This is a genomic window from Caballeronia sp. GAFFF2 (assembly GCF_023631485.1).
Classification (GTDB): domain Bacteria; phylum Pseudomonadota; class Gammaproteobacteria; order Burkholderiales; family Burkholderiaceae; genus Caballeronia.
Genome location: NZ_JALQDA010000009.1, coordinates 114,733 through 171,027 on the forward strand (window position 1 = coordinate 114,733; position 56,295 = coordinate 171,027).

The 56,295-nt window shown below is 61.7% G+C and carries 57 protein-coding genes and 2 tRNA genes (1 of these 59 only partly in view); 34 read left to right on the forward strand and 25 right to left on the reverse strand.

The annotated features are described in order from the left end of the window. Positions 1-1,075: the 3' portion of a lactate utilization protein B gene (locus NCT04_RS05875; protein ID WP_250464338.1), read on the forward strand. The gene continues 338 nt to the left of window position 1, outside the view; only the last 1,075 of its 1,413 coding nucleotides appear in the window; its start codon lies off the left edge, out of view; its stop codon occupies positions 1,073-1,075. An 83-nt stretch (positions 1,076-1,158) separates the two neighbouring features. Here the strand turns inward: NCT04_RS05875 and NCT04_RS05880 are convergent, their stop codons facing one another. Beyond that, positions 1,159-1,782: a hypothetical protein gene (locus NCT04_RS05880; protein WP_244827607.1), complete on the reverse strand. Its 624-nt coding sequence runs from the start codon at positions 1,780-1,782 to the stop codon at positions 1,159-1,161. A 262-nt stretch (positions 1,783-2,044) separates the two neighbouring features. Here NCT04_RS05880 and NCT04_RS05885 point away from each other — a divergent pair, with 262 nt between their 5' ends. After that, positions 2,045-2,263, forward strand: a complete 219-nt coding sequence (locus NCT04_RS05885; protein ID WP_250464340.1) for a hypothetical protein — start codon at positions 2,045-2,047, stop codon at positions 2,261-2,263. A gap of 93 nt (positions 2,264-2,356) precedes the next feature. On the opposite strand, the gene NCT04_RS05890 is transcribed toward NCT04_RS05885, so the two are convergent. Next, the gene (locus NCT04_RS05890; RefSeq protein ID WP_244827609.1) at positions 2,357-3,556 is read right to left on the reverse strand and encodes an amino acid aminotransferase; all 1,200 of its coding nucleotides are present in this window, start codon (positions 3,554-3,556) and stop codon (positions 2,357-2,359) included. Positions 3,557-3,980: 424 nt separating this feature from the next. Here NCT04_RS05890 and uvrB point away from each other — a divergent pair, with 424 nt between their 5' ends. From uvrB to NCT04_RS05920, 6 genes are all read left to right on the forward strand, one after another. Then, a complete protein-coding gene (gene uvrB, locus NCT04_RS05895) occupies positions 3,981-6,077 on the forward strand; it encodes an excinuclease ABC subunit UvrB (RefSeq protein ID WP_244827610.1) in 2,097 nt (698 codons plus the stop codon). Positions 6,078-6,444: 367 nt separating this feature from the next. Next, positions 6,445-6,990, forward strand: coding sequence for an iron transporter (locus NCT04_RS05900; protein ID WP_370652099.1), 546 nt, complete (start codon positions 6,445-6,447; stop codon positions 6,988-6,990). Positions 6,991-7,071: 81 nt separating this feature from the next. Further along, complete coding sequence (locus NCT04_RS05905) at positions 7,072-7,407, forward strand: cupredoxin domain-containing protein (RefSeq protein WP_250464342.1); 336 nt, start codon at positions 7,072-7,074, stop codon at positions 7,405-7,407. Between the two features lie 67 nt (positions 7,408-7,474). Continuing rightward, a complete protein-coding gene (locus tag NCT04_RS05910; RefSeq protein WP_250464344.1) occupies positions 7,475-8,326 on the forward strand; it encodes an FTR1 family iron permease in 852 nt (283 codons plus the stop codon). Beyond that, positions 8,323-9,726 (forward strand): 4Fe-4S binding protein, encoded by a 1,404-nt coding sequence (locus tag NCT04_RS05915; protein ID WP_244827614.1) that lies wholly within the window; start codon positions 8,323-8,325, stop codon positions 9,724-9,726. Before NCT04_RS05910 ends, NCT04_RS05915 begins: the two co-directional genes overlap by 4 nt. A 20-nt stretch (positions 9,727-9,746) precedes the next feature. After that, positions 9,747-10,160: a GlcG/HbpS family heme-binding protein gene (locus tag NCT04_RS05920; protein WP_244827615.1), complete on the forward strand. Its 414-nt coding sequence runs from the start codon at positions 9,747-9,749 to the stop codon at positions 10,158-10,160. A gap of 303 nt (positions 10,161-10,463) precedes the next feature. Here the strand turns inward: NCT04_RS05920 and hemP are convergent, their stop codons facing one another. The 4 genes from hemP to NCT04_RS05940 all read right to left on the reverse strand — a co-directional run bounded on the left by hemP (position 10,464) and on the right by NCT04_RS05940 (position 12,808). Further along, positions 10,464-10,724: a hemin uptake protein HemP gene (gene hemP, locus NCT04_RS05925; protein ID WP_250464346.1), complete on the reverse strand. Its 261-nt coding sequence runs from the start codon at positions 10,722-10,724 to the stop codon at positions 10,464-10,466. A 124-nt stretch (positions 10,725-10,848) separates the two neighbouring features. Beyond that, positions 10,849-11,337, reverse strand: a complete 489-nt coding sequence (locus tag NCT04_RS05930; protein ID WP_250464348.1) for an SRPBCC family protein — start codon at positions 11,335-11,337, stop codon at positions 10,849-10,851. A 53-nt stretch (positions 11,338-11,390) separates the two neighbouring features. Continuing rightward, positions 11,391-11,789 carry an OsmC family protein gene (locus tag NCT04_RS05935; RefSeq protein ID WP_250464350.1) on the reverse strand — a complete coding sequence of 133 codons (399 nt, stop codon included), beginning with the start codon at positions 11,787-11,789 and terminating at the stop codon, positions 11,391-11,393. 152 nt (positions 11,790-11,941) lie between these two features. Next, entirely contained in the window at positions 11,942-12,808 is an 867-nt protein-coding gene (locus tag NCT04_RS05940) for a pirin family protein (RefSeq protein ID WP_250464352.1), read from the reverse strand. Positions 12,809-12,956: 148 nt separating this feature from the next. Here NCT04_RS05940 and NCT04_RS05945 point away from each other — a divergent pair, with 148 nt between their 5' ends. Continuing rightward, positions 12,957-13,919: a LysR family transcriptional regulator gene (locus NCT04_RS05945; protein WP_250464354.1), complete on the forward strand. Its 963-nt coding sequence runs from the start codon at positions 12,957-12,959 to the stop codon at positions 13,917-13,919. A 343-nt stretch (positions 13,920-14,262) separates the two neighbouring features. Here the strand turns inward: NCT04_RS05945 and NCT04_RS05950 are convergent, their stop codons facing one another. The 9 genes from NCT04_RS05950 to NCT04_RS05990 all read right to left on the reverse strand — a co-directional run bounded on the left by NCT04_RS05950 (position 14,263) and on the right by NCT04_RS05990 (position 21,707). Next, positions 14,263-14,688: an ExbD/TolR family protein gene (locus NCT04_RS05950; RefSeq protein WP_244827621.1), complete on the reverse strand. Its 426-nt coding sequence runs from the start codon at positions 14,686-14,688 to the stop codon at positions 14,263-14,265. Positions 14,689-14,701: 13 nt separating this feature from the next. Beyond that, positions 14,702-15,448, reverse strand: coding sequence for a MotA/TolQ/ExbB proton channel family protein (locus NCT04_RS05955; RefSeq protein WP_244827622.1), 747 nt, complete (start codon positions 15,446-15,448; stop codon positions 14,702-14,704). A 29-nt stretch (positions 15,449-15,477) separates the two neighbouring features. After that, positions 15,478-16,215, reverse strand: a complete 738-nt coding sequence (locus NCT04_RS05960) for an energy transducer TonB (protein ID WP_244827623.1) — start codon at positions 16,213-16,215, stop codon at positions 15,478-15,480. Between the two features lie 293 nt (positions 16,216-16,508). Next, positions 16,509-16,751 carry a (2Fe-2S)-binding protein gene (locus NCT04_RS05965; protein WP_250464357.1) on the reverse strand — a complete coding sequence of 81 codons (243 nt, stop codon included), beginning with the start codon at positions 16,749-16,751 and terminating at the stop codon, positions 16,509-16,511. A gap of 167 nt (positions 16,752-16,918) precedes the next feature. Then, entirely contained in the window at positions 16,919-17,803 is an 885-nt protein-coding gene (gene murI, locus NCT04_RS05970) for a glutamate racemase (protein ID WP_250464359.1), read from the reverse strand. Between the two features lie 13 nt (positions 17,804-17,816). Beyond that, a complete protein-coding gene (gene bfr / locus NCT04_RS05975; protein ID WP_244827626.1) occupies positions 17,817-18,293 on the reverse strand; it encodes a bacterioferritin in 477 nt (158 codons plus the stop codon). A 195-nt stretch (positions 18,294-18,488) separates the two neighbouring features. Further along, a complete protein-coding gene (locus NCT04_RS05980; protein WP_250464361.1) occupies positions 18,489-20,012 on the reverse strand; it encodes a fumarate hydratase in 1,524 nt (507 codons plus the stop codon). Between the two features lie 54 nt (positions 20,013-20,066). Then, a complete protein-coding gene (locus NCT04_RS05985; protein WP_404989359.1) occupies positions 20,067-20,603 on the reverse strand; it encodes a TIGR00645 family protein in 537 nt (178 codons plus the stop codon). 204 nt (positions 20,604-20,807) lie between these two features. Then, entirely contained in the window at positions 20,808-21,707 is a 900-nt protein-coding gene (locus tag NCT04_RS05990; RefSeq protein WP_250464365.1) for a DMT family transporter, read from the reverse strand. Positions 21,708-22,010: 303 nt separating this feature from the next. Here NCT04_RS05990 and acs point away from each other — a divergent pair, with 303 nt between their 5' ends. The 5 genes from acs (at position 22,011) to NCT04_RS06015 (ending at position 27,489) form a co-directional block, all read left to right on the forward strand. After that, complete coding sequence (gene acs / locus NCT04_RS05995; protein WP_250464367.1) at positions 22,011-23,993, forward strand: acetate--CoA ligase; 1,983 nt, start codon at positions 22,011-22,013, stop codon at positions 23,991-23,993. Positions 23,994-24,254: 261 nt separating this feature from the next. Next, positions 24,255-24,614 carry a DUF4212 domain-containing protein gene (locus NCT04_RS06000; RefSeq protein ID WP_409014931.1) on the forward strand — a complete coding sequence of 120 codons (360 nt, stop codon included), beginning with the start codon at positions 24,255-24,257 and terminating at the stop codon, positions 24,612-24,614. Then, entirely contained in the window at positions 24,611-26,635 is a 2,025-nt protein-coding gene (locus NCT04_RS06005) for a sodium:solute symporter family protein (protein ID WP_250464369.1), read from the forward strand. The genes NCT04_RS06000 and NCT04_RS06005 overlap by 4 nt, the downstream gene beginning before the upstream one ends. A 43-nt stretch (positions 26,636-26,678) precedes the next feature. Then, positions 26,679-26,768, forward strand: a tRNA-Ser gene (locus NCT04_RS06010). A gap of 325 nt (positions 26,769-27,093) precedes the next feature. Beyond that, complete coding sequence (locus NCT04_RS06015; protein WP_244827639.1) at positions 27,094-27,489, forward strand: DUF3597 domain-containing protein; 396 nt, start codon at positions 27,094-27,096, stop codon at positions 27,487-27,489. Positions 27,490-28,270: 781 nt separating this feature from the next. Here NCT04_RS06015 and NCT04_RS06020 read toward each other — a convergent pair. Then, positions 28,271-28,690: a hypothetical protein gene (locus NCT04_RS06020; protein ID WP_250464370.1), complete on the reverse strand. Its 420-nt coding sequence runs from the start codon at positions 28,688-28,690 to the stop codon at positions 28,271-28,273. 198 nt (positions 28,691-28,888) lie between these two features. Next, positions 28,889-29,176 carry a hypothetical protein gene (locus tag NCT04_RS06025; RefSeq protein ID WP_250464371.1) on the reverse strand — a complete coding sequence of 96 codons (288 nt, stop codon included), beginning with the start codon at positions 29,174-29,176 and terminating at the stop codon, positions 28,889-28,891. A gap of 336 nt (positions 29,177-29,512) precedes the next feature. On the opposite strand from NCT04_RS06025, the gene NCT04_RS06030 reads away from it, so the two are divergent. Together NCT04_RS06030 and NCT04_RS06035 are read left to right on the forward strand one after the other, a co-directional pair. Further along, a complete protein-coding gene (locus NCT04_RS06030; RefSeq protein ID WP_250464372.1) occupies positions 29,513-29,980 on the forward strand; it encodes a hypothetical protein in 468 nt (155 codons plus the stop codon). A 310-nt stretch (positions 29,981-30,290) separates the two neighbouring features. Next, the gene (locus NCT04_RS06035; RefSeq protein ID WP_250464373.1) at positions 30,291-31,040 is read left to right on the forward strand and encodes a DUF2968 domain-containing protein; all 750 of its coding nucleotides are present in this window, start codon (positions 30,291-30,293) and stop codon (positions 31,038-31,040) included. Between the two features lie 65 nt (positions 31,041-31,105). Here NCT04_RS06035 and NCT04_RS06040 read toward each other — a convergent pair whose 3' ends face one another. Beyond that, complete coding sequence (locus NCT04_RS06040; protein WP_244827645.1) at positions 31,106-31,330, reverse strand: hypothetical protein; 225 nt, start codon at positions 31,328-31,330, stop codon at positions 31,106-31,108. Positions 31,331-31,472: 142 nt separating this feature from the next. Here NCT04_RS06040 and NCT04_RS06045 point away from each other — a divergent pair, with 142 nt between their 5' ends. Then, the gene (locus NCT04_RS06045) at positions 31,473-31,715 is read left to right on the forward strand and encodes a hypothetical protein (RefSeq protein WP_250464374.1); all 243 of its coding nucleotides are present in this window, start codon (positions 31,473-31,475) and stop codon (positions 31,713-31,715) included. 26 nt (positions 31,716-31,741) lie between these two features. Here the strand turns inward: NCT04_RS06045 and NCT04_RS06050 are convergent, their stop codons facing one another. Beyond that, the gene (locus NCT04_RS06050; RefSeq protein ID WP_250464375.1) at positions 31,742-32,251 is read right to left on the reverse strand and encodes a PRC-barrel domain-containing protein; all 510 of its coding nucleotides are present in this window, start codon (positions 32,249-32,251) and stop codon (positions 31,742-31,744) included. Between the two features lie 173 nt (positions 32,252-32,424). On the opposite strand from NCT04_RS06050, the gene NCT04_RS06055 reads away from it, so the two are divergent. After that, positions 32,425-33,159, forward strand: a complete 735-nt coding sequence (locus tag NCT04_RS06055; RefSeq protein WP_250464376.1) for a ribonuclease HI family protein — start codon at positions 32,425-32,427, stop codon at positions 33,157-33,159. On the opposite strand, the gene NCT04_RS06060 is transcribed toward NCT04_RS06055, so the two are convergent. Beyond that, positions 33,099-33,854, reverse strand: a complete 756-nt coding sequence (locus NCT04_RS06060) for an SDR family oxidoreductase (RefSeq protein ID WP_250464377.1) — start codon at positions 33,852-33,854, stop codon at positions 33,099-33,101. The two genes, NCT04_RS06055 and NCT04_RS06060, sit on opposite strands and share 61 nt — an antisense overlap. 224 nt (positions 33,855-34,078) lie before the next feature. Here NCT04_RS06060 and NCT04_RS06065 point away from each other — a divergent pair, with 224 nt between their 5' ends. The 3 genes from NCT04_RS06065 (at position 34,079) to NCT04_RS06075 (ending at position 37,314) form a co-directional block, all read left to right on the forward strand. Then, positions 34,079-35,248, forward strand: coding sequence for a porin (locus tag NCT04_RS06065; RefSeq protein WP_250464378.1), 1,170 nt, complete (start codon positions 34,079-34,081; stop codon positions 35,246-35,248). A gap of 404 nt (positions 35,249-35,652) precedes the next feature. Then, entirely contained in the window at positions 35,653-37,182 is a 1,530-nt protein-coding gene (locus NCT04_RS06070; RefSeq protein ID WP_250464379.1) for a peptide MFS transporter, read from the forward strand. Between the two features lie 55 nt (positions 37,183-37,237). Further along, positions 37,238-37,314 (forward strand) — tRNA-Met (locus tag NCT04_RS06075). 382 nt (positions 37,315-37,696) lie between these two features. Here the strand turns inward: NCT04_RS06075 and rpsU are convergent. From rpsU to NCT04_RS06095, 4 genes are all read right to left on the reverse strand, one after another. Next, positions 37,697-37,909: a 30S ribosomal protein S21 gene (rpsU, locus tag NCT04_RS06080; RefSeq protein WP_006999077.1), complete on the reverse strand. Its 213-nt coding sequence runs from the start codon at positions 37,907-37,909 to the stop codon at positions 37,697-37,699. Between the two features lie 173 nt (positions 37,910-38,082). Continuing rightward, positions 38,083-38,391 (reverse strand): 2Fe-2S iron-sulfur cluster-binding protein, encoded by a 309-nt coding sequence (locus NCT04_RS06085; RefSeq protein ID WP_250464686.1) that lies wholly within the window; start codon positions 38,389-38,391, stop codon positions 38,083-38,085. Positions 38,392-38,402: 11 nt separating this feature from the next. Next, positions 38,403-38,996, reverse strand: coding sequence for an IMPACT family protein (locus NCT04_RS06090; RefSeq protein ID WP_250464380.1), 594 nt, complete (start codon positions 38,994-38,996; stop codon positions 38,403-38,405). A gap of 7 nt (positions 38,997-39,003) precedes the next feature. Next, positions 39,004-39,552, reverse strand: a complete 549-nt coding sequence (locus tag NCT04_RS06095; RefSeq protein WP_250464381.1) for a GNAT family N-acetyltransferase — start codon at positions 39,550-39,552, stop codon at positions 39,004-39,006. 285 nt (positions 39,553-39,837) lie between these two features. Between NCT04_RS06095 and NCT04_RS06100 the strand changes: the two genes are divergently transcribed. From NCT04_RS06100 to NCT04_RS06125, 6 genes are all read left to right on the forward strand, one after another. Then, positions 39,838-41,421 (forward strand): EAL domain-containing protein, encoded by a 1,584-nt coding sequence (locus NCT04_RS06100; RefSeq protein ID WP_244827661.1) that lies wholly within the window; start codon positions 39,838-39,840, stop codon positions 41,419-41,421. Between the two features lie 60 nt (positions 41,422-41,481). After that, positions 41,482-41,880 (forward strand): hypothetical protein, encoded by a 399-nt coding sequence (locus NCT04_RS06105; RefSeq protein ID WP_244827662.1) that lies wholly within the window; start codon positions 41,482-41,484, stop codon positions 41,878-41,880. Positions 41,881-42,124: 244 nt separating this feature from the next. After that, positions 42,125-42,814: an ABC transporter permease gene (locus tag NCT04_RS06110; protein WP_244827663.1), complete on the forward strand. Its 690-nt coding sequence runs from the start codon at positions 42,125-42,127 to the stop codon at positions 42,812-42,814. Between the two features lie 15 nt (positions 42,815-42,829). Next, positions 42,830-43,543: an ABC transporter permease gene (locus tag NCT04_RS06115; protein WP_250464382.1), complete on the forward strand. Its 714-nt coding sequence runs from the start codon at positions 42,830-42,832 to the stop codon at positions 43,541-43,543. 21 nt (positions 43,544-43,564) lie between these two features. Then, positions 43,565-44,392, forward strand: coding sequence for an ABC transporter ATP-binding protein (locus tag NCT04_RS06120; RefSeq protein WP_370652102.1), 828 nt, complete (start codon positions 43,565-43,567; stop codon positions 44,390-44,392). 79 nt (positions 44,393-44,471) lie between these two features. After that, complete coding sequence (locus tag NCT04_RS06125) at positions 44,472-45,455, forward strand: GlxA family transcriptional regulator (protein WP_250464688.1); 984 nt, start codon at positions 44,472-44,474, stop codon at positions 45,453-45,455. A gap of 99 nt (positions 45,456-45,554) precedes the next feature. Here the strand turns inward: NCT04_RS06125 and NCT04_RS06130 are convergent, their stop codons facing one another. Next, the gene (locus NCT04_RS06130; protein ID WP_250464383.1) at positions 45,555-47,195 is read right to left on the reverse strand and encodes a cytotoxic necrotizing factor Rho-activating domain-containing protein; all 1,641 of its coding nucleotides are present in this window, start codon (positions 47,193-47,195) and stop codon (positions 45,555-45,557) included. Positions 47,196-47,791: 596 nt separating this feature from the next. Here NCT04_RS06130 and NCT04_RS06135 point away from each other — a divergent pair. From NCT04_RS06135 to NCT04_RS06165, 7 genes are all read left to right on the forward strand, one after another. Further along, positions 47,792-49,021 (forward strand): aspartate aminotransferase family protein, encoded by a 1,230-nt coding sequence (locus NCT04_RS06135; RefSeq protein ID WP_250464690.1) that lies wholly within the window; start codon positions 47,792-47,794, stop codon positions 49,019-49,021. 12 nt (positions 49,022-49,033) lie between these two features. After that, positions 49,034-50,086 (forward strand): arginine/ornithine succinyltransferase subunit alpha, encoded by a 1,053-nt coding sequence (gene aruF, locus NCT04_RS06140; RefSeq protein ID WP_250464691.1) that lies wholly within the window; start codon positions 49,034-49,036, stop codon positions 50,084-50,086. Next, positions 50,083-51,117 (forward strand): arginine N-succinyltransferase, encoded by a 1,035-nt coding sequence (gene astA, locus NCT04_RS06145; protein WP_250464384.1) that lies wholly within the window; start codon positions 50,083-50,085, stop codon positions 51,115-51,117. Before aruF ends, astA begins: the two co-directional genes overlap by 4 nt. Before the next feature lie 11 nt (positions 51,118-51,128). Further along, complete coding sequence (gene astD / locus NCT04_RS06150) at positions 51,129-52,601, forward strand: succinylglutamate-semialdehyde dehydrogenase (protein ID WP_250464385.1); 1,473 nt, start codon at positions 51,129-51,131, stop codon at positions 52,599-52,601. A 20-nt stretch (positions 52,602-52,621) separates the two neighbouring features. Further along, a complete protein-coding gene (astB, locus tag NCT04_RS06155) occupies positions 52,622-53,962 on the forward strand; it encodes an N-succinylarginine dihydrolase (protein WP_250464386.1) in 1,341 nt (446 codons plus the stop codon). Beyond that, positions 53,946-54,965: a succinylglutamate desuccinylase gene (astE, locus tag NCT04_RS06160; protein ID WP_250464387.1), complete on the forward strand. Its 1,020-nt coding sequence runs from the start codon at positions 53,946-53,948 to the stop codon at positions 54,963-54,965. Before astB ends, astE begins: the two co-directional genes overlap by 17 nt. Before the next feature lie 458 nt (positions 54,966-55,423). After that, entirely contained in the window at positions 55,424-56,236 is an 813-nt protein-coding gene (locus NCT04_RS06165; RefSeq protein WP_350030004.1) for an ABC transporter substrate-binding protein, read from the forward strand. Positions 56,237-56,295 lie beyond the last annotated feature (59 nt).

The following is a 56,295-nucleotide window of genomic DNA, read 5'->3' on the forward strand; positions in this document are numbered from 1 at the left end:
CTCGGAAGAGATGCAACTGAATCGCGTGCTCGGCGAAATGGGCGTGCAGTCCATCGAAACCGATCTCGGCGAATATATCCTGCAGATCAACGACAACGAGCCGCCGAGCCACATCATTGCGCCCGTGGTTCACAAAGACAAGGAGCAGATCGCCGATCTCTTCGCGAAGACGCACGGCAAGCCGCGTCTCACGGACATTCCCGACATGACCCGCGAGGCGCGCGAAGTGCTGCGCCCGCATTTCATGTCCGCTGATATGGGCGTGACGGGCGGCAACTTTTTGATCGCGGAAACCGGCTCGGTGGCAGTTGTCACGAACGAAGGCAACGAAGGCATGTGTACCGTGATGCCGCGCGTGCACGTCGCGGTGACAGGCATCGAGAAGATTCTGCCGACGCTCGAAGATCTCGCCACCGCAATGCGTCTGCTGCCGCGTTCGGCGACCGGGCAGACCATTTCCAATTACTTCTCATTGCTGACCGGCCCCCGCGCGACGGGCGAGCGGGACGGGCCCGAGCATATGTATTTCGTGCTCGTCGATGGCGGGCGCACCGGGCTTATCGGCGGCGAGTTTCAGGAGATGCTGCGGTGTATTCGCTGTGGCGCGTGCATGAATCACTGCCCGGTGTATCAAAAGATCGGCGGTCATGCGTATGGCTGGGTTTATCCCGGACCGATGGGTTCGGTGTTGACGCCGGCTTATGTGGGCATCGACAAGGCGCTCGATCTGCCGCAAGCCGCAACGCTATGCGGCGAATGCAACAGCGTGTGCCCGGTGGGCATTCCGCTGTCCGACCTGCTGCGCAAACTGCGCGAAAAGCAGACCGAACGCCATCTGCGCCCCTGGACCGAACGCGTGGCGCTCGCCGTGTGGGGTTACTTCGCGCTTCGGCCAATTGCTTATGCGCTTTTTACGAAACTCGCCGTGCGCGTGCTTGAAGTCATGGGCGGAAAGAGAAAGACGATATCGCGGATGCCATTCGGCGCCGGATGGACCGAAACACGCGATATGCCCGCGCCGGTCGGGCGCACCTTCCGCGAACTATATAAGGCGAAAGGCACGCATCTCGGGTAAGCGTGTTTCCATGAAAGCGATGTGAAAAAAGCCGCGCCGGTTCGACCCGGCGCGGCTTTTTAGCGCTTCGCGCAATCGACGCGTTATCCGCCGATCGGCCCGAGCGAGCTTCGCTGGTTGCCGCCGTGTCCGCCACCGCCACCGGCGCCACCGCCTTGATCGCCACCGCGATGGTAGCCGCCATTGCCGCCACCGTTTCCGCCAGGATTCGCGGCGGGCGCCTGCGGACGTCCCGGCGGGACGCCGCCGACGGCTCGCGGCAACGGCGCGCCGCCGCCTGCCTGTTGAGGCGGCGGTCCGCCCACCGGACGGCCTCCACCGGCTTGCGGTGGCTGACCACCACCCGGCTGATGTCCGCCGCCCGCTTGTTGCGGTTGATTATTTCCTTGCGGCGGGCGCCCACGCGGATAGTCCCCGCGATTCCAGTTGCCCGATGGCGGACGACGCCAGCCTGGACCGTCATCCCAATAGCGGCCGGGGCCAGGACCGTAGTAAGCGGGGCCAGGACCGGAGTAGTAGCCGCCGCCCACCGCTACGCCGGGCTGAACGACCACCGGCGCGCCGTACGCGTCGTAGCCATAGCCGGGATCGGCGTAGCCCGCGGCGGGATATCCGCCACCGTAGGATGATCCATCGGGATAGACCGCGCAGCCGCCTAGTACCAAAGCCGATGACGCGATCAAAAGTCCAGCAACTGCGGATTTCATGTCGTTGATTAGTTCGTTGCAGTGATAACAATAAGACACCCGGCGTGCTCCGATGTCCCCAAGAACTTTGTAAGGTTTTATGACGATTGGCCCGTTCTTGTTGCAATTTCAAGCCGTGGGTTGACTACCTTTCGTTGTCCGCCACGCAACGAAGCTTTGCTTTTCAGCGTCTTTTTAAGATGTCGGCGATTCCGTAAAATTCGATAGTCGCTTAGTGGGCATCATTCATGCGCTTGATGCGACGACGCACAGAGGTAATCCCATGAAAAAAACAATATCGACCTATTGGCCGGCCGCGATCCTGTTGCCGCTCGTACTGACGTTCTGCATGCACGCGGGCGAGCCCCGGTTAGCCGTCGACCGTCACGGGCGTTCGGGCGTGGCAAGCGTGAGCGCGGAATTGGCGCGCGCGATTTCCTACGGCTTAGTCGATGACGACGACGCAAGACCCAACGCGCCGGCACGTCCCGAATCGATATAGACGCCGGCGAAACGCCGCGCACAGGCCACAAAAAATGGCGCCCTTCATGAGAAGGACGCCATTTTCTTTTGCAGCAAACGCGCGTGCAATGCCTTACTTCAGCACGCTTGCCACTGCGTTGGCGACGACATCGATATTGCGCAGATTCAGCGCAGCCACGCAGATGCGCCCCGTGCTGACCGCATAGATGCCGAATTCTTCCCGCAGACGGTCCACTTGCGGCGCGGTCAGGCCCGAGTACGAGAACATGCCGCGCTGACGGTCGACGAAGGAAAAGTCGCGATCCACGCCAGCGCCCTTCAGACGCTCGACGAGGCCATTACGCATGGCGCGGATACGATCGCGCATCTCGCCCAGTTCCTGTTCCCACAGCGCACGCAGTTCCGGCGATGCCAGCACGGCCGCGACCACCGAGCCACCGTGCGTCGGCGGGTTCGAATAGTTGGTGCGAATCACGCGCTTCAATTGCGACAGCACGCGCGACGACTCTTCCTTACTCGACGTGATGATGGACAGCGCGCCAACGCGCTCGCCATACAGCGAGAACGACTTCGAGAACGACGACGACACGAACACGTTCAGATCCGACGCGGCGAAGAGGCGCACGGCGGCGGCATCGGCTTCGATGTTTTCGCCGAAGCCTTGATACGCGATGTCGAGGAACGGCACGAGGTTGCGCGCCTTCACGACTTCGACGATTTGCGCCCACTGCGCGTCCGTCAGATCCACGCCGGTCGGGTTATGGCAGCACGCGTGCAGCACGACGATGGTGCCGGCCGCGTAGCCGTTCAGCGCGTCGAGCATGGCCGCGAAGTTCACGCCATGCGTCGCCGCTTCGTAATACGGATAGTTGACGACCTCGAAGCCCGCACCTTCGAAGAGCGCGCGATGGTTTTCCCAGCTCGGGTCGCTGATTGCGACTTTCGCGCCCGGATTCACGCGCTTCAGAAAGTCCGCCCCGATCTTGAGCGCGCCCGTGCCGCCCAGCGCCTGCGCCGTGACGATACGGCCCGAAGCGATCAGCGGCGAGTCACGGCCGACGAGCAGCGTCTGGACGGCCGAGTCGTACGCGGCGATGCCGTCGATAGGCAGATAGCCGCGCGGCAGCGCTGCATCGACGCGTGCTTTTTCAGCTTCGCGAACGGCGCGCAGAAGCGGAATCTTGCCTTCTTCGTTGGTGTAGACACCAACGCCCAGATTGACCTTGGTCGGGCGCGGGTCGGCGTTGAAGGCTTCGTTGAGGCCCAGAATCGGGTCGCGGGGAGCGAGTTCGACGGCAGAGAAAAGAGACATGATCTATCGGCAGTGGAAGGAAGACGTGCGGCGGGAAGAACGATGCTTGGGCGCTCGAAAAAGCGGCGCGTGACGTCGTTGGCGGCGCGGTCGTGCGGGGCGCCCCCTCGAAGCCCAGTCGCATATTGTATCGAATCCGGCGCTGCATTTCGGACCGAGCCTTATTCTATGTACGCGCTTTTTTCTCGCGAGCAAGAATAAGCGCATGGGCGCTGGCCGGTTGAACGCCTTGTCCGGCATGCGCGCAAGCCTCGATTGGACGGCATCGACGGAACAGCGCGCCGCCTCGCGCGCCATTGCTTGACTTCCACCCAACGGTCCCAACCTCCTCGATTCCGCCTCCGTGAGGCGGCCCGCGCCACTTTCGCCGCAGCCGCTAGAATAGGTGTTTGCTCCGGCGCCGACTTAGAAGATTCCCCTCTCCATGTCCGATACCCTTATCGAAACGCCCGACGCACTGGACGAATCGAAGTTCGCCACGTTCGAAGGCTCGCCGTTTCAGCTCTATCAGCCATATCCGCCCGCGGGCGATCAGCCCGAGGCCATCAAGACGCTCGTCGAGGGCGTGGACGACGGTCTCTCGTTCCAGACGCTGCTCGGCGTGACCGGCTCGGGCAAGACCTTCACGATGGCCAACGTCATCGCACGTCTGGGCCGGCCCGCCATCGTTTTCGCGCCCAACAAGACGCTCGCCGCGCAGCTCTACGCCGAGTTCCGCGAGTTTTTCCCGCGCAACGCGGTCGAGTACTTCGTCTCGTACTACGACTATTACCAGCCGGAAGCGTACGTGCCGCAGCGCGATCTCTTCATCGAGAAGGATTCGTCGATCAACGAGCATATCGAGCAGATGCGGCTCTCGGCGACCAAGAGCCTGCTCGAACGCCGCGACGTGGTGATCGTGGCGACGGTGTCGGCCATTTACGGTATCGGCAATCCGTCCGAGTATCACAAGATGATCCTCACGCTGCGCGTAGGCGACAAGCTCGGCCAGCGCGATGTCATCGCGCGGCTGATCGCCATGCAATACACGCGCAACGAGGCGGATTTTCAGCGCGGCTCGTTCCGTGTGCGAGGCGACACCATCGACATCTTTCCGGCGGAACACGCGGAAATGGCGGTGCGAGTCGAATTGTTCGACGACGAAATCGAGTCGATGCAGCTTTTCGATCCGCTCACCGGCCGCGTGCGCAACAAGATTCCGCGCTTCACGGTGTATCCGTCGTCGCATTACGTGACGCCGCGCGACACCGTCATGCGCGCGATCGAAACCATCAAGCTGGAACTGCGCGAGCGGCTGGAGTTTTTCCATAGCCAGGGCAAGCTCGTCGAGGCGCAGCGGCTCGAACAGCGCACGCGCTTCGACCTGGAAATGCTGCAGGAACTGGGTTTTTGCAAGGGCATCGAGAATTACTCGCGGCATTTCTCGGGCTCGGCGCCCGGCGAACCGCCGCCGACGCTCGTCGACTATCTGCCGCCCGACGCCATCATGTTGCTCGACGAGTCGCACGTGCTGATCGGCCAGTTGAACGGCATGTATAACGGCGACCGCGCGCGCAAGGAAAATCTCGTCGATTACGGTTTCCGGATGCCGTCCGCGCTCGACAACCGGCCGCTCAAGTTCAACGAATTCGAGCGCAAGATGCGCCAGGCCGTGTTCGTCTCCGCGACGCCCGCCGACTACGAACAGAAGAAAGCGGGGCAAGTGGCCGAGCAACTCGTGCGGCCGACAGGTCTCGTCGATCCCGAAATCGAGGTGCGGCCCGCGCGCTCGCAGGTCGACGACGTGCTCTCCGAGATCAACGCGCGCGTCGCGGTGCACGAACGCGTGCTTGTTACCGTGCTCACCAAGCGCATGGCCGAACAACTGACCGAATTTCTCGCCGATCACGGCGTGAAGGTGCGCTATTTGCACAGCGATATCGACACGGTCGAGCGCGTGGAAATCATCCGCGATCTGCGGCTCGGCACGTTCGATGTGCTCGTCGGCATCAACTTGTTGCGCGAGGGTCTGGATATTCCTGAAGTGTCGCTCGTCGCCATTCTCGACGCGGACAAGGAAGGCTTCCTGCGCGCCGAGCGCTCGCTGATCCAGACAATCGGACGGGCGGCGCGCAACGTGAACGGCAAGGCGATCCTCTACGGCGACAACATGACGGACTCGATGAAGCGCGCCATCGACGAAACCGAGCGGCGCCGCGCCAAGCAGGTGGCGCATAACCTCGAGCGGGGCATCACGCCGCGCGGAGTGGAAAAGCGCATCAAGGACATCATCGATGGCGTCTACAACGCCGACGACGCGCGCGCCGAACTGAAGGAAGCCCAGACGCGCGCGAAGTTCGAGGACATGACCGAGAAGCAGCTCGCGAAGGAAATCAAGCGGCTGGAAAAGCAAATGATGGATCACGCCAAGAATCTCGAATTCGAAAAGGCGGCGCAGACCCGCGACCAATTGGCGCTGTTACGTCAACGCGTGTTCGGCGCGAACGTGGGCGATCACATCACCGGCATCGGCGGAAAGTAAGGCGAAAGAAAGAAAGTTTTCATCGTTCTGTCTCAAGCGACGCGGCGAGCCGGAAGGCGTACCGCGTTTTTTATCGGCCGCGAATGGACCGCGAGTTGGCTGCAAAGCCCGCCGGAGCCTTGCCGCAGCAGGCTTTTGTAAGCCCGCGCTAATTTGTCCCGAGTGGTGAAGGGTGCTAAACTGACGAACATTGAGAATGGTTCGTATTAACGTTTTCCAGATTCTGGAAGCGGTTTTCTGCTTCGCGCTAACGAACCGGCACCACAGTCATTTTTTTGCGCCGGCGCGTTTTTTTTTAGAGCGCCGGAGTTCGGTGGAAAAGGCGCGCGAATGTCACGCGCGCCATCGATAACAACAGGAGTGTTTGATGGGTTCAACGTTGATGCGCGGCCTCGTTGCCGCCGCAGGCCTCACGGCGATGATGGCGGCTTCCGCTGCTGAGTATCCGATCGGCAAGCAGCACATCGAAGGCGGCATGGAAACGGGCGCCGTCTATCTGCAGCCAATCACGATGGCGCCGGAAGGCATCATGCGCAAGGCATCGGATTCGGACATCCACCTCGAAGCGGATATTCACGCGGTCAAGAACAACCCGACCGGTTTCGCCGAAGGCGACTGGATGCCCTATCTGAACGTGACGTATGAACTCACGAAAACCGGCTCGACGCAGTCGGTCAAGGGCGACCTGATGGCGATGGTCGCAAGCGACGGCCCGCACTACGGCGACAACGTCAAGCTCTTCGGTCCGGGCAAATATCACCTCAAGCTGCATATCTCGCCGCCTTCCGAAACCGGCCACATGGCGTTCGGCCGTCACGTCGACAAGGAAACCGGCGTGGGTCCGTGGTTCAAGCCGTTCACGATCGAATACGACTTCCCGTTCGCGGGCATCGGCAAGAAGGGCGGGTACTAAGCTCGCGCACGGCGTTCGCGCGTTCCGGCAGGCGTTTGCAGTTCGCTGCGCCGCCGGACGCGTACCAATCAGGAAGTCCGCATGAAATTGAAAAGCCAGCTGATGGCGATGTTGCTCTCGGTCGCAGCGGGTCTTGGCGTGGCGCACGCCGCCGATCTGCCGACGTTCAAGCTCGAATTGAACGACGGCAAGCTGAACCCGGCGCGCATCGAAGTACCGGCGGGGCAGCGCATCAAGATCGAAGTGCATAACGTCGGCAAGGGCGCGGCCGAGTTCGAAAGCGTGCAGTTGCGCAAGGAGAAGGTGCTCGCGCCGGGTGCCGATTCGTTCGTGGTGATCGCGCCGCTCGATCCGGGCGAATACAAGTTCTTCGACGACTTTCATCAGACCGCGCAAGGCGTGATCGTCGCCAAGTAAATGTCTGTGCCGCGCGCGTGTTTCGGTGCGCCCGCGCGGGCAAGTGAAGCAACGCAAAGGGGTTCAAATGGGGCAGGTACTTTTCATCGTCTGGCGTGAGAGCGTCGAAGCTTTGCTGGTCGTCGGCATTCTGTACGCATGGCTGAAGAACGGCGACCAGCAGGCGCGTCGCGGCCTGCCTTATCTGTGGTTCGGCGTGGCTGCGGGGCTGGTTGCCGCCATCGCGCTGGGCGCCGCGCTCATCGGCTTCACGGAAGTGCTGTCCGGCAACGCGCAGGATTACTTCCAGACCGGCATGGTGCTGATCGCGTGCGTGCTCATTGTGCAGATGGTCCTGTGGATGAAGCGTCACGGCCGCACGCTCAAGCGCGACATGGAAAGCTCGCTGCAAAAGAGCACGCAGGACGGACAGTTCTGGGGCATCGCGGTGCTGGTTGCGCTGGCTATCGCGCGAGAAGGCAGCGAGACGGCCGTGTTTCTGTATGGCGTAGGCTTCGGGCAATCGGGACACGTCGATGCTTCGCAATATCTCGCGATCATCCTCGGCCTCGCGCTCGCGCTCCTGACGTTCTACGTGCTGCAACTCGGCGGCAAGATCTTCTCGTGGCGCTCGTTCTTTCGCGTGACCGAAATCATGCTGCTGTTTCTCGCCGCCGGCCTCTTCGAGACGGGCGTCGACAAACTGATCGACATGGAAGTGCTGCCGGTCATCGTCAATCAGGTGTGGAACTCGTCCGCGCTGCTCGACGACTCGAGCACCTTCGGTTCGCTCGTTGCCACCCTCACGGGTTATCGCGCGCATCCGGCGGGCATGAACCTGGTTGCCTACGCGGTCTACTGGATCGTGATCTATCTTCTCCTGCGCCGTTCCAATCATCAGATGGCGCAAAAACAAAAGGCGGCGAGCCGTCCAGCATGAGCTCTGTTCTGCAACGACCCGGCCGGCTGCAACAGGCCGGTCAATGGATGCAACGGCACGGCAACGCGATCCGCGGAATTCAGTGGGTCGTGGTTGCCGTGTACGCGTTTCTGATTCTCGTGCCGGCTGTCATGCCGCTGCCCGATGGCTCGGCGCATTTGTGGAATAACCTCACGCTTGCCGCGCAGTTCGTGTTCTGGGGCATCTGGTGGCCGTTCGTGCTGCTGTCGATGGTCATGCTCGGCCGAGTGTGGTGCGGCGTGCTGTGTCCGGAAGGCGCGCTCACCGAGTTCGCGAGCAAGTTCGGCCGCGGCTGGGCGATTCCGCGCTGGATGCGTTGGGGCGGCTGGCCGTTCGTCGCATTCGGACTCACGACCATCTACGGACAGATGGTGAGCGTCTATCAATATCCGAAAGCCGTGCTGCTCGTGCTCGGCGGCTCGACCGTGGGCGCGATGATCGTCGGCGTGCTGTATGGCCGCGAAAAGCGCGTGTGGTGCAAGTACCTCTGCCCGGTAAACGGCGTGTTCTCGCTGCTCGCACGGCTTGCGCCGTTTCACTACAAAGTCAGCGAAGACGCGTGGCGCCGTTCGTACAAGGAAGGCGAGCACGGGCATCGGGTGATTCCGATCAACTGCGCGCCGCTCGTGCCCCTGCGCAAGATGGAAGGCGCCGCCGACTGCCATATGTGCGGCCGATGCAGCGGCCATCGCGATGCCATCGCGCTCACGTGGCGCTCGCCGTCGGAGGAAGTGGTCGAGCTCGGCAACAAGGCGGCGAATCCGTGGGACACGGCGCTGATTCTGTACGGCTTGCTCGGCATCGCGATCGGTGCGTTCCACTGGACCGTGAGCACATGGTTCGTCGATCTCAAGCAGATCTTCGCGAGCTGGCTGATCGATCACAACATCCTCTGGCCGCTCGATACCAACGCGCCGTGGTTCCTCTTCACGCATTATCCCGAGCAGAACGACGTGTTCTCCTGGCTCGACGGCACGATGGTGATCGGCTATATCGTCGCGACGGGTCTCGTCTACGGCACGGCGCTGCTCGCGCTGCTGGCGCTCGGCACGCGCATGCTCGGCAAGATGAACGCGGCGCGGCTGCATCACCTGACGCTCTCGCTGATTCCGCTCGCGGGATGCGGCGTGTTTCTCGGCTTGTCGGCGACCACGGTCTCGCTCCTGCGCGCGGAGCATCTGCCGCTGTGGTGGGTGACGGACCTGCGCCTCGGGCTGCTTGGCGTCGCCAACTTGTGGAGCGCCTGGCTCGCGTGGCGCGTCACGGCTCGTTATTCCTCGACGCTTGTTCCGCGCGCACTCACGATGGTATGGTTTGTCGCGGCGCTCGCCGTCGCGGATAGCGCCTGGTATCTGATGTTCTGGGGCTTCAGCCGATAACGCCATTAGGTGAGAATCAAGTGAGAACCAAACCCGTACTGACCGACGAAGACGTCCTGCTGATGGCCGCCGCCGCCGAGGCGCACGCAAAGGCGCACAACTGGAACGTGACCATCGCCATCGTCGATGACGGCGGGCATCTGCTGCATCTGCATCGGCTCGAAGGGACGGGCGCGAGCACGGTCGAGATGGCGACTGGCAAGGCGCGCACCGCCGTGCTCGGCCGGCGCGAAACGAAGGTGTACGAAGACACGATCAAGCAGGGCCGCACTGCGTTTCTGAGCGCGCCCATGACGGCCATGCTCGAAGGCGGCGTGCCGATCTTCGTCGGAACGGATATCGTCGGCGCGGTGGGTGTGTCGGGCGTGAAATCGGATCAGGATGCATCGATCGCGCGGGCGGGCATTGCGGCGCTTGGCATCGAAAACGTCTGAAGCGAGAACGTCGAAGCACGCGTTCGAATTTTTGCCATAGCCCGCGCACAATAAAAACGGCACGCCTTCGCATTGAAGGCGTGCCGTTCGATCAATCAAAATGCATGGCCTCGTTCGGGCACATGACATCGGCGGGAACCAAAAAAAGCGGCTTCGCTTGCTATCGACGACTGGCTGGTGTTTGCACGAAGGGGTCTAAATTCTCGCGTGCAAGTCGTCCTCGCTGGCTAAGGCCAAACACCTCTTTGGCGAGGTGGTCCCCACAATACACGGTACTGCTGTTCTGCCTTACCTCTTTGCCGCCTACTTCGTCAGGATCAGCTTGCCCAGACGCGTCGCGCGCAACTGATAGGTCTCCCCGTTATGCACGATCGCGATATGACTGCGCCCCTGCAGTAACGTATCGCTGCGCAACGAACGATCGCCGGTTGCATCGGCTGAATCCGTCGATATCGTCGATGCCCGCACCGACGTCACGGCAGCCGTCTTTGGGCGCGTGATGGCTGCATCGCGAACTGCCGGACGGCGAAGCCTGAGCGTGGTGGATCGCAGCGTGTCGGTCATGTCGTTTGAGTGCGTTCGTTGATTCGATGGGTCTATAGTAAATGATAACTATTCCTATTTGCAACTAGAGTTTCCTATGAATGCGCGGCCGTCATAGCCGCGCTTCATGTAGTACTTGAACTTTCTAGTGCAGGGGTGTTTCGTCGTGGCGCCCGTGCGCATACTGGCGAATCAGCCGCACCGTGTCGATGTCCGATTCCCGATAAGCCGACTTGACGATCTCTTTGGTCTGGCGCTCGTCAGGCGTCGCGTCGTCGTTTTCGGGCAGGGTGGTGCTGTACGTGAATCGCAGAAACAGTTGCAACTCGTCGGGCTGCTCGATCGCCATGGTCAACGAGCCGCCGACATGTTCGGCAGTCGGCAGGATGTCGTAGCGCACGCTGCTATCCGGTGTGAGCGTGACGCGGTCCCGCACCACGGCCTGACCGTAGTGCAGCTCGCGCTCCATGACGTCGCCCTCGCGCGAGAGGATGTCGCAGCTATCGAGGCCGAGCACGAAAAGTTGCGGCTGCTCGGCGCGCAGCACGAGTCCTTCCCAAAGTTGTTCGCGCGTGAGCGACTCGACGAGCGGATTGATCGGATCGTTGATCTGGATGAGATGTTCGAAATTCAAAACGACGTTTCCCTGGATAGTTCGATGTACCCGTGCGGGCTGTTTTCAGGAAGTCAGGAAGCGAGCCCCGAGTCGATGCGCACCGCTCCGGACAGAACCTTGTGCATCGGACACGCATTGGCGATTTGCAAGAGGCGTTCCCGCTGTTCGGCATCGAGCGCGCCCGTGAGCGCGATCTGCCTGTCGATGATCGTGCCGTCCGCCGTGCTCTTCATCGACAATTCGACGTGCACCGCTTCGAGCGGCCAACCCTTGCGCTTCGCGTACATGCGAAGCGTGATCGAGGTGCACGCACCCAGGCTCGATAGCAGCAGCGACGCGGGCTCCGGACCGGTATCCGCGCCGCCGAGGCTCGCGGGTTCATCGGCGACCCAGCCATGCGTGCCGTCGCGCAATTGCACCTGATAGTCGGCAGCGCCGCTGCTGGCGGTCACGGAAGATCCGGAAGACATGCGTCGCTCCTATGAATGGCGATGTACGGCAAGAATAGCGGCGCGAATAAGAGCGGCGCGGCACGAACGGTCATTGTGACGCAATGCGCCCGTTCGTGCCGCGCCGTTTCATCGTGCCGATACGGTTCAGCGATGAATACCGCTCGGTGTGCCTAATGCGTGATCGCGCCCATGCGGCCTGTCTGATAGTCGGTCACGGCCTGGCGAATTTCATCTTCCGTGTTCATGACGAAAGGACCGTAGCGCACCACAGGTTCCTTGAGCGGCACGCCGCCGATGAGCAACACTTCGACGGGTTCATCGCCGGCGGCGAGGATGATCGTGTCGCCATCGTCCTTGAACGAGATCATCTGCTGCTTGCGCACCGGTTGGCCCTGCGGCCCATAGAGACCGACGCCCGACAACGGATATGCGAACACGCGAAAATCCCGCGGCACGTGATGCTCGACTCTTGCGCCAGGTTGCAGCGAAAAGTGCTGATAAAGAATCGGCGTACGTGTTTCGATGGCGGCCTTCACGCCGAGCGCTTCGCCCGCGATGACCTTCACGCGCACCTTGCCGTCTTCGCTCGTCGCGACGGGAATCTGCGCCGACGCGATCTCTTGATAATGCGGCGTCGTCATCTTGTCGCGCTTCGGCAAGTTCACCCACAGTTGCAGGCCGTGCACGCGGCCGCCGCGTCGCGTGAATTCCTCGCCAGGCATTTCGCTATGAATGACGCCCGCGCCGGCGGTCATCCACTGCACGTCGCCCGGACGTAATGTGCCGGAATGGCCGGCCGAATCCTTGTGACCGAACTCGCCTTCGAGCATGTAGGTGACCGTTTCGAAGCCCCGATGCGGATGATCCGGCGCGCCCTTGGCTTCGCCCGGAGCGTAATCGGTCGGGCCCATTTCATCGAGGAGAAGGAACGGGTCGAAGTCCATCAGAAGACGCGTCGGAAACGGGCGATGCACGACGAATCCGCCGCCTTCAACCGTGCGCGTTGCGGGAATGATGCTGGAAATGGTACGGCTCATGATCGGAATGCCTCGCGTCACCAAAAGGGAAATAGCGATATTTGTAGAACGTGGGGATATTATATGTGCCGGATTTAGCGATAAAAGACCTCGTGGCGCAATGGATTGTCCCGCCACGGATAACGAACTCGAACGAACCGAACGTCCCATGAAAGTCGATTCGCACGATCTGAACGATCTGATGTACTTCTCGCACGTCGTCGAACACGGCGGTTTTTCGGCGGCCGAGCGCGTGCTGGGCATCTCCAAGTCGCGCTTGTCGCGGCGCGTGTCGGAGCTGGAGGCGTCGCTAGGCGTGCGCCTTTTGCAGCGCTCCACGCGCAAGCTTGCGCTGACCGAGGCGGGGCAGCTTTTCTATCAACACTGTCAGGCAATGCTCGTGGAGGCGCAGGCCGCCGTCAACGTGGTGCAAAGCCTGCGTGACTCACCGCGTGGCACGGTGCGCGTGAGCGTCCCGGTGACCATCGCGCAGACGTTTCTGTCGGCGGTGATGCCCGACTTCATGCATCGATTCCCTGAAGTGCGGGTCGTGCTGCGCGTGACCAATCGTGTGGTGGATCTGTTCGAAGACGCGATCGATGTCGCCTTGCGCGTGCGCTCCGAGCCGCCCGTGAGTTCGAACGTGGTCGCGCGCCCGCTGTGGCGCACCGAGCAGATGCTGGTCGCCGCGCCTTCGCTTCTCAAATCGAACGCGCCACCGATGACCGCCGCCGAACTCGCGCAATACGACACGCTCGATGTGCCATCGGCGGATGGCCGCCATGTGTATCGACTGATCGCGCCCGATGGCACGCGTCACGAGTTCGAGCACGAGCCGCGTCTCGTCACCGCCGATCTCTCGATGATCCGCGAAGCCGTCATGCGCGGCGTCGGCATCGCGGCGCTGCCCGAGATGATGTACGGCGCGCCGCTCAGAACCGGCCAGCTTTCGCCCGTGATGCCCGGCTGGACATTTCCGTCGCCGCAACTCTATGCGGTTTTCCTGACGCGGCAGGGCATGGTCCCGGCCGTACGGGCGTTCGTCGATTTTCTGGTGGAGTCGATCGAAGGCGGCAAACGCTTCCCCGGAGAATGTCCTGTCAACGAACAGCCGGAACGCGAAACGGTTTGATCGCAATCGGCGCGCGGCATCATTTATGTCATTGAAGCGCGCGCTTGCGATGGACAGATTCAATCGCCGAAACCTTGTTTGCGGGAATAGCCGGCGTTATATTGAAATTCCTTTCGCTAAGGAGCTTCTTATGCGGAAACTGACGGCTACTCTGATAGTTAGCCTGATAGGGCTGATCGCGCTGTCCGTGTCAACGACGGCTGCCGCATGTGGCGATTCTTCCGGCTCGGGCTATTCGAGTCCCAAGTAATTGCCTTGCCCGAATGCGCCGAGTGCGCAATAAAAAAGGCCTTCATCCGACGATGAAGGCCTTTTACTTTTTGCGGCTCTGTTGCGCGCTGCTTTAATTGCCGCCGGCTTTCGGTTCGGTCACGAAACCGATTTTCGTGAGTCCGCCCGCCTGAGCCGCGGACATGAGATCGGCCACGCGTTCGTACGCCACCTTGCGATCCGCGCGCAGATGAATCTCCGGCTGCGGGTTTTGCTGCGAAGCCTGCGCAATGCGCGCCTTGAGCGTCGCGTCGTCGATTTTCTGCTCGTCCCAGACGATCGTGCCATCGGCTTGAATCGCGACGTCCACATGCGACGGCTTTTCGTCTTGCGGCTGGCTGCTTGCGTGCGGCAGGTCGATCTTCACAGCGTGATGCATCGCGGGGATGGTCACGAGGAAAATGATGAGGAGCACCAGCATGACGTCGACGAGCGGCGTCATGTTGATCTCGCTCATCATGCCGTCGTCTTCATCGCCGGCGAAAGGGCTCATGGCCATCTTGAACCTCCGCTTACGATGCGCGCGTCGCGAGACGCAGGCTTTCGGACGTGGCGTCCTTGGTGCGCTTGGACGACGACAGCTTCGAGCCGGTCACGAAGAAGGCATGCAAGCCGTGCGCGAAGCGGTTCAGCTTCGTCACGACGCTCTTGTTCGCGCGCGTGAGGGCGTTGTAGCCGAGCACGGCAGGGATTGCGACGAAGAGACCGAAGGCCGTCATGATGAGCGACTCGCCCACCGGACCCGCCACTTGGTCGATCGACGTCTGGCCCGTCGCGCCAATTGTCAGGAGCGCGTGATAAATGCCCCAGACAGTACCGAACAGCCCGACGAACGGCGCCGTACTGCCGATCGATGCCAGCACGGCGAGCCCTGCTTGCATGCGGCCGACGCTTTCATCCATGACGTCTTTCAGGCATCGCGTGATCCACTCCGACACATCCATGCGGTCGTGCAGATGCGGCTGCGTCTGATGATGATGCTCGGACGCTTCCTGACCGGCCAGCGCCAGCGCGAGGTACGGGTTGTCAGCCGGATTCGACGACTGGCTGCTGATTTTCTTGATGCCGTCGTTGAAGTCGTCGGAATGCCAGAAAGCCTGATCGGCGTTCTTCGTGAGGCGCTTGAGACGCAGCACGTTCCATCCCTTGACGACGATCACGGTCCACGAAAGCACCGACATGATGACGAGCGCCAGCGCGATACCGCGTGTGACGAAGTCGCCTTGCGCCCAGACGTGCGCAATCCCGTAGTTGTTCATTTCCAGTTCCTGTTTCTAAAAAAAGCCGGTCAGTCGTTCAGACTGAATACGAATGGCACCGTGGCGGTTGCCCGAATGGCTTCGCCATTCTCTTTGTAAGGACTGCACGCGCTGCTGCGCACGGCGTCGAGCGCCGCGTCGTCGAGGCGCTGCGAGCCGCTGCTCTTTTGCAGCGTCACATTCTCGATTTTGCCCGTAATACCGACCGTCAGCTTGACGAGCGAGGTGCCGGTTTCGCCGCGACGCCGCGACATCGCCGGATAATCCGGCTGCGCGATGTTGCAGCTCAGACGCGCGACGTTCTTCGGCGCGGCCAGATCCATCGTCGGTTTTCCGATCGCGGGCGCGGCCGGCGCGGCGGGCGCTGGCGCGGGCGGTGTCGGGGCCGGCGGTGTGGGATCGGGCGCGGGCGCGGCGATTTGCGAGGGCGTTTCGCGCACCGGCATCGGCGTGGGCTTCGGCTCGACCTTGGGTTTGACCTTCGGTTTGGGCTGCGGCTTTGGAACCGGTTTCGGCGGCTCGGGAGTCGGTGGCGACTGCACGGCGACAGGCTGCGGCGCGGGCGCCGGCGTTTCGCTGATCAATTGCGCGGTGATCGTCTTCGCTTCGACGGGGCGCGGCAGCGGCTCGCGATGCATGGTGAGCGCCACGCCGAAGAGCGCGGCGTGAATCGCCAGCACGGCGACGCACGCGGCCACCACGCGCGGGTTCAGATTGCTCGGCGTCGTCGTGTCGAATACAGCGGGAGAGGTTGTCGGGGACTGCATTCTTATTCGCTGCTTGCGGTGTTGCCAGTAGCGCGGCCATCGAAGTTACGTACGTTCGCTGGTTCGGCGCGGAAGAAACCAAACGACATCATTTTCTGAAAATAATGAGGGATATGAATAGAGTAGCCACGAAACCAATCAGCAATTCCATCTTTCCCTCCTTAAGGGCAAAGAGTTGCGTGGCTGGCGTAGGTGATCGGAACCTGGCTTGCGATAAGCGATCAAGAAACCAAGCGGCGCGCTTCGCCGACAGCGGGGCGCCGAGCGCTATCTCGGTCGCGCCCCGCGCAACTTCAGGCAGCCTGGCGTTCGTAGAACGTGAGCGGCGCGACTGGCGCATGTTCGCGCTGTTCCATTCCACAGCGCGACGCGCAGACACCGCTCGTCGCCATGACGTCGCGCACGCTTGCTTCGCACTTCCCGCAGCATAGCGCGACCCCAAGCTCGAACTGGAGCTCGTCGAAGGATTCCATTCCATCGGCGATGGCGGAGCGGATCTTACGGTCGGAAACTGCTTTGCAGACACAGACGATCATGGTCGTTCGCGATAGCTTGCGTTAATGCGAATTATTATCATTCAGCAAGACGCTCTTGGCAAGCCGGGTTCTGTGTTTTTTGTAACACAGCGCGTGTGTTAGCCGATTTATTGCTTAGGAGCGTTTGCTGGTGTGGCTCCGACGGCTGTGACGCCCCGGAAAAACCCTTAGACGATGTCGGGTTCGGCAAGGCGCGTGCGTCGCGAAGGGATCAGCACGTGCTCGACGCTGGCGTCGAGATGCAGAAGCGATGCCGCAAGCTGACGCTGGGATTCGCCGTCGGCGGTCGAGCAGAAGCGCGGCATGGATTCCACCGCAGCCGATGAGTTTTTCAGCGCGTTCGTTTCCAGCAGACGGTCGAGCTGGCGCGCGATGGCGACGCTGGTATCGACGAGTTGCAGCCGTTCGCCGGCGATCTCGCGAATGGCGCGGTCGAGAAACGGATAGTGCGTGCAGCCGAGCACCAGAGTATCCGCGCCGGCTTCGAGCATGGGCGCGAGATAGCCTTCGAGCAGCGCCATGAGTTCCGGCGACGACGTATCGCAGCGTTCGACAGCCTGCACGAGACCGTGTCCCGGCTGGCAGATGAAGCGGCAATCGCCCGCGTAACGTTCGAGCAGCAACTGGAAGCGCGCGCTGCGCAAGGTCACCGCGGTTGCCAACACGCCGACGACGCGCGTCTTGGAAACAGCGGCGGCGGGCTTCACGCCCGGTTCGACGCCCACGAGCGGAATGGAAAGCCGCTCGCGCACGAGCGCGATGGATTGCGCGGTTGCCGTATTGCATGCGACCACGAGCGCTTTGGCGCCTTGCGCGACGAGCCATTCGCCGATAGCCATGGTGCGGTCGACGATGAAATCGTCATCGCGCTCGCCGTAAGGCGCGTACAAAGAGTCCGCGACATAGACGAGCCGCTCGTGCGGAAGCAACGCCCGCACCGCGCGCAGCACCGACAAGCCGCCGAGACCGGAATCGAAAATGCCGACCGGCGCGCTCGCGTTTATCGGAGCACGCGCGTTCGGCATGAGTGTGGGTACGACAACTACTGACATTGCGGACAGATCTTTACTCGCCTTCGCCCATCATAGTCTGCTGGTAGTTCTGGATGCCAACCTTGTCGATCAGATCCAGTTGCGTTTCCAGCCAGTCGATGTGTTCCTCGGTGTCGTTCAGGATCTTGTCGAAGATATCGCGCGAGACGAAATCGCGCACCGATTCGCAATAGGCAATCGCCTCCTTGCACGTGGACTGCGAAATCTGTTCGAGCTTCAGGTCGCACTCGAGGATTTCCTTGGTCTCTTCGCCGATCAGGAGCTTGTGCAGGTCTTGCAGGTTCGGCAGACCGTCGAGCATGAACACGCGCTGGATGAGCCAGTCGGCGTGTTTCATTTCACCGATCGATTCGTCGTACTCATGCTTGCCGAGCTTTTCCAGGCCCCAGTGCTTGTACATCCGCGCGTGCAGGAAGTATTGATTGATCGCGGTCAGTTCATTTTTCAACTGCGCGTTCAGATATTCGATGACTTTAGCGTCGCCTTTCATGATTGTTCCTTTTCATAGCGTGGGGCATCCCGCAAAGATAAACGTTCTTAACGTCTCTGCCAAGGATGAGTGAATCTTTTTTGATTGCGATAAAACTGAGAATGGAAATCCTTCTCGATACCGCTTCTCCAAAACAAAAGAGCCGGACGCGCGGTCCGGCTCTTCATTGGCCGCGATCCGTGCGGCCTCGATCGATCAGACCGTCGCGACGGGAATCTTGCCGATCTTCGCCTGCCATTCGGCGGGACCCGTTTTGTGTACCGACGTGCCTTGCGAATCGACGGAGACCGTCACCGGCATGTCCCGCACGTCGAATTCGTAGATGGCTTCCATGCCGAGGTCTTCGAACGCCAGCACCTTCGCTTCGCGGATGGCTTTGGAGACGAGATATGCCGCGCCGCCCACGGCCATCAGATACGCCGCGTTGTGCTTCTTGATGGCCTCGATGGCGACAGGCCCGCGTTCGGCCTTGCCGATCATCGAGATGAGGCCGGTTTGCGCGAGCATCATCTCCGTGAACTTGTCCATGCGCGTGGCCGTGGTCGGGCCGGCGGGACCGACGGCTTCGTCGCGCACCGGGTCGACCGGGCCGACGTAATAGATCACGCGGTTGGTGAAATCGACCGGAAGTTTTTCGCCCTTGGCGAGCATGTCGGCAATGCGCTTGTGCGCCGCGTCGCGGCCCGTGAGCATCTTGCCCGACAAGAGCAACGTCTGGCCCGGCTTCCAGGAAGCCACTTCTTCCGGCGTCAGTGTGTTCAGATCGACGCGCTTGCTGGTTTCCGTATTCGGCGCCCAGGTCACGTCCGGCCACGCGTCGAGCGGCGGCGCTTCGAGCTTCGCCGCGCCCGAGCCGTCGAGCGTGAAGTGAGCGTGACGCGTGGCCGCGCAGTTCGGAATGATCGCGATGGGCTTGGACGCCGCGTGCGTCGGCGCCGCCATGATCTTCACGTCGAGCACGGTGGCAAGCCCGCCCAAACCTTGCGCGCCGATACCAAGCGCATTCACCTTCTCGTGCAGTTCCACGCGCAGTTCTTCGATCCAGTCCCGCGGTCCGCGCGCGATGACGTCCTGAATGTCGATGGGGTCCATGAGCGATTCCTTGGCCATCAGCATCGCCTTTTCCGCCGTGCCGCCGATGCCGATACCGAGCATGCCTGGCGGACACCAGCCCGCGCCCATCGTCGGCACGGTCTTGATGATCCAGTCGACGATGGAATCCGACGGGTTCAGCATCGCGAACTTAGACTTGTTTTCCGAGCCGCCGCCCTTGGCCGCGACCTGCACGTCGACCTTGTCGCCCGGCACGATCTCGTAGTGGATCACGGCGGGCGTGTTGTCCTTCGTGTTCTTGCGCGCGCCTTCGGGCGGGCTCACGATGGACGCGCGCAGCACGTTGTCCGGGTTCAGGTAACCGCGGCGCACGCCTTCGTTGATCATGTCGGTGACGCTCATCGTCGCGCCGTCCCAACGCACGTCCATGCCAACTTTGACGAACACGGTCACGATGCCCGTGTCCTGGCAGATCGGACGCTTGCCTTCCGCGCACATGCGGCTATTGGTCAGGATTTGCGCGATGGCGTCCTTCGCAGCCGGGCTTTCCTCCAGCTCGTAGGCGCGGCCAAGCGCCTGAATGTAGTCGAGCGGATGGTAATAGCTGATGTATTGCAGCGAGTCGGCAATACTCTGGATCAGGTCTTCCTGCTTGATGACGGTCATGGCTTGGGCTTTTCGGGGACGAATATATTTGTGCGTTCTGATGACGCCTGAGGCTCAGTCGAGCGCGCTTCGGGGCGCGACTTCGCTGTGAAAATGTGCGGGATGCGTATGCGTGGTCAGCTTGTCGACGTACGCCATGATGAGCGCCGAGAACAGGAAGGCCATATGGATGATCACCTGCCACAGCACCGTATGAAACGTATGCTGGTCCGGGTTGATGAAGGTTTTGAGAAGATGGATCGACGAGATGCTGATGAGCGCCATCGAGAGCTTGACCTTCAGCACGCCCGCGTTGACGTGGTCGAGCCATTCGGGCTCGTCGGGATGACCTTCCACGCCCAAACGCGACACGAAGGTTTCGTAGCCGCCGACGATCACCATGATCAGCAGGTTCGAGATCATCACCACGTCGATGAGGCCGAGCACGACCAGCATGATGTTGGTTTCATCGAGCGTCATTGCGTGCGTGACGAGATGCCAGACTTCCTTCAGGAACAGCACGACGTACACGCCTTGCGCGACGATCAAGCCCAGATACAGCGGCACCTGCAGCCAGCGGCTCATGAAGATGATTTTCGGCAGCGCCTTCATCGAGCCGGGTTGGACTTGCGAGTCGGGTGTGTGCTTGGAAGCGGGCATGGGCGGCTTGTCGGTCGGCTGTCGGACGAGGAAAGGGAAGAAGCAATGAACAGGAAACGCGCACGGGCCGGTGACCCGCGCTCAGGAAGCCCGCCATTGTAGCAAGTTGTATGTGACGATCCGCCCGGCTTTCAAAATGCGCACGTGTCGGCGCGACTACTCGGCAACCGATACCGTCGCGCGCGTCTTCATGCTCGCGAGCCCGATGCCCGCGACCACACAGGCGAGTGCGATGCCATGCGCGAAACTCGGCCGCTCCCCGAGAAACGCGATGCCGTAGATCGCGGCGGCAATCGGCAGCACGGCGCAGAACACGCCGGCGAGACTGCCGTCGACATGGCGGATGCCTTTCATCCACAGCCAGAACGAGAAGATGCTCGCCGAGAGTCCATACCAGAGTACGAGCGCCCAGGTGAGCGGTTCGACGCCGCGCCAGTCGAACGCAACAAACGAAGCCGCGCCGAACGGCAGCATCAGCACGAAGCCTATGCCATGCGTATAAGCGCAGATGTCGATGGCCGGCAGCGTTTGCGTCAGACGCCGCGACAGGATCACATAGAGCGACTCGCAGCACACCGCGCCGAGCACCATCAGATTGCCCGTGAGCGAGCCCGCGCTGCCGTCGGCGTAGGCATCGCCACTTTGCGCGACGTTGATGACGAGCACGCCCGCAATCGCAAGCGCGATCGATGCGAACGCGCGTCCGCTCGGCTTCTCCTTGAGAAAGAGCCACGAGAAGAGCGCGACGACAGCCGGAATCGTGCTCGTGATGACGCCCGCCGCGACCGCGCTCGTGCGTGCGACGCCATTCAACATCAGAAGCGTGAAGCCGAATGTGCCGAAGAATGCCTGCAGAAAGAGGTTGATCCATTCGCCGCGCGCGACCTGCCTCATCTTGGGGAGCCGGAAGAGCGGCCAAAGGACCAAGAGGGCGATCACGAAGCGCAGAAGCGCGAAGAGCGGAACGGGAACGGACGCGACGATGGACTTGCCGATACCGACGTTGCTTCCGACGAGCAGCATGGCTGCGATGAGTAAAAAGGCGTAGCGATTCAAGCTGGAATCCGCACTGCGAGTTCAGTTACGATTGTGGGGACGCATTGTAATCGAAGCCGCCGCGACTCCGCGTATACCCCGTGCCTCTTGACCGGCGCGCGTAAGAAGCGGGTAAGTTGAACGGCATATCTTGGAGTACATGCGGGATGGCAGCGCTTTACGAGCGACGCCGTTTCTGCAAAGGAGACAAGGTTTGGCCGGGAACGAAGCACGCTTTCCGGCTTTCGAACTTCATAACATGCGGCACGCGATAGCAACGAAGCGCGCCGCCGGCTTTTGGAATCACCATCAGAGAGGTTGTCGATGTCTGCGATCGAATCGGTTCTTCAGGAAAAACGCGTGTTCCCGCCGTCTGCGAAAGCATCGGCGGGCGCGGCCATCTCCGGCATGGAGGCTTACAAGGCGCTCGTCGCCGAAGCCGAACGCGATTACGAAGGTTTCTGGGCGCGGCTCGCGCGCGAAACGCTGTCATGGCACAAGCCCTTTGCCCGCGTGCTCGACGAATCCAAGGCGCCGTTCTACAAGTGGTTCGAAGACGGCGAGTTGAACGCTTCGTATAACTGTCTGGATCGCCATGTCGAAGCGGGCCGCGGCGGCGACAACGCCATCATCTTCGAAGCCGACGACGGCACGGTCACCAACGTCACGTATCAGGACTTGCTCGACCGCGTATGCCGTCTGGCCAATGCACTCAAAAAGCGCGGCGTGAAGAAGGGCGATCGCGTGGTGATCTATCTGCCGATGTCGGTGGAAGGCGTGGTCGCCATGCAGGCTTGCGTGCGGATCGGCGCGACGCATTCGGTCGTGTTCGGCGGCTTCTCGTCGAAGTCGCTCAACGAACGTCTCGTCGATGTCGGCGCGGTCGCGCTCATCACCGCCGACGAGCAGATGCGCGGCGGCAAGGCGTTGCCGCTCAAGAGCATCGCCGATGAAGCGCTCGCGGCCGGCGGCTGCGAGGCGGTGAAGAACGTCATCGTGTATCGCCGCACGGGCGGCAAGGTGCAATGGACCGAAGGACGCGACTCCTGGCTGCACGACGTAGTCGAGAATGAACCGGCGACGTGCGAGCCGGAATGGGTGAGCGCGGAGCATCCGCTCTTCATTCTGTACACGTCGGGTTCCACGGGCAAGCCGAAGGGCGTCCAGCACAGCACGGCTGGCGTGTTGCTGTGGGCCGCGCAGACCATGAAGTGGACCTTCGACATGAAGCCGGGCGATGTCTTCTGGTGTACGGCGGACATCGGCTGGATCACGGGACATAGTTACATTGCGTACGGGCCGCTCGCCATTGGAGCGACGCAAGTCATGTTCGAAGGCGTGCCCACGTATCCGCACGCGGGCCGTTTCTGGGAGATGATCGCGCGCCACAAGGTCACGATCTTCTACACGGCGCCGACTGCGATCCGCTCGCTCATCAAGGTCTCGGAAGCGGATCAGAAGGTCCATCCGAAGAGTTTCGATTTGTCGAGCCTGCGCATTCTCGGCACCGTCGGCGAGCCGATCAATCCCGAAGCGTGGATGTGGTATCACGAGAACGTGGGCGGCGGGCAGTGTCCTATCGTCGACACCTGGTGGCAGACCGAAACCGGCGGCCACATGATCACGCCGCTGCCGGGCGCGACGCCGCTCGTGCCGGGGTCGTGCACGTTGCCGTTGCCGGGCATCATGGCCGCTATCGTCGATGAAACCGGCCAGGACGTGCCAAACGGACAAGGCGGCATTCTGGTGGTCAAGCGTCCGTGGCCGTCCATGCTGCGCAACGTCTGGGGCGACCCGGACCGCTACAAGTCGAGCTACTTTCCCGAGGAACTCGGCGGCAAGCTGTATCTCGCGGGCGATGGCGCCGTGCGCGACAAGGACACCGGTTATTTCACGATCATGGGCCGTATCGACGACGTGCTGAACGTCTCCGGTCATAGGCTCGGGACGATGGAGATCGAATCGGCGCTGGTTGCGAACCCGATGGTCGCGGAGGCGGCAGTCGTCGGCCGTCCGGACGACACGACCGGTGAAGCCGTCGTGGCGTTCGTCGTGCTCAAGCGCGATCGTCCTGAGGGCGATGAAGCGAAGCAGATTGCCAACGAGCTTCGCAATTGGGTTGGCAAGGAGATCGGACCGATCGCCAAGCCGAAGGACATTCGCTTCGGTGAGAATTTGCCGAAGACGCGTTCGGGCAAGATCATGCGGCGTCTGCTGCGTTCGCTCGCGAAGGGCGAGCAGATTACGCAGGATGTTTCGACGCTCGAGAATCCGGCGATTCTGGATCAGCTCGGCGAGGCGCGTTGATTGACGGTTTGCGATGTGTCGCGCACGTCAAGGCGCGCGCCGCATCGCGTTTAGCTGCATGCCGTGATTGTGGTTTAGCTCGATCGACGAGGGCAGGTACGTGAGCCTCTCCGTCTCCGTGCCATCCCATTCGGTCGTCTCGGCAGCGGACTTGTCCAGCCAGGGCAAACGCAGTCGGATTCGAACTCGATCCGCGTCCGCCCATCCCATCCCGCTGTAGTCCCCGATTGCCGATACCATGCGGTTTTGGTAAATAACCGCATGGTCATGCCGCCGCCCGCCGATTCCGCGCCACCCACGCTTCCCGCTCCGCCGCTCGTGCCGGCGGCAATGGCGCGCGCGCATCGGGCGTATTGGCGCTTCAATATCGCGTTGATCGGCGTGCTGCTCACGATCGGTTTCGTCGTCTCGTTCGGCGTGCCGCTTTTCGCGCAGCGTCTCGCGCACGTGCGCGTCGCGGGCTTTCCGCTGCCGTTCTACTTCGGGGCGCAAGGCGCGATACTCGTCTATGTCGCGTTGATCCTCGTCTATATCGTGCTGATGCAGATTGCCGATGCGCGTCTGTTGCGCGCGGCCGCGTTATCGGCGAGACAAGACGCAATGGACGCGGCCGCGCGATGAAGCTCACGAACCGGCTGATCCTCGCCTACGCGCTCTATACGCTCGGTTTTTTGCTCTTTATCTTTCTGATGGAGCGCATCGAGCGCACGACCGGGCCGGGCATGTGGATAGGCTACGTGTTCCTGTTCGTGCCGATCGCGGTGTATGCGGTCATCGGACTGCTTTCGCGCACGTCCGATCTCGTCGAATACTATGTCGCGGGCCGGCGCGTGCCGTCGGCGTTCAATGGCATGGCGACCGCGGCGGACTGGCTGTCGGCGGCGTCGTTCATCGGACTCGCGGGATCGATCTATGCAAGCGGCTACGACGGCCTCGCCTACGTGATGGGCTGGACCGGCGGCTACTGCCTCGTCGCGTTCCTGCTCGCGCCGTACGTGCGCAAACTCGCGCGCTACACCATTCCCGACTTCCTCGGCACGCGCTTTTCCAGCAACCTCGTGCGCGCGCTCGCGGCCATCGCGGCGATACTCTGCTCGTTCGTCTATCTCGTCGCGCAGATTCAGGGCATCGGGTTGATCGCGTCGCGCTTTATCGGCATCGAGTTTTCCATCGGCATCTTTTGCGGGCTCGCGGGCATTCTCGTGTGCTCCTTTCTGGGCGGCATGCGCGCGGTGACGTGGACGCAGGTCGCGCAGTACATCATTCTGATCAGCGCGATGCTGATTCCCGTGTCGATGATCGCGCATCGCGAAGGCCTAGGCTGGCTGCCGCAACTCAACTATGGCCGCGTGATGGAGCGAGTCGAAGCCCTTGAGCGCGAAGTCGCGGCGTCACCCGACGAAGCGCGCGTGCGGATGAATTATCAGCGTCAGGCGGCGCGAATGCAGCAGCGTATCGACGCGCTGCCGAAGTCGTTCTTCGACGAACACGGCCGTCTCGTCAACGAAGTCGCGGACCTGCGCCGGCATAACGGGCCGCTGCGCGAAATCAACGAGCGCGAGCGCGAACTGGCTTCGTTCCCCCGCGATCCCGCGGATGCGAAAGTCAAGTGGGCGCGCGAACGCGATGCTCTGACCGAGCGCGTCGCGGCTCCGGTTTCGATGGTCGAAGCCTTCGCGCCGGACTCCGCGAGCGATGAGACGCCGCGCTCGCATCAACTCAATTTCTTGTCGCTGCTGCTGTGCCTGTCGATCGGCACGGCCAGTCTGCCGCACATCCTCACGCGCTATAACACGACCACATCGGTGGCATCGGCGCGGCGCTCGGTTGGCTGGACCTTGTTCTTCGTGGCGCTGTTTTATCTGACCGTGCCGGTGCTCGCGGTGCTCATCAAGCACGAGATTCTGACGGGCATTGTCGGCCACCGGTTCGCGGACCTGCCGCAGTGGGTCACGCAATGGCGGCGCGTGGAGCCGTATCTCATCCATATCAGCGATGTGAATGGCGATGGCATCGTGCGTTGGGCGGGAATCCAGATGCAGCCCGACATGGTCGTGCTTGCCGCGCCGGAAATTGCGGGCTTGCCGTACGTGATATCGGGATTAATCGCGGCGGGCGCGCTGGCGGCCGCGCTCTCGACGGCGGATGGCTTGCTGCTGACCATCGCGAATGCGCTTTCGCACGATGTCTATTACTGCATGGTCGATAAGAACGCGACGAGTCAGCGGCGCGTCACCATTTCCAAGATCTTGTTGCTGGGCGTGGCGTTGCTGGCATCGTGGGTGGCGTCGCTCAACACGGGAAATATTCTCTTTTTGGTGGGAGCCGCGTTTTCGCTGGCGGCGTCAAGTTTGTTTCCAGCGCTGGTGCTCGGTGTGTTCTGGAAGCGCACCACGCAGCGCGGCGTGGTCGCCGGGATGATTGCCGGGCTTGTCGTGTGCGTGTATTACATCGTGTCGACGTATCCGTTCTTCGTGCAACTGACCGGCTTCGCTGGGCATCGCTGGCTTGGCATCGAGCCGATCAGTTCTGGCGTCTTCGGTGTGCCGGCCGGTTTTGCGGTGGCGATCGTCGGGAGTCTTCTCGACCGGAAGCCGGATGCTTACACGCGCGCGCTCGTCGATTACATTCGACATCCGTAGGGGGTGGCGGGGCGGCGGGAAGTTGGTATAATCGCGGTCTTCCGGAGAGATGGATGAGCGGTTTAAGTCGCACGCCTGGAAAGCGTGTATAGGGTAAAACCTATCGGGGGTTCGAATCCCCCTCTCTCCGCCAGGATTTCAAGCCCTTGATTGTTCAAGGGCTTTTTTCTTTTCCAGCCGTAATTTTCGCCTTGCTCTTAGGCGATTCTCCTCACGATAACGTCCGCGTTCCAGACGTTTCCCCAAGCGATGCACTTCACGCAACGCAAGCGATCGCCATTTCTCACGCGCGATCCAACCGAATACTCATCCGCGGGGAAAAGCCGCACTCCTAAGCGTACGTCCTTGAAAAATTTAGTCAAATTCGCATCACTCGATGCTGGAAAGACTAACCATCGACGGTACTCCGCGCTAAGGTTCACGCGCTGCAACTCCCTATCAACACAAGGAATTGAAACATGAGCATCTTCGGTGACATCGTCAACAAGATTTTCCACAAGGCAAAGCCCGCCGAGCAAGCGCCCGCAGTCGAAGCGCAACCGGTCCCGGCTGATGTCGCACAAGCCGACGCGGCGCCGGCTCCTGCAGCACTGTCCGACATCGACGTGGCCGCCGTCATGGACAGCTTGGCGCGCGAAAGCGGCCAGACGCTCAACTGGCGCGTATCGATCGTCGATCTGATGAAGCTTCTGCAAGTAGACAGCAGCCTCGACCATCGCAAGCAGTTGGCCGCAGAGCTGAAGTACAGCGGTGACACTAACGACTCGGCGACGATGAACATCTGGTTGCACAAGCAACTGATGCAGGCATTGGCTGCCAATGGCGGCAAGCTGCCGTCGGATATGCTCGCTTAAACGCAAGCAAAAGACAGTCAGCAGAACAAGCCCGCTATTGGAGTCATTTCCGATAGCGGGCTTTCTTTTTGGACAGACACGGGGAAAAGGGGGCGCCGTAAGAACGACGGCTACGGCGGCAAGGCCAGGCCTCTAATAATGCTCGATTGAATCGCGCACATGGCAGGGCGGGGCCAACCGTGTATCCATCTCTTACGACATCCAAAAGAATAGTCGATCCTGCTCCGGTGTCGATATCGGATTATTCGTGTTTCTGCAAACGTTTCATCGCCAAGTTGCCGAAGAAACGTACGCTCCGTGCTTACCGTTGCCGCGGCGCAGTCGCGAAAGCCTCGATCGGATCGCGCGACGCGGCCGCTTTTTCCTCGCGTTTCCTGGCTGATGACTCCGGTCGCGCGAACGCGGCGATGGGATCGGACTGGTTTGCGGTATCGACGTGTTGCGACGTATCCGCCACTTTTCGTGTTGGTGACACCGTCTTCGCCACGTGTTGCGGCGTGCTTTGTCGCGCGCCCGCCGTATTGCTAACCCATTCTTCGCTGTAGGTCGCGAAGGCCGACGATGCACAGGTCAACGCCAGCAATCCGAATGAAACAATAAGAGCGCTAAGTGTTCGCATGATTTCGTGATTGTTTTCCAATTGGCGGATGCACCATGACGCTGCCTGGTACGTGGACATGGGCGCGTAACGGTTGAAATCGTTGCAGTGAGAAGCCCCGCGCGTGCGGGGCTGTGAGTCGCTCGACTCGATACCGCGTGCTTTTGCTCGCGGTCAAGTCGCTTAGTGAGCGATCATTGCTTGCGCAGCCTGCTCTGCGTCGAAATGCAATGCGGCGTTTGCCGCCTGTTCCTGCGCCATGAATTCACGCGCCGTCTGAACGCCCTTTTCAAAGGACGCGCGAGCCGTGTGCTCTTCGAGCGCGGCGATCAACGGCATCTGTTCTTCTGCGACGGAGTGGAGCAGGCTCAGGATGTCGCGACGCATGGTTTCCGGATACGAGCAAAAGTGTTCGAAGCCGCCCGGCGCTGCGACGATATTGACAAGCGATGACAGCAGGCGCGCACGATTGGCGCAATGCTCGCCGATAGCCATGGAGTGGGAAGTGGTGACGCGGCCGTTGGAGTCGACGGAAACTTGCAGGTCCTTCATTATTGTGAGCCTCTTTATGGTTTGTAGGAGGTATGCATTTAAGCGACTCACGCTGCAAAAAACCTTCGGACATTTCTTAATCGTTGTGACGGAGACGATAATTAACGTTTGGTAGGTCCGATGGCGACCACGCCAGACCGTTCGCGAGTGTCGCGCCCAAGCCGCCAACAGTTATGGACGCTTTGTCCAGAAACGCGCGTGTCAGCGCGCCGCATGAATACGCGGCGCGCGGTTCTTTGTCACGCACGACTACTGCTTCATCGTCCCAGTAGAATTCGCGCCCTTTGCGGGCGCCTGCGTCGCATCGGGCGCCATGCCCTTCTCGCGCTGTTGCATGAGCGTGCCGCTTCCCGCTGTGCCCGACGGCACGCCGCCCTGGGCCGAGTCGTTCATGTTCTTGCCCGGCGAGACGCCAGGTTGCACCTGCTGCATTTGGGAAGGACGCTGATTCAACTGATCGCGCGACATCTCCTGCGCCAGCGTGGCGGTGCTGACTAAGGCGATGAGAGCGCCGGCAATCAATGCGGTAGATTTCATGTTTGTCTCCTTGAAGTCCGGCGCGAGCGGTGCGCCGTGTGCCGACTTCATAAGCATCGCGCGTGCCGCGTCGAAACGGCGGCTTTCTTGTCTTAAATCATTCGCAAAGACTAGGATTTATGGACGGGCAAAAGCCGCTGTTGGTTCGTTACAATTCGTGGTCCAGAAGATCTGGAACGGATCGAAATCCGTTTCAATCAACAGAATGTTACGGAGTTTTCCATGTCGATTTCCCTGAACGAATTAATGGCATGGAGCGCACGCATGCCCGATCCATCGAGCGAAGAAGCGCGAATGCTTCAGACCATGATTGCGCGCCGCGATAGCGAATTGCGCTTGCGCATTGCCGATCTCATCTCGAAAATAAGTGAGCGTGAGAATTGGCGCTTGCATGTGTGCGCCGCGACTGCGCGACGTGTCGAGCAAACGCCTGCCGATGGTCTGGAAGCGGTTTATCAGTTTTTCGTCGGCCGAAACGAAGGCACCATCCGTGCCGATATACCAGCGCCCGAGCCGCTTCCGGAACCGCCGGTGAATACGCCGGTTGCCGTCGAAAACGTCAGTCGTCTGTCCGCGTCCACGCACGCTGCACCACCTTCGCTGGTACATGGCGTTGCGCCCATCGAACATTTGTATCGCCACATGTCCACGCTTGAGGCCAGCGTCGCCAAGACGCCCGGCATTACATGTGGCGTACAGGGCATTCGAATCATGCGCATGGTTGCTTTAATGTCCAAGGCACGGTCCGCGCAATTAGCCAAGCTGCGCATGAGTGGAACTCAGGCAATCTACCGCCATATGTGATTAGCGTCGCCGGAAGAGTCACGGCGTTTCACGGAATTGCATTCACGGAAACGTCACGAGTCACTCCTACGAGATACATGAGAAGCCTTGGCCTTTTCAAGGCGTCGATTGAATCTACCGACGCCTCGGCTATACTAAGTTTTCCGCAGTTCAATCGTATTGAAGATTAAAGCGTCACTGAGCGATGCATATTAGTGGCGTTTCAATCTTCAAGCTCGCAATTCATCGCGAAGCAATTTCAAGTCGCGAACTTCGAATACGGATCGCGTGACATCTGGCGATCGGAGCGAGGGGCAGCCGGGGAGTCAATGTGAAGAGTCTGCTCAGCAGAAGAGGCACCTTACTCGATAATGCGCCATCGTTTCTCTTACGGCCAAAAGCGCCTGATTCCTTTCGAATGCACGCCCCTCAGCCGCATGACGATGACGATGACACTGGTGCCGAGCCGCCTACCGTCGCCACACCCGCTGCGCAGGCAACGCGCGTTACGCCTCTTCGGCCGATAGGCGCATCGGCGCAGCAAGTCAATTCGCAAGCGTTGCAGGCTGCTCAAATAGCAGAAGTCGAATGGCTGATTCAGCAATCATCGTTATCGACGTTTCGCGCTTTTCAAAGTTTTGCGTTTTCGACCACTCTTCTGTTTTACCCGCGTGACCTGACGTACTATTCGGTACTTTTCCACGACGACGCTGTGTGGCGAGTCCTGAAAGCAGAAGATGCCGATGCCGCTGAAGCCGCGTTCCGTCACTTCGTCGAGCAAGCCATGCGACTCGCCGAAGCCGAAATGCGGCGCGCATACCTGGAAGCACAGAACGAACAGTACACACGGTTGATTGCAGAATCCGAAGCGCAAGTCGAGCGTGTGCGGGTCGATCTGCAGCGTGGCAATAGTCAGGATCAGCAAGTCGCAGCCAGGCAGCAGGAAATACGTCGCGAGCTTGCCCAACTAGAAGGCCGGCGAGTCTCGGCACAGGTGCAGCTCAGCAAGCTTCAACGTCAGCTTCATCAACTCGAAACGACCTGCAACGAAGTTGTCCCGCACCTTCCGTCGCGTCGTTGAGTTGTTCCATAGTGGGGCAAAAAAAGAGTGCTGGCGGCAATAAGCTAAAATGGCGGTTTTGGCGGCTAGCTAATTTTTTCGGCATACTCGCCGCCGTATCGCGAAATGTAGGTGCTCAGCCCGCGTCCAGTGCTAGCTAGCCGTTTCATTTTCTCGACTGTCGTACGCCCCGGCGTGCAATAGTCGTATAAATAGGTCCCGCCGTTGACGAAGCGTATTTTTATGCCGTCGTGCAGGATTTCGAAAGCCGCAATGCCCGATTTGCCCGAAAGATTTGCATAAGGCTGCATGAGTAGTTTCCCGCATGCTGGATCTGGCGCGGCCGTGTGGCCGTGTAATGCGAGTCCGACAGCGCGCGTGATCCTAAAGTATTGCCGGCGTCAGCCGATATCGATTTCATGCAACCGCCGCGGCCGGGGCCGACAGAGTGTCATGGATAAAGATCAGATACCGTTTCTGGATTCGAGCGATCCACACTTCGAACACGCTCGTGCGTTAAGCCTGTCGGTCGGAGCCATCCGGCGTGCGCAAGGCAAATGCAATCCCAACGACTTCCCCGTGGGCTCGCTCGAATGGCATTTCGCTATCGAAGACTTCGCCGGCGACGTCCTGAAGGCGCTGATGGGCGAGACCGAAGGCGTCGACGTTCAAGTCGGCGAGCGCCGCCGCGACTAGGCGGCTCGCCGAAATCCGTTCACCCGTCAGAGCTTGACGCCGCCCGCCTCGGGCGCGTCGACGCCGGATGGCGGGATCGCGCCCGTCGGACTCACATCGTCCGGCCGCGTCTCTTTGGTCCAATAAGGCTCTCGTCCGTAGTGCTGATGCACCGTGGTCGCCCAGACGCGGTCGGCCATAGAAGGCCACGCATCCTTGTCGAAACCGGGCGAGCTGCGCACTTCCTCGGCAGTCGCGGTTAGCCGAAAGCAGCGATTGTCGGTATCCAGCGTCAGCGCGCTCCAGGGAATGGCCAGCAGTTTGTTGCCAATGCCAAGAAAGCCCCCGCTCGACAGCACCGCATACGCAATACGTCCGCTGCTCACATCCAGCATGATTTCCTTCAGCGAGCCGACGTCGTGACCGTCGCTCGACAACACCGAATTTCCATCGAGCGTACTGGCGGCCATCACGTCCGGGCCAGGTCCGGCGGCGGTCGCGGCGCCTTTGCCTATGATCGTCGCGCCGCCCGAGGCGGGTTCCATCGGTTGGTTCATGATTCGCTCCTTACGCGTGAAAAACGTTGCGCGGTGTCGGTTTTCAAGGGTGCATGAGCCGCTCTTTTTCTTCAACTAAGCAGCAACGTTCGTTCCCATCGATGCCTGTTTGAATGTGCGCTAATGGCGTCTGCTAAGCTCGGGCTTCTTTTTCCCCGATGCCTCCTTAGTCCATGATCGATGTCGAGGAACTGCTTGCGGTTGCCTATAAGAAGGAACGTGAACGGAGCCGCCGGCTGTCCAAAGGCGCTTCGTTGTCCGAGCACGAAGCGCTCATCAGGACGATGGCGAAAGTCGCCGGTTCGCAAAGCCTCGCCGATTTGATCGCGACGCGACGTGCAACGCAGCAGAAGTATGCCGATGCCGTACGAACGCGCGAGGCCGAGCGTGCGAGCCGCGCGAACCGAAAACCCGTGGTCACCGATGCGCCCGCCTGGCGCGGCTGGTTCGACGGCTCCGCGCTGCCGAATCCGGGGCGCGTCGGCATTGGCGCGGTATTGCAGAGCCCGCAAGGCGAGGTCGTCGAAATCAGCGCGGAAGCGGGACGCGGCGACAGCAGCGTTGCCGAATATCGCGCGCTCATCGCGCTATTGGAAGCCGCCTTGCGCGAAGGCGCGACGGAGATCGCGATTCACGGCGACAGCCGCGTCGTGATCGACGATATGCACGCCAGCGAAGGCGCGGGCATTCGCTCCCTGACTCATTTTGCGCGCGAGGCGCGGGCGCTCATCGCCCGGATCGGCGCGGTCCGCCTCACGTGGATTCCGCGCGAACGGAATGCGAGCGCGGACGTGCTGTCGCGTCGGGCGCTCGACGGAGCGTCGATTCAAATGGACACGCACGACGCTCAGCCGAGCTCGCGCACGTCCGCTATGGCCGCGTTGCCGAACGCATCGCTCAACAAGTAGGCGATCAGCTTCTCGGACGATTGCCGCGGCGTCGCGAGCTGACCGTCGCGCTTGAGGGCATCGAAACGTTCCCGCAGCGGAAAGCGTTCGAGTCCGGTCGAGCGGATTTCAGCCTGCATGTCCGTATCGACGACACCCGGCGCGACGCTGCAAATGCGCAGCGTGCGATCCCCGGCTTGCTCCGAATCCAGTGCGACCGCGCGCGCGTGATGATCGAGCGCGGCCTTGGTCGCGCAGTACACGCTCCAACCGGGATAGGCGTTGCGCGCCGCGCCGCTCGAAATATGCGCAATGCGTTTGTCCGCGACGTGCGCAGCCTGTGCGGCGAAGGCTGCGGCGAACATCAGCGGAGCGGCAACGTTGACGCTGACCGCGCGCGCGATGGTCGCGGCGTTCTGATCCGCGAGCGCGCCGATCGGTGCCAGCATGCCCGCATTGTTGACGAGGAGCGCCTGGTCCGCGTCGCCGATGAACGTGCGCAATGCGTCGCCTTCCAGCCAGCGGCCGAGGGCATCCAAGTCGGTCAAATCCAGTTCCACCTCTTCGAGCTTGCCGGAATAGCGCGCGGCGAGCGCGGCGTTTGTGTTGCGCGAGAGGGCGAGAAGTCGAATGTCTCGCGCGAGCAGCGTTTCGGCGAGCGCCGCGCCAAGGCCGCGCGTGTGGCCCGTCACGATTGCGATGGTGTTTTTCGACATGGGGCGTATTCCGGTTGTCCGTGAGCGCCTCGATTCTAGCGGCAAGCAACACGGGTCGCTGACTATGCTGAAGAGGGCGAAATCCGCAACCTCAATAAAGCAGAAAAAAGCGCGTTCGTTGGTTCAAGGTCACAGAGGGCTTTGCTGACGCTTTTCGACCTGACAACCTCGATTGCAGAATCGACAATCGCTCTCAGAACCAAAACGAACTATCGGAGCTCTTTATGCCAATCCGTCCGCGAAACTGCCGTGATACTTCTTCGGCCGTCGATGCTGGCCTCACGCCATCGAGCGCGCTGTTCGGCGTCCAGGCGGCGGTGGCAACCATCATCGCAGTCGTCGGGACGCCGTCGGCGGCCTGGGCGCAAAGTTCGGTGCAGCTCTATGGCGAAATCGACACCGGCGTGGCCTATGTCAGCAACGTGGGCGGGAAGTCGCAGTATCGGCTGACGAGCGGCACGATCGATGGCAGCTATTGGGGGCTGCAAGGCTCGGAGGACCTCGGCGGCGGCGCGCGCGCCATCTTCCGGCTGGAGCGCGGGTTCTCGTCGGTATCGGGAGAGGGCTTGAACGATCATCCGATGTACGTCGGACTCGGCACCGACACGCTCGGCACGGTGACGTTCGGGCATCAATACGATTCTATCCACGATTACCTCGCGCCATTCACGTTGACAGGTGGCACTGGCGGCACCGCGTTCGCCCATTTGCTCGATAACGACAACGCCAACAATTCGTACCTTGCCGCGAATTCCGTGAAGTACACGAGCGCTTCCTATGGCGGCCTGAGCTTCGGCGGGTTGTACGCGTTCTCTAATGCCGCCGGCCGGTTTGCGGAGAATCGCGCGTACAGCATCGGCGCGAACTATTCGCTCGGGTCGTTCAGCGCGGGCGCTGCCTATCTGCATAACAACGGACGCGGCGACACCACGAGCGGCGCGTACGACGCATTGGCGCTTCCCGGCGCGGCCAGCACGGTCTACTCGGCGAACGTTCAGCAGCAGAATACTTTCGGCGTGGGCGCAAACTATGAACTCGGTGCGGTCACGCTGGGCGGCGCCTTTTCACGCACCGTCAATTCTGGCGTAACCGATGCCGACACCGGCAACGTCATGCCATCGCTCGGGCTGAACAACTACGAGATCAACGGCATTTACAAGCTCACGCAGTCCATTGCGATAGCGGGCATGTATGTTTATACCAGCGGCGGCGGTGCGCACTGGCATGAGGGCGCGCTGCAGGTGGATTATCTGCTGTCGAAACGCACCGATGTTTATCTCGAATCGATTTACCAGAGATCATCGTCGCAGGCGCCAGCGGTGGTTTATGGCAATGATCCGTCGAGCGGCCGAAATCAGTTGATGTTCACGACGGGAATACGTCATCGTTTTTAAATGTGGTGCTGCACATTTTCACGTAATTCGAACGATTATTACGCTCGTAATTGCGATGCTGTTTATCGCATCGCAAAGTCTCGTTGCCCAAAGATTCATGGCGATATGCGCAATTCAAATTGCAGCGGTTGTCGTGCAGCGCGAGATTGGCAAGAGAATTCCGTGCGATCCGCCGTTGGTCTGCCATGCAATACCGGCGCGTCGGATTTTTGTCGACATCCGCTGCGGCGACTCGCGCAATAGCCTGTTTCTCAATTTCCCCAAGATCCACATCGCGGATTTGCGATAATCACCCATTTTCCCGCTCGAACTCGCCTTACAGTTATTTGACTTTTTCCTGATCACCCTTTGAAGCGACGTTTCTCGCGCCGCTGATTCGCCCATCGTTGTTCAAGGATTTATCGATGATTACTCGCCCGCCCGGCACGTCTGAGACGCGCTCGTTCACCACGGTTTTTTTGATCGAGATGTGGGAGCGTTTTGGTTATTACGGCATGGCTGCGTTGCTCGTACTGTTCATGATTGACAAGATCGGTTTCGCCGACGAGCACGCCAATCTCACATGGGGCGCATTTACCGCGCTGGTTTTCTCCGCGCCGTCCATAGGCGGCTGGATTGGCGATAAAGTGCTCGGCGCGCGGCGCACGATGACGCTTGGCGCAATCGTGCTTGCACTCGGTTATTTCATGCTGGCACTGCCATACGACGCGCTCGGGTTCATGTATGCGTCGCTTGGCGTGATCGTCGTCGGTAATGGGCTTTTCAAGTCGAATGCGGCGAATCTCGTGCGACGTATTTACGAAGGCGATATCGCACGTATCGACAGTGCGTTCACCATTTACTACATGGCGGTGAATATCGGCTCGACCTTTTCGATGCTCGCCACGCCGTGGATCAAAGATCACTGGGGCTGGCACGCGGCCTTTGCGGTGTGCTGCGGCGGCATGCTGCTCGGACTTCTGAATTTTGCGCTGATGCGACGCACGCTCGCGCATATCGGCTCGGCGCCCGACGAAGCGCCTTTGAACTGGAGGCGTTTGTTCGCGGTCATCGGCGGCGGCGTCATGTTGGCGCTGGCAACGGTGTTCATCCTGCAGCACAAGGCCGTGGCCGTGACGTGCGTGTATGGCGCGGGCGTCGCGATTCTCGCGATCTTCGGCTACATGCTGAGCGTGTGCGATCGTAGCGAGCGCGCGGGACTCGTCGCCGCGCTGATCCTCGTGTTTCAGGTCATCCTGTTCTTCGTGTTCTATCAGCAGATGTCGACGTCGCTCACGCTGTTCGCCCTGCGCAATGTCGATCCTTCGTTCTCCATTGCAGGCCGGCATCTCTTCAGTTGGAGCGCGGCGCAGTTTCAGGCGCTCAATCCGATCTGGATCATGCTGCTGAGTCCTATGCTCGCGCTGGCCTATACACGCCTCGGGCGTAGCGGCCGCGACATTTCCGTTGCGGCGAAGTACGCCCTTGGCTTTGTCGTCGTGGCGATTGGCTTTTTCGTCTTCGGATTGAGCGGGCGCTACGCGGTGGAAGGGCGCGTGTCGTCGTGGTTCATGGTGGCGGGGTACGGACTCTACTCGCTCGGCGAGTTGCTGGTGTCGGGCCTTGGTCTCGCGATGATCGCGCGTTACGTGCCGGCACGCATGAGCGGCTTCATGATGGGCGCGTATTTCGTGGCGACGGGCGTGTCGCAGTATCTTGGCAGCTTGGTCGCCAATCTGGCGCGCATGCCGAACGGCAGTCTCGATGCGGTGCAGTCGTTGCCGCTTTATACGCATCTATTCTTCGGACTGGGATGGCTTGCGACGGCCGGCGCGGCCATCGCATTCATCTTGCTGCCGTTGCTCAATAAGCTTTCGCGGGAGCACCATCGAGCGTTGCATTCTGGCGAAGAAACGCACGCAAGCGAAACACTTCTGCGTGTTTCATCGACTTGATGAAAACTCCGTTTGACGTAGCGAGCAAATTGCGCCTATAATTCAATTCTTCAGACGCGGGGTGGAGCAGTCTGGCAGCTCGTCGGGCTCATAACCCGAAGGTCGTAGGTTCAAATCCTACCCCCGCAACCAAGTTTCAAAGCAAAGAGCCCGGTTAAAGCCGGGCTCTTTGCTTTTGTGCGTTTGTTTGGCTTTTGTGCGCCGTTATCCTGATTGCAAGGCAAAACCAAAACACAATTCCGCGTCGAAAAATTCATCCCCGACAAGCACGAAAAGCCTGCATGAGAATTCACTCATGCAGGCTTTGTGCATTCTTGCCAGCCGTTGTCCGAAGGACGCACGTCGAGTGCGCGTACCACCCGCGAGCTTTCGCACCGATGACCAGACGGCCACTCAAGAGCGAAACCGCGACTAATCAGACTCAGGCTATGACCGGCTATCGGGCCGCTGTACCAGACAACTCAAACGACTCCAAACAGCTTTGATGCAGGCGAGGGCTCAAGCCCCACGTCGATCAATAGAATTTCTTCGGCAATTGCGCGCGACGGATCTGCTTGCGCAGGCGAGCGACAGCAGCAGCTTTCTTGCGCTTGCGCTCGGTGGTCGGCTTTTCATACGCCATGCGCGACTTGAGTTCTTGAATCAGGCCCGTGCGCTCGACGGTACGGCGAAAACGGCGCATGGCGACGTCGAAAGGCTCATTCTCTTTCAGCAGTACTTTTGTCATTGAATTCTCGGTTGATCTGGCCCTGCCAGAATTTAGGGCAAAGCGCAATTGTACACTTTTTGAGAGCCGGCCTGCATCCTCTTTCCACTCGGACATGCTTGGTGGCGACTCGGGATATTCATCGTAGGTCGTTGAATCGAGACGACAATCCCGGAATACCCGGGTTCGCGGAGTCAGAATCCGCGCGAGCGTGAAGGGCGCGGCGAAGGCACCATCTCACGCGCTTCGGGCTGCTCGATCACCACATCCGACGTCGCAAGCGCCACGCACGGCAGAACCCAGCGTTCGGCTTTTTCTTCCGCAGTCAGCCCTGGCCACTCTATTCGATACCGCACGTCGCCTTCGATCAGGCGGCACATGCACGCGCGGCACGTGCCGTTACGGCAGGAACTCGGCAGCGCCACGCGTGCCTTTTGCGCGGCTTCGAGCAGCGAGACGTTTTCATCGACCGGGACGACGAACCCGGCCGGCTCGACGCGCATTACGAACGCGCTCAAGTGCGCACCTCGACATTCGCGCGGCCATGGGTGAGGTCGCGCAATTCGGCGGCAGCGGGTTCGCGTGCGACGGCCGCCATCTTGACGACGAGCCGCACGCGCATGCCGTAGGCGCTTTCCACGAGTTCGGCGGCGTTCTGTTCGATCCAGCGTCGCACGCGCGCTTCATCGGCGTAATCGATGTCGATCTCGACGACTCCTTGCTCGATGCGCTCCACACGCTCGGCCAGTTGCATGGCGCTGGCGATGGCATCGGTGTAGGCGCGCACGAGCCCGCCCGTGCCGAGCTTGATGCCGCCGTAGTAGCGCACGACGGCGGCGAGCACGCCATCGACTTCGTGATGGCGCAGCACTTCGAGAATCGGGCGGCCTGCCGTACCAGATGGCTCGCCGTCGTCGGACATGCCCGACTGGCCGCCCGCCAAGAGCGCCCAGCAGACATGCGTCGCCGATGGGTGCTCCGCGCGCAGCCGTTCGAGTTCGCGCATGGCCGCGTCGCGGTCGGCGACGGGAATCGCGAGCGCGATGAAGCGGCTTTTGCGGATATCGATTTCAGCGCTGACGGCGGAGGCGAGTGTGTAGGTCGGCAAGGCGTGCTCAACTCTTCCCGTCGATGACCGGCGCCGACGCATCGAGCGCACGTTGCATCAGCACGGAATCGACCCATCGGCCATGCTTGAAGCCGACATCGCGCAGCACGCCCACATGTCCGAAGCCGAGACGCGTATGCAACGCAATCGACGCCGCGTTGCCGCTGTTGCCGATGACCGCGACCATCTGACGCCAGGGCCCGGCCTCGCATCTGTCGATCAGCGCGCTGAGAAGCGTGTAGCCGAGACCGCGGCCATGAAAGCCCTCGGCGATATAGATGGAGTCTTCGATCGTATGCCGATACGCCGAGCGCGCCCGATAAGCCGACGCATAGGCATATCCGGCCACTTCGCCATCGATCTCGGCGACGAGATAAGGCAAGCCCGCAGCCACGATGGCCGCCTGACGCGAACGCATCTCATCGGGCGATGGCGGGACTTCCTCGAAGGTGGCGAGCGCATGGTCGACGTAATGCGCATAGATGCGCGCGATGGCGTCGAAATCGCCGGATGCGGCGTCGCGAATAATCGGCGCGGTGGCGCTCTGTGCGTTCATCGTCGTTTCTGGAGCAAAAGTGATAGGCGGATTCTCGCACGACCGGCCGAGGCAAAAAAAGGGCCTGCGGGCCGTGCGCCAACCCACCAAGCCGGCGACTTATAGGTTAAAGAAAGCGTTGAACCGGGCGGGCGCTGCCCCCTACACTTAGTCGTCTGTCCGGGACGGCGGACGGCGCCGCCCTGCGCGCGCCCCGCCGAGTCGAGCATCCGAACGAAAAACGCGCTCAAAGCGCGTGCGGCGTAAGACCAGTATCACCCAACGCGCCGCGGACCATAACATGCAATGAACAAATTCCAACGTGGGGCGCTGGCGGCGCTTCTGATCGTCATCGTGGTGACTGCGGCGCTCGCACCGGCGGGCATCGGCTTTTTATTGGCGGAGCGCAGCCGCCGGCAGGAGCGAGTCGAATTGCTGAACACCGCCGCCGCCGCCGCGCTGTTTCGGGCGGAAGACGTGACGCGCCGCCTGTCGGGCGCGCTCGGCGAAATCGGCAAGGTGAGCGCCACGCCATGCTCGACGATCTATCTCCACGAACTCAGGCGCATCGCGCTGACACATACCCAAGTGCGCGATGCGGGCGCCTACGATCACGACGGCCGCTGGCAATGCTCGTCGCTTCTGGGCGCGGTGTCGGCGGGCACGCTCGAAGGGCTCACGCTACCGGCTCCGGACTGGCGTTCGCGCGACGGCGTGAGCGCCTGGTATGCGCTCTCGCGTTTGCCGGGCGGCAAGGAGTCGCTCGTCATGGGCCGCGACGGTTTCTACGTCGCCGCCGATCCTTCGCTTTATCTCGATGGTCGCGACAACGCGAGCGCGCCCGCGAGTCTCGCGGTCATCAACACCGAAGCGAGCCGCGTGATCGCGCGCACGCCCGCCACCGATACCGCCGCCATCCTCGCCGTTTATCGCACACCATCGCCCGGGCCTGACTGCGCGTCGTGGGTCGTGCGCCGGTCCGTGTCGCTGCCGCTCGCGGTGGTCGTGAGCGCGCCGCATCAGACCTTCAGGCAGCGTGTCTCCACCTTGCCGTGGGGATGGCTGCTTGGCGGCATGGGCGCGGGTCTCGCGTGCGCGGCCTGGGCCGCATGGTTCATCGTGAGAAGGCTCTCGCCGCGCGGTCAGTTGAGCGACGCGGTGCGGCGGCATCAGTTCATCGTCGCGTATCAGCCTATCGTCGATCTCACCACGCGGCGTTGCGTCGGCGCGGAAGCACTCGTGCGCTGGAAGCATCATGACCGGATCGTGCGGCCGGATCACTTCATTCCGCTCGCGGAGCATGGCGGGCTGATCCAGGCCATCACCGATCAGGTGCTCGACACCGTGCTCTTCGAACTCGGCGAGTTTCTCAAGCGCTATCGCGATTACTACGTGTCCGTGAATCTGTCCGTGCCGGATCTCACGACGCACCGTTTTCTCGACGTGCTGCGCCCGGCGGTGGCGCGGGTCGGCGTGCGGCCGCAGCAGATTCGCATCGAAGCGACCGAGCGCAGTTTCCTCGATGCCGCCGCCGCGAAGGAAGTCATCAGCGCGTTCCGCGATGCGGGGCACGCGGTCTATCTCGACGACTTCGGCACCGGTTATTCGAGCCTGTCGCACTTGCAGAATTTTCGCGTGGATGGCCTGAAGATCGACAAATCGTTCGTCGATACCATCGGTCAGGACGCGGCATCGAGCAGCGTGGCCTCGCATATCGTCGACATGGCCGAGACGCTCGACGTGCAGGTGATCGCCGAGGGCATCGAGCGCGAGGAACAGGCGGCGTATCTGCAAGCGCGGGGCGCGAAGTTCGGTCAGGGCTGGCTCTTCTCGCCGCCGCTCTCGGCTGCCGAGTTCATCCGCTACGCAAGCAGGACGCGCGGACACTGAGCGGGTTGGAATCGCCGGTATCGTCCTCATCTGGTGGGCTGACCTCAAGGAGCCACGACCATGAACGACCAGACAGCAAGCGCTTTTCTTCGCGATGTCCGTCATCCGCTGCTCACGCTTCATCGCAGCGTGCTCGCGCACATGCGCGCGCGCCACGAGGCCGAGTTCGGCGCGGTGTCGCCCGGCGAGTTCCTGCAGATCGTGATCAACGGTTCGGCTTATAAATGGCTCTCGCCCTTGTCGGCCGTGATCGCCGCCATCGACGACGTCCTCGACGACCGTGAAGCCACGCCCGAGGCGCGCATCGAGCACGCGAAAGCGGTGGCCGCGATGTTCCGCGCCGAAACTCGCGACGCCGCCTTCGCCGAACGTTTCCTGCCGCTGCTGCAGGAAAGCGCCGATATCGCGGTGGCCAACGGCCAGGTCGCGCAACTCGTGCGCGCGCTGCCAGCGGATTGAACGCGACGCGGCCACGATAGGTCATCGTCTGGACGCCGACGCGTCTATCGAAAATGCGACCTGAAAGCGCGATTTTTCAACCTCATGCGTGCGTGGGTTCCGATCCGCGCTCGCGTACGCAGCGGCGTCTCGACTGCCTTCACACACGGATGCTGCATCGCAATACAAGCCAGCTTGCGCTTTGAGCGATTATTTTTAGCTTGCGAGGATCGCCGCCAATCGAAGAACAAATTGGAGGCGCTCCTTGTCTTTACACGGTTTCGGTCCGCTCCTATGGGCGGGCGCCAGGGAAACGCTCGCGCTCGCGGTGCTGTCGCTTCTCGTGGCGGTGCTGCTCGGACTTGCGGGCGCGACGGCCAAGTTGTCGCGGCATGGGGCGCTGCGCGCTATCGCCACCGCCTACACGACACTCATCCGCTCCGTTCCCGATCTCGTCCTCATGCTGCTCTTGTTCTACAGCATTCAGATCGCGATCAATCGCGTCACCGATGCCTTCGGCTGGGACCAGTTCGACATGGACCCCTTCACGGCCGGCGTGCTGACGCTCGGGTTCATCTACGGCGCGTACTTCACCGAGACCTTTCGCGGCGCGTTCCTCGCCGTGCCGCGCGGCCAGCTCGAAGCGGGTAGCGCCTACGGCATGAGCGGCATGCGCGTGTTCGGCCGCATTCTTTTTCCGCAGATGATGCGCTTTGCGTTACCGGGCATCGGCAACAACTGGCAGGTGCTGGTGAAGGCGACCGCGCTCGTGTCGATCATCGGGCTCGCGGATGTCGTCAAGGCGGCGCAGGATGCGGGCAAGAGCACCTTCGACATGTTCTTCTTCATCCTCGTCGCGGCGCTGATCTATCTCGCGATCACGAGCGCTTCGAATCTGGTGCTGATGGCGCTGGAACGCCGCTATTCCATTGGCGTGCGGCACGCCGAACTTTGACCACTCACGCTCGCCATGATCCAGATCCTTGCCGAATACTGGCGCCCGTTCCTGTACTCCGACGGCATGCGCGCGTCGGGTCTCGTCGTCACGTTGTGGCTGCTGGCGGCATCGATCGCGACGGGCTTTTGCGCCGCCGTGCCGCTCGCCTGCGCGCGCGTGTCGAAGCGCCGCTGGCTCTCGACGCCCGTGCGTCTCTACACCTACGTGTTTCGCGGCACGCCGCTCTACGTGCAGTTGCTGCTGCTCTACACGGGCATGTACAGCCTCGAATTCGTGCGCTCGCAGTCGCTTCTCGAAGCGTTCTTCAAAAGCGGCTTCAATTGCGCGATCCTCGCCTTCGCGCTCAATACCTGCGCCTACACGACCGAGATCTTCGCGGGCGCGATTCGCGCGATTCCGCACGGCGAAGTGGAAGCGGCGCGCGCCTACGGCATGAGCGGCTTCACGATGTATCGCCGCGTAATCTTGCCATCCGCGCTGCGCCGCGCCTTGCCTTTGTACAGCAACGAGGTGATCCTGATGCTGCATGCCACGACGGTCGCGTTCACCGCCACCGTGCCCGACGTCCTGAAGGTCGCGCGAGACGCCAACTCCGCCACGTATCAGTCGTTCGAATCGTTCGGCATTGCGGCGCTGTTGTATCTCGCGATTTCGTTCGCGCTCGTGGCCGCGTTCCGGCGCGCGGAGCGGCGCTGGCTCGGCTATTTGAGACCGGCGAGCCGTTGACGAGCGGTAAAATCCGAAGCCATGCATCACGACAAGCCATCATCCGAGGAGAAAGCGTTGGAGCCTACCGCCAAAGACGTCGCGACCAAGCTCGTCGCCAGTGACATTCACAAGCGCTACGGCGACAACGAAGTGCTGAAGGGCGTGTCGCTCTCGGCGCGCGCGGGCGATGTCATCAGCATCATCGGCGCGAGCGGTTCGGGCAAGAGCACGTTCCTGCGCTGCATCAACTTTCTGGAGAAGCCCAACGCGGGGCAGATCGTCGTCGACGGCGAACCCGTGCGCACGAAGGCGGACAAGGCCGGCAATCTCGATGTCGCCGATCACAAGCAGTTGCAGCGCGTCCGCACCAAACTCGCGATGGTGTTTCAGCACTTCAATTTGTGGTCGCACATGACCGCCATCGAAAACGTGATGGAAGCACCCATCCACGTCCTCGGATTGTCGAAGAAGGAAGCCGAGGACCGCGCGCGTACGTATCTGGAGAAAGTGGGTTTGCCGCCGCGCGTGGAGAAGCAGTATCCGTCGCATTTGTCGGGCGGCATGCAGCAGCGCGTGGCGATTGCGCGCGCGCTTGCCATGCATCCCGATGTCATGCTCTTCGACGAACCTACGTCCGCGCTCGATCCCGAACTCGTCGGCGAAGTGCTGAAGGTCATGCAGAAGCTCGCGGAGGAAGGCCGCACGATGATCGTCGTCACGCACGAGATGGGCTTCGCGCGCAACGTGTCGAATCACGTGATGTTTCTGCATCAGGGACGCACCGAGGAAGAGGGCGCACCCGCCGATGTGCTGAGCGCGCCGAAAAGCGACCGCCTGCGTCAATTCCTGTCCGGCAGTCTCAAGTAAGGTGGGGCTGTCGCCGCCGGGTTCCGCGGGCTCGTCCGGGCCGTTGCAGGTCGTGATCGTGGCGCTGCCGCCGGTATCCATGAGCGGCATCGCGCCGATCATCGACAGTCTTCTGCTCGCCAACGAGATCGACGGGCACAGGCTTTACGAATGGCGGATCTGTTCGTGGGACGGCCGGCCGGTGCCGCTCTCGGGCGGCGCGCACATGCCCGCCGATTGCGCCTTCAACGACGCGGTGCAGTGCGACTGGCTCATCGTGATCTCGGAGCGCTACCAGCAGTTCGCCGACTACCGCCTCTTTCTGGCAAGCCTCGCGCGCGTGGCGCCCCGCACGCCGCTCGTTTCCGGCATCCATCACGGTGTCTGGTGGCTCGCCATGGCGGGACAACTCGCGCAGTATCGCGTCGCGGTGAACTGGGAAACGTATCAGCAATTCACCGAGCAGTTCGAGCGCGCCATCGTCTCGCAGCAGATCTTCGAGATTGACCGGAATCGCGCGACCTGCGCGGGCGGGCAAGCGAGCATCGACTTCATGCTGGCGATGATCGCGCGCGATCACGGCCAGGATCTTGCCGAACGCATCGCCGATTCGCTTGGCGTCGGCGTGTTGCGCGCGGGCACGGAGCGGCAGCGCATTCCGTTCGTGACCGCGCCGGGCGAGCGTCATCCGCGTCTGAACGACGCCTTGCAGCTCATGGAAGCGAATATCGAAGACCCGCTCGCCACCGATGAAATCGCAAACCTCATCGGCATTTCGCGGCGGCAGCTCGAACGGCTGTTCCGCCAATACCTCGGCGCGATGCCATCGAAGTACTACCTCAATCTGCGGCTCACCAAGGCGCGCACGCAATTGCAGCGCACGAGCAAGTCGGTCGTGCAAATCAGTCTCGCATGCGGCTTTTCTTCAGCGGCGCATTTTTCGAATGCTTATCGCGACCGTTTCGGCGTGACGCCGCGCGAGGAGCGCCGCAACTGGATCGAGAAGCAGCGCGGCGGCGTGGTCGACGAACCGCGCGGCGGCGCGCTCATCGAACCGCCCGATGACAGCGGCCAGCATAATTGACGAGGTGCCTCGCGGCGCACGCCATCGACCGAAACGGAGCCTGTCCGCCGGTCAATGGACGCATCGAGCGAATCACGAAGTTTTGCACCGCCGCTTTTTTTACAAAGTCGCCGCCGGCAAGGTATAGACGCTCGTTTTTCTCATTTGCATCGTGTACTTGGTCGTCATTCCATCCGGCCCCGACTTGGGATCGCTCAACGTTCCTTTTTCCGCCAGGACGCGGACCGAGACGGTGCCGTTCATGTCCTTGGAGATGACCGCTTCTCCAGTGCCTACCACGCTCTTCGAGTTGTCGGGTTCGAAGTAGTCGAACATCGACATTCGTTCGACGGAGTTGCCAGTACTCGGATTCGTTAGGCTTCCGGATTTGCCGTTATAAACGATTACCGAGAATGGATACTTATTGCCGACGTTCATCAGGTCTTGACCGCCGGGCGAGGCAGAAGCAACGACCGGGCTATCTGGGCGCATTGCGTTGTGCGCCCGGACGATTTCAGCGGCGCCGTCCGCAGAGGTCGTCCATCCTGGACCCGCGCGATTGGTGCCGGCGTGGTATGCATAAAAGTTCCGTCCGTCCGATGCCATCACCACGGAACATCCGGACAGGGTGCCTGCAGTCACGAGGACGGTTCCCCCGCGCGGAATCTTCGAGTACGGCACCGCGATGGCACCGACTCCCTCCCGGCCATTGTCGATACTGATGATCTGATCGGTGTTCTTGAGCGAAACGCCTTTCTTGTCCCAATAAGTGCCGGTGAACATCTTCATTTTGCTGTCGTACGAGGTCGCATCCTTCGTCTCGCCTACGTTCAGCACGTCGCGACGTTGATCGTATCGCGCTTCGGTGGCGTCCATCGGCGCGGCCATGTCGGAGACGTCTCTGTCGTGCCGATAGTATTCGAACCGGACGCGTAAAGAATTCATTCGTTGCTGTTCGGCCGCCTGATCGGTGGGTGCACGTAATTTGAGCGGGCCTTTTCCGGCCAATTTCTCGACATCGCGCTGGCCGAGCTGGCGGGCAGGCGGCCGTGTTGTGCTGCCGCCCCCGGCTGCCGAAACGCCGGAGGTACTGGGTTGTTCCGGGCGCATGCGCGGTGGTTTGGTCGGCCCCAACAGGTACCCGATGCGCCCGTCCCGGAGCTGTACAGGCGGCTTGACGAACGGCGTCGAAGGTGTTGCAGGCGGCGTCTCGTTTCGTGCGCTTTGCACGGCTCCCAAGTTCGGCCGCACGTTCAGCTCGTTGAGCAACTCGTGCGCCAATGCTCTCGTAAGTGGCTTTCCTTCTAAGACTTGATTCAAGCCGCCAGTTAACATACCGGCAACTTTCATGGCCCAGCCAGCAGGCGTCAATGCCATGAACTGGTCCGCCACGCCGGTATACCGTTCTATGGTCGATGCCTCTTCGGGAGTAAGCGCTTCTCCTCTTGCCAGCTTCTTACCGAGATCCTGCGAGCTTTTTACGAAGGACGTGAGGGGATTTTTGAGAGCCTCGGACGTCATTTCGAGAACTTCGGCTTGCGTATAGTCCGTCCGGATAATCGGCCCGCCTACATAGCTGATCTGCACTTCGTCTTGAGTATGGGTGGACGGTGTGTCCAGCATGCTCTTGAGCGCGGGATCGATACGCGCGAGATATTCCGTCGCGACAGCGAACCGCCTTAGAGCGACGATTTCGTCCGCCGTTAGCTCCTGATGAGCCTGCAATTTGCCTTCTATCGCGAGAACGTTATTTCCCAGCATGCCGAATCGATTGGTGATAGTCTGCGCGACCAAGTCGGGGCGAAGCGTGAGCCAGCTTCCTCCCTTCGCGGAGACGGAATATCCGTTTGGCGTATAACGCGTGAATACGTTCTGCCCGTGAAAGGTGGGTGGCGTTGCTGGCGGCGTTTGCGGGCCTCCCGTCGTGCCTGCGCTCCCAGGCGGAGTATTTTCGCTTCCCACGGGGGGCGGCGGGGCCGCCAGCGCTCTCGTACCGGCCGGTATTAGCGATTCCGGCGGCAAGCCGCTCGTATCTCGCGTCAGCTCATCATTCGATACGCCGTACATATACCCAGTTTGCGAATTTACCTGCATACGGACCTCCTCAACGAGTTGTGGTCAATCCTTTTGTTACAGATCGAGCGTACGAGATGAGGTACGGCGGGGGTAATACGCGATCAATGCGCCGGATAAATCGCGCAATCCTGCGATAGGGAAGCGTGCTCCAAGGCATTGCGCTTCGGTCTTGCACGCGCCGTTCCGCGAAAAGCCCTCGAAGCATGTCGCGAACGCGCAAGACGGATGGCGCGCGATTGCCTAATATCGGAGACATTGCAATGGCAGACGACGAGCACAGCATGAGCGAGATCAAGGTAAGCCGCGATACGTTCGACGAAGTCATGGTGCCGGTGTTTTCGCCGGCGAGTTTCGTGCCGGAAAAAGGCCGCGGCTCGCGCGTGTGGGATACCGAAGGAAAAGACTACATCGACTTCGCGGGCGGCATAGCGGTCACGGCGCTCGGTCATGCGCATCCCGAACTGCTCAAGGTCTTGCACGAGCAGGGCGAGAAGCTCTGGCATATCGGCAACGGCTACACCAACGCGCCGGTGTTGCGCCTCGCGAAACGCCTCACGGAACTCACTTTCGCGGATCGCGCGTTCTTCGCCAACTCGGGCGCCGAAGCCAACGAAGCCGCGCTCAAGCTCGCGCGCCGTTATGCCATCGACACATTCGGTCCGGAGAAGATCGGCATCGTCTCGTTCACGCAATCGTTTCATGGCCGCACTTTCTTCACGGTGAGCGTGGGCGGCCAGCCGAAATACGCGGAAGGCTTCGGGCCGCAGCCGCAAGGCATTCGGCATCTGCCGTATAACGATCTCGCGAAGGCCGTCGAAGCCATCGGTCCGGACACGTGCGCGGTGATCGTCGAGCCGGTGCAAGGCGAAGGCGGCGTGCTGCCCGCCGATCCCGCGTTCCTCGAGGGTCTGCGCCGAGCCTGCGACAAGCACGGCGCACTCCTGATTTTCGATGAAGTGCAGACGGGCGTCGGCCGCACGGGCACGTTCTACGCATACATGCAGTATGGCGTGACGCCCGACATTCTCACGAGCGCGAAGGCGCTGGGCAACGGTTTTCCCATCGGCGTGATGCTGACCACCGAAGCGATCGCAAGCCATTTCTCGGTCGGCGTGCACGGCACGACGTATGGCGGCAATCCGCTTGGCGCGTCGATTGCGGAAAAGGTCGTCGAACTGATCAGCGATCCAAAGGTGCTCGCAGGCGTGGAAGCGCGCAGCCGCGCGATCAAGGCGCATCTGCAGCGGATTGGCGAGCGCTTTAACATGTTCAGGGAGATTCGCGGTCGCGGTCTTCTGATCGGCGCGGAACTCAACGACGCTTACAAGGACCGCGCGAAGGACGTGCTCAATGCGGCAGCGGCGAATGGCGTGATCATGCTGATCGCCGGCCCCAACGTGCTGCGTTTCGCGCCGTCGCTCATCATGCCGATGGCCGATCTCGACGAAGGCTTCGCGCGTATCGAGCAGGCAATCGGCCAGCTCGTGGGCGCGTCCGCCGTCACTCGCTAATAGGACCCGATGATGCTATTCGTTCGTCCCGCAAGACTCTCCGATCTCGACGAGCTCGAACGGATGGCGCGTGCGGCGCAACCCGTGCTGCATTCGCTGCCGCGCGACCGCCGCGCGCTCGAAACGCGCGTTGCGCTCTCGGAAGATTCGTTTCGCGCCGAGGTGGATTTGCCCGGCGAGGAGTTCTATCTCTTCGTGATGCAGGATTCGGCGACGGGCAAGCTGCTCGGGACATCGAGCATCGTCGCGTCGGCAGGGTACTCGGAGCCGTTCTACGCGTTTCGTAACGACGCGCTGATCCACGCATCCCGCGAACTCAAGGTGAATCGCAAGATTCACGCGCTCACGATGTCGCACGAACTCACGGGCAAGAGCCGTCTCACGGGCTTTTATATCGATCCGTCGCTGCGCACGCCCGAAGGCGAAGCGGCGGCGCATTTGCTGTCGCGCTCGCGCATGTTGTATATCGCCGCGAACCGCAAGCGCTTTTCGAGCGAAGTCTTCTCGCTGATGCTCGGCGTCAGCGACGACACCGGCGCGTCGCCGTTCTGGGAAGCAGTGGGACGCAAGTTCTTCAGCCGCGACTTCGAGCAGGTGGAACTCGAATCGGGTGGACGCAGCCGCACGTTCATTGCCGAAGTCATGCCGAGTTATCCCATCTATGTACCGCTCTTGCCAGGCGAAGCGCAGCGCGTCCTCGGCGAGCCGAACGAAAGCACGCTCCTTGCATACGACATCCATCTGGAAGAGGGCTTCGAGCCCGACCGTTTCGTCGACATCTTCGACGCCGGCCCGGTGTTGACGATAGCCGTGGACAAGAGCGCATCGGCGAGTTCGGGCGAATTGCGCACGGTGCGCGATGGCGCGCTTGCCGGTTCACGCGCCGCGCCGTATCTCGTGGCCGCGGGCGGCGCGCACGAATTTCGCGCGATCGTCGCACCATTGGCGGGCACGCGGTCCGACGGCGCGGCCTTGAGCGCCGACGCGCGCGCGGCGCTCGGCGTGCAGGAGAAAGAGACGGTGCGTGCCGTGCCCTTGCATCAGGCTTCGGGAGAATTGCAATGATCGTCGTGCGCTCTGTGCGGCCGCGAGATGTCGACGCACTCGTCGCGCTGGCCCTCGAAACGGGGCCGGGCCTGACCACCTTCAAGCCGGATCGCGAGGCGCTCGCCGCGCGCGTCGAACGCGCGCGCCGCACGCTTGCGGATGCCGCCGAGGCTTTCGAGGCAGGCTATCTCTTCGTGATGGAAGACACCGCGACGGGCGATATCGCGGGCGTTTGCGGCATCGAAACGGAAGTCGGACTGGAGCAGCCGTTCTACAACTATCGCGTGGCAACGGTCGTGCATGCGAGCAAGGATCTGGGCGTATGGACGCGTATGTCGCTGCTCAACATCTCGCACGACCTCACCGGTTACGCGGAAGTGTGCTCGCTGTTTTTGAGCCCGCGTTATCGCACGGCGGGTGTCGGCGGTTTGCTGTCGCGCTCGCGCTTCATGTTCATCGCGCAATTCACTTCGCGGTTTCCGCAGCGTCTGTGCGCCGAGTTGCGCGGTCACTTCGATGACAACGGCGAGTCGCCATTCTGGAACGCGGTCGGCTCGCATTTTTACCAGATCGATTTCAACGAGGCGGACTATCTCAGCTCGCATGGCAAGAAGTCGTTCGTGGCGGAACTGATGCCACGTTATCCCGTGTACCTCGACTTGTTGCCCGATGCCGCGCGCGATGCGGTCGGCATCACGCATCGCGATACCGCGCCCGCGCGCAAGATGCTCGAAGCCGAAGGGCTGCGCTACGAGAATCACGTCGATATCTTCGATGCCGGTCCCGTGCTCGAATGTCACGTCGCGGATTTGCGCACGGTGCGTGAAAGCGTGCTGGCCGAAGTGAGGATCGGCGTGCGCGATGCCGCCATCGAAAGCGATGCGCGCAGTCTCGTATCGAACACGCTGCTGGAAGGGTTCCGCTGCGGCGCGACCGTCGGCGCGGTCGATGACGGCAAGTTCCTGCTGACTCAGGAAGAAGCCGATGCCCTGCGCGTAACCGCAGGCGATGCCGTGCGCGTGCTCACGTCTTATCCGCGCGCCAAGTAAAGAGAAACGACATGACTATCCAGAATCAGTTGTATATAGGCGGCGAGTGGCTGGAAGGCAAGGGTGCGGCGTTCGCCTCGCGCAACCCGGCGACGGACTCGGTCGTCTGGCAAGGCAACAGTGCTTCGGCCGACGATGTCGAGCGCGCGGTTTCATCGGCGCGGCGCGCGTTTGCGTCCTGGTCGGCGGTGAGTTTCGATGAACGCGTCGCCATTGCGCGCCGCTTCGCCGCGTCGTTGAACGAGAACAAGGAAGCGCTCGCCGACGCCATCGGCCGCGAGACCGGTAAGCCGTTGTGGGAAGCGCGCACCGAGGTGGCTGCGATGGCCGCCAAGGTCGATATCTCCGTGCAGGCCTATCACGAGCGCACCGGCGAGAAGCGCGCACCCATGGCCGATGGCATCGCCGTGTTGCGGCATCGGCCGCATGGCGTCGTCGCCGTGTTCGGGCCGTACAACTTTCCGGGGCATCTGCCCAATGGTCATATCGTGCCGGCGCTCATTGCGGGCAACGCGGTCGTGTTCAAGCCTTCGGAACTCGCGCCGGGCGTGGCTGCAGCGACGGTCGCTTTGTGGAGCGAAGCAGGCTTGCCCGCCGGCGTGTTGAATCTGGTGCAGGGCGAGAAGGACACGGGCGTGGCGCTGGCGAATCATCGGCAAATCGACGGGCTTTTCTTCACCGGCAGTTCGGATACGGGCACGCTGTTGCATCGCCAGTTCGGTGGGCGGCCGGAGATCGTGCTCGCGCTGGAAATGGGCGGCAACAATCCGCTCGTCGTCGCGCATACGGACGACGCGGACGCCGCCGTGCATCACACCATTCAATCGGCGTTCTTGTCGGCGGGGCAGCGCTGCACGTGCGCGCGCCGTCTCTTCGTTCCCGACGATGCCTTCGGCGAGCGCTTCATGCAGCGCTTCGCCGAAGTGAGTGCGAACATTCGCGTTGGCGCTTACGACGAAGATCCGCAGCCGTTCATGGGCGCGGTGATCTCGGCGCGCGCGGCGGCGCGGCTCGTCAAGGCGCAGGCGCATCTGATCGAAGCGGGCGCGGCGCCCGTGCTCGAGATGAAGCAGCGCGCGGCGCATCTGGGCTTCGTCACGCCGGCTATCCTGGATGTGACCCACGCGGCCGACGTTCCCGACGAAGAGCATTTCGGGCCGCTCGTGCAGGTCACGCGCTACCGGACTTTCGACGAGGCCATCGAACGCGCGAACGATACGGCCTACGGTCTCTCGGCAGGCTTGCTCGCCGACGACGAAGCCGTGTGGACGCACTTTCAGCGCACCATCCGCGCGGGCATCGTCAACTGGAACCGGCCGACCAACGGCGCTTCGTCGGCGGCGCCGTTCGGCGGCATCGGGCGCTCGGGCAATCAGCGGCCGAGCGCGTACTATGCGGCGGATTACTGTTCGTACCCGATGGCATCGGTGGAAAGCGCGCAATTGCAGATGCCCGCGAGCGTGTCGCCGGGACTCACGTTCTAAAGAACCGCGAAGGATCAAGGATGTCTTCATTCGAAGCAAACTTCGACGGGCTGGTCGGCCCGACGCACAACTACGCGGGGCTGTCGTTCGGCAACGTCGCGTCGCGCAGCAACGAGAAGTCGGTGGCGAACCCGAAGGCCGCCGCGAAGCAGGGCTTGCGCAAGATGAAGCGGCTGGCGGATCTCGGCTTTAAGCAAGGCGTCTTGCCGCCGCTCGAACGGCCTTCCGTGCGTCTTCTGCGCGATGTCGGCTTTTCCGGCGACGATGCCACGGTCATCGCGCGCGCCGCTCGCGAAGCGCCCGAACTGCTGGCGGCGGCCAGTTCCGCATCGGCGATGTGGACCGCCAACGCCGCGACCGTCAGTCCTTCCGCCGACACCGCCGATGGCCGCGTCCACTTCACGCCCGCGAATCTCGCCGCGAAGCTGCATCGCGCGATCGAGCATGGCGAAACGCGCCGTTCGCTCGCCGCGATCTTCATCGACGAAGCGCGCTTTCGCATTCATCACGCGCTGCCCGGCACGCCCGCGCTCGGCGACGAAGGCGCGGCGAATCACACGCGTTTTGCGCGCGAGTATGGGGAGAAGGGCGTCGAGTTCTTTGTCTACGGACGCAGCGAATATGCGCAGGGACCGCAGCCGCAACGCTATCCCGCGCGGCAGACGCTGGAGGCGAGCCGGGCCGTCGCGCGTCTGCATGAACTCGATGAGTCGGCGACCGTTTTCGCGCAGCAATCGCCCGATGTGATCGATGCCGGCGTGTTCCACAACGATGTCATCGCGGTCGGCAATCGCACGACGCTGTTTTGCCATCAGCGCGCGTTCGTCGATCAACACAACGTGTATGACGAACTGAGCGCGAAGCTCGCGGCGCGTGGCGCGGTCTTCACGGCGCTCGAAGTGCCGGAGAGCGAAGTGAGCGTCGCGGATGCGGTCTCGTCGTATCTTTTCAACAGTCAGTTGCTGTCGAACGTTCAGGGCAAGCAGGTGCTCGTCGTGCCGCAGGAATGCCGCGAGAACGAGCGCGTGGCCGCGTATCTGGATTCGCTGGGCGAGCGATCCACGCCGATCGACGAAGTGCTCGTCTTCGATCTGCGCGAGAGCATGAAAAACGGCGGCGGCCCGGCGTGTTTGCGCTTGCGCGTCGTGCTGAACGACGTGGAGCACGCGGCCGTCAATCGCGATGTCTGGATGAACGACGCGCTCTTCACCCGCCTCGATGCGTGGATCGACACACATTATCGCGATCGCCTCGCGCCCGCCGATCTCGCCGATCCGCAATTGCTCGATCAGTCGCGCACCGCGCTCGATGAATTGACAGCCATTCTCTCGCTCGGATCGATCTATGACTTCCAGCGCTGATGCCTTGCTGCTTAACGATTTCTTGCGCTTCACGCTGTCGGGCGCGCAGCCGTCGCAAACCTTCGGCGTCGCGCCTTCGGGCGTGCGCTGGACCTGGCAGGACGATGGCGTGCTGCTGCTCGAACCCGCGGCGAACGAGGCATCGCAAAGCGTGATTGCATCGGCGGGCATTCACGGCGATGAAACGGCGCCCATCGAAATGCTGTCGCGGCTCGTTGCCGATATCGCGAGCGGCGCGGCGCCACTTGCCGCGCGCATGCTGGTGATTCTCGGCAACATCGAGGCGATGCGCGCGGGTGAGCGGTATATCGACGACGATCTGAACCGGCTTTTTAGCGGCCGCCATGCGAAGTTCACGCAAAGCCGGGAAGCGCCGCGCGCGGCGTCGCTCGAAGCGAGTGCGTTGGCGTTCTTCGAGGGCGTCACGCATGCGCGATGGCATATCGACATGCACACGGCGATACGCGCCTCGGTATTCGAGCAGTTCGCCTTGCTGCCGCACACCGGCGCACCGCTCGCACGCGCGATGTTCGACTGGCTGCGCGATGCGCGCTTGCAGGCGGTGCTTTTGCATCGCGAGAAGAACAATACGTCCTCATACTTCACGGCGCAGGCTTGCAACGCGCTTGCCTGCACGCTGGAGCTCGGCAAGGTGCGTCCGTTCGGCGCGAACGATCTCACGCGTTTTGCGGCATCGGATGCGGCGTTGCGTCGTCTGATAGGCGGTGAGCGGCCGGACGCGGATGCGCCGTTGCGCGTGTTTTCCGTGGTCGCGCAGATCGACAAGCAAAGCGATGCGTTCGTGCTGAACGTAGCTGGCGACGTGCCGAATTTCACGGCGTTTCCGGCGGGCACCGAGCTCGCGCATGACGGGGATTACCGGTATCGCGTATCGCACGATGAAGAGCGGATCGTGTTTCCCAATGCTCGGGTCAAGGCGGGATTGCGCGCGGGGCTGATGGTCGTCGATACGACCGAGGCTACGCTGGCGGCGCTCGATTGAGCGCTGGCGTTTGCGGTGGCGCTTGCACGTTTGTTCGAGCGTCGAGTCGTGCTTGTGGCCACACATCGGTCGCGATTATTGGGCGGCACATCGCCGAGATGTCTATCGAGGTGGGTGGCACGCCTTCGCGATCTGTCGCGTGTTTGCACTTGTGCGTGGGCTTGCCCGTGCGTTTGCGTTTGGGCTCTAGCTTGAGCTTGCAGCACGCACCTGCCCGCGCACCCGGCCGTCCATTTGCACTTGCATGAACGCGACCGCCACTTGCAACTTTCCCGTCCACGTTATCTCCACAGTCCGTCGCCGCGACCGCGCTACAATCGCGGCCCTGTGTTTGATGCGGCGCAGCGATCATCGCCGAGACGTTTGAGCATGGCTTTCCGTGCCGCGATGCTTCGGACGCTGGCGGCATGCGGCATCTAATAGAGACGAACGAATCGAACTGGAAGGAGATGGACTTGATTAAACTGCAATGGCTCAATCGCAGGTTTGCCGCGTTCGCGCTCGTGAGCGTTTCCGCGGCGGCAGGCATGGCAACGCTCGACGCGCATGCCGCCGACAGCATGAAGGAACTGCGCTTCGGCGTGGAGGCGTCTTACGCGCCGTTCGAATCCAAGACGCCGTCGGGTGAACTGACGGGCTTCGATATCGACATCGGCAACGCGGTGTGCGCGAAGCTGAAGACGAAATGCGTGTGGGTCGAAAATTCGTTCGACGGCTTGATTCCGGCCTTGCAGGCGCGCAAGTTCGACGCCATCAACTCCGACATGACGATCACGGACAAGCGGCGCGTCGCGATCGACTTCACCGATCCCATTTATACGATTCCCAACCAGCTCGTCGCGAAGAAGGGCAGCACGATCCTGCCGAGCGTCGTTGGTCTGAAGGGCAAGCGCGTGGGCGTGCTGCAAGGCTCGATTCAAGAGACATACGCGAAGGCGAAGTGGGCGCCGGCGGGGATAGATGTCGAGTCGTATCAGGCGCAGGATCAGATCTACGCGGATCTCGCGACGGGCCGTCTGGATGCCGCGTTCCAAGATGCCGAGGCGGCATCGAAGGGCTTTTTGAAGCAGCCGCAAGGCGCGGGTTTCGCGTTCGCGGGACCGGCTGTGTCGGATGACAAGCTGCTCGGATCAGGCGTCGGCTTCGGCGTGCGCAAGAACGATAAGGCGCTGAAGGATGCGCTCAATCGCGCGCTGAAGGAGTTGAAGGACGATGGGAGCATCGACCGGTTCGCGGCCAAGTATTTCGATGTGAAAGTGGTTTTGAAGTAAGGCTTGGTCTTGCTTGAGAAAGCCCGTTTCTGGCGAAAGCGGAACGGGCTTTTTTGCGG

Bases quoted from the DNA above. Each gene is read 5' to 3' on its own strand.
- NCT04_RS05880 (WP_244827607.1), bottom strand. From the start codon at position 1,782: ATGAAATCCGCAGTTGCTGGACTTTTGATCGCGTCATCGGCTTTGGTA.
- NCT04_RS05885 (WP_250464340.1), top strand. From the start codon at position 2,045: ATGAAAAAAACAATATCGACCTATTGGCCGGCCGCGATCCTGTTGCCG.
- NCT04_RS05890 (WP_244827609.1), bottom strand. From the start codon at position 3,556: ATGTCTCTTTTCTCTGCCGTCGAACTCGCTCCCCGCGACCCGATTCTG.
- uvrB (WP_244827610.1), top strand. From the start codon at position 3,981: ATGTCCGATACCCTTATCGAAACGCCCGACGCACTGGACGAATCGAAG.
- NCT04_RS05900 (WP_370652099.1), top strand. From the start codon at position 6,445: ATGGGTTCAACGTTGATGCGCGGCCTCGTTGCCGCCGCAGGCCTCACG.
- NCT04_RS05905 (WP_250464342.1), top strand. From the start codon at position 7,072: ATGAAATTGAAAAGCCAGCTGATGGCGATGTTGCTCTCGGTCGCAGCG.
- NCT04_RS05910 (WP_250464344.1), top strand. From the start codon at position 7,475: ATGGGGCAGGTACTTTTCATCGTCTGGCGTGAGAGCGTCGAAGCTTTG.
- NCT04_RS05915 (WP_244827614.1), top strand. From the start codon at position 8,323: ATGAGCTCTGTTCTGCAACGACCCGGCCGGCTGCAACAGGCCGGTCAA.
- hemP (WP_250464346.1), bottom strand. From the start codon at position 10,724: ATGACCGACACGCTGCGATCCACCACGCTCAGGCTTCGCCGTCCGGCA.
- NCT04_RS05935 (WP_250464350.1), bottom strand. From the start codon at position 11,789: ATGTCTTCCGGATCTTCCGTGACCGCCAGCAGCGGCGCTGCCGACTAT.
- NCT04_RS05940 (WP_250464352.1), bottom strand. From the start codon at position 12,808: ATGAGCCGTACCATTTCCAGCATCATTCCCGCAACGCGCACGGTTGAA.
- NCT04_RS05945 (WP_250464354.1), top strand. From the start codon at position 12,957: ATGAAAGTCGATTCGCACGATCTGAACGATCTGATGTACTTCTCGCAC.
- NCT04_RS05950 (WP_244827621.1), bottom strand. From the start codon at position 14,688: ATGGCCATGAGCCCTTTCGCCGGCGATGAAGACGACGGCATGATGAGC.
- NCT04_RS05955 (WP_244827622.1), bottom strand. From the start codon at position 15,448: ATGAACAACTACGGGATTGCGCACGTCTGGGCGCAAGGCGACTTCGTC.
- NCT04_RS05960 (WP_244827623.1), bottom strand. From the start codon at position 16,215: ATGCAGTCCCCGACAACCTCTCCCGCTGTATTCGACACGACGACGCCG.
- NCT04_RS05965 (WP_250464357.1), bottom strand. From the start codon at position 16,751: ATGATCGTCTGTGTCTGCAAAGCAGTTTCCGACCGTAAGATCCGCTCC.
- murI (WP_250464359.1), bottom strand. From the start codon at position 17,803: ATGTCAGTAGTTGTCGTACCCACACTCATGCCGAACGCGCGTGCTCCG.
- bfr (WP_244827626.1), bottom strand. From the start codon at position 18,293: ATGAAAGGCGACGCTAAAGTCATCGAATATCTGAACGCGCAGTTGAAA.
- NCT04_RS05980 (WP_250464361.1), bottom strand. From the start codon at position 20,012: ATGACCGTCATCAAGCAGGAAGACCTGATCCAGAGTATTGCCGACTCG.
- NCT04_RS05985 (WP_404989359.1), bottom strand. From the start codon at position 20,603: ATGAAGGCGCTGCCGAAAATCATCTTCATGAGCCGCTGGCTGCAGGTG.
- acs (WP_250464367.1), top strand. From the start codon at position 22,011: ATGTCTGCGATCGAATCGGTTCTTCAGGAAAAACGCGTGTTCCCGCCG.
- NCT04_RS06000 (WP_409014931.1), top strand. From the start codon at position 24,255: ATGGTCATGCCGCCGCCCGCCGATTCCGCGCCACCCACGCTTCCCGCT.
- NCT04_RS06005 (WP_250464369.1), top strand. From the start codon at position 24,611: ATGAAGCTCACGAACCGGCTGATCCTCGCCTACGCGCTCTATACGCTC.
- NCT04_RS06015 (WP_244827639.1), top strand. From the start codon at position 27,094: ATGAGCATCTTCGGTGACATCGTCAACAAGATTTTCCACAAGGCAAAG.
- NCT04_RS06025 (WP_250464371.1), bottom strand. From the start codon at position 29,176: ATGAAATCTACCGCATTGATTGCCGGCGCTCTCATCGCCTTAGTCAGC.
- NCT04_RS06040 (WP_244827645.1), bottom strand. From the start codon at position 31,330: ATGCAGCCTTATGCAAATCTTTCGGGCAAATCGGGCATTGCGGCTTTC.
- NCT04_RS06045 (WP_250464374.1), top strand. From the start codon at position 31,473: ATGGATAAAGATCAGATACCGTTTCTGGATTCGAGCGATCCACACTTC.
- NCT04_RS06050 (WP_250464375.1), bottom strand. From the start codon at position 32,251: ATGAACCAACCGATGGAACCCGCCTCGGGCGGCGCGACGATCATAGGC.
- NCT04_RS06055 (WP_250464376.1), top strand. From the start codon at position 32,425: ATGATCGATGTCGAGGAACTGCTTGCGGTTGCCTATAAGAAGGAACGT.
- NCT04_RS06060 (WP_250464377.1), bottom strand. From the start codon at position 33,854: ATGTCGAAAAACACCATCGCAATCGTGACGGGCCACACGCGCGGCCTT.
- NCT04_RS06065 (WP_250464378.1), top strand. From the start codon at position 34,079: ATGCCAATCCGTCCGCGAAACTGCCGTGATACTTCTTCGGCCGTCGAT.
- NCT04_RS06070 (WP_250464379.1), top strand. From the start codon at position 35,653: ATGATTACTCGCCCGCCCGGCACGTCTGAGACGCGCTCGTTCACCACG.
- rpsU (WP_006999077.1), bottom strand. From the start codon at position 37,909: ATGACAAAAGTACTGCTGAAAGAGAATGAGCCTTTCGACGTCGCCATG.
- NCT04_RS06085 (WP_250464686.1), bottom strand. From the start codon at position 38,391: ATGCGCGTCGAGCCGGCCGGGTTCGTCGTCCCGGTCGATGAAAACGTC.
- NCT04_RS06095 (WP_250464381.1), bottom strand. From the start codon at position 39,552: ATGAACGCACAGAGCGCCACCGCGCCGATTATTCGCGACGCCGCATCC.
- NCT04_RS06100 (WP_244827661.1), top strand. From the start codon at position 39,838: ATGAACAAATTCCAACGTGGGGCGCTGGCGGCGCTTCTGATCGTCATC.
- NCT04_RS06105 (WP_244827662.1), top strand. From the start codon at position 41,482: ATGAACGACCAGACAGCAAGCGCTTTTCTTCGCGATGTCCGTCATCCG.
- NCT04_RS06115 (WP_250464382.1), top strand. From the start codon at position 42,830: ATGATCCAGATCCTTGCCGAATACTGGCGCCCGTTCCTGTACTCCGAC.
- NCT04_RS06120 (WP_370652102.1), top strand. From the start codon at position 43,565: ATGCATCACGACAAGCCATCATCCGAGGAGAAAGCGTTGGAGCCTACC.
- NCT04_RS06125 (WP_250464688.1), top strand. From the start codon at position 44,472: ATGAGCGGCATCGCGCCGATCATCGACAGTCTTCTGCTCGCCAACGAG.
- NCT04_RS06130 (WP_250464383.1), bottom strand. From the start codon at position 47,195: ATGCTGGGAAATAACGTTCTCGCGATAGAAGGCAAATTGCAGGCTCAT.
- NCT04_RS06135 (WP_250464690.1), top strand. From the start codon at position 47,792: ATGAGCGAGATCAAGGTAAGCCGCGATACGTTCGACGAAGTCATGGTG.
- aruF (WP_250464691.1), top strand. From the start codon at position 49,034: ATGCTATTCGTTCGTCCCGCAAGACTCTCCGATCTCGACGAGCTCGAA.
- astA (WP_250464384.1), top strand. From the start codon at position 50,083: ATGATCGTCGTGCGCTCTGTGCGGCCGCGAGATGTCGACGCACTCGTC.
- astD (WP_250464385.1), top strand. From the start codon at position 51,129: ATGACTATCCAGAATCAGTTGTATATAGGCGGCGAGTGGCTGGAAGGC.
- astB (WP_250464386.1), top strand. From the start codon at position 52,622: ATGTCTTCATTCGAAGCAAACTTCGACGGGCTGGTCGGCCCGACGCAC.
- astE (WP_250464387.1), top strand. From the start codon at position 53,946: ATGACTTCCAGCGCTGATGCCTTGCTGCTTAACGATTTCTTGCGCTTC.